Below are 57,671 nucleotides of genomic sequence, written 5' to 3' on the forward strand. Positions count from 1 at the left end.
AAAAAGAAAAAGAACAACCGATAAGGCACGCCGTGTCCCTACGCGGTATGCAGGCCAGGCAAGAGGCATGGATTCCTGCTGGAAGCCTGCCCTGAGTAAGGCAAGCAAGCCCTGCTGGCTCAGGGTTTATGCTGAATGCAATGAAGTGCAGGAATGACACGTTGGGCGGATCAGGGCCGGGCCCTACTTGCAGCAGGAATCGCCTTCCTTTTTCTCCCCGTCGTGCTTGTGATGGCACTTGCAGCAGCATTTCACCGCAATAGCCGCCAGCAGTAATATCTTGGTCATCTCCAGATACGAACTGGGCACTGTGCCCAAAATGCCGTGGCTCATTCCAGCAACTTTCAAGACGATCCCCACCAGCAGGCATACGCCCGCCAGGATGATCAGGGTACAGGCGGTCTTCTTCATGGTCTTTCTCCTTTTTGGTTGTTGGTTTTTTTATCCGCAGACTAACGCAGATGGATACAGATTATTTTCCCTTTTCCGGTTGGCTTTCACCGCCAAGACACCCCCGTTTTTTCGGGGTTCACGCATCTTATTTTTAACAGTGGTTCTCAAGGACACAGTGGCTTTTATTCTTTAAACTTTGAACTGACGTACCGTTCACACATTCAGCCAGTCAGGCAAGCAAGTCTTCTCAGTGTGACAGGTCTTTCAACTTTAAACTGGGTAGCGTGCTATTGGTCCCCCCATCCCCGTAACCCAACACAAAATAATCCGTTCAAATCCAGACCAATCAGTTGAATCTGCGTTCTATTGGTCCTCCCGCACCCGCCCCGATCCGCGTTCCAGACGTATCCCTGTCGCATCAGCTCTGCCGCTGAACCAAGAAGGCCGTTAAGGATTTGGCAGTGTCCGAGCGCAGCGAGTTTGTCAAATTCAGGCCTTAGGGTCTGTGCCTGCCGGGCAGAGGTGCAGCGACGAGTTCTCTTTGTAACTTTCTCTTCAAAGAGAAAGTGGGAAGCGGTAGATGATAGATCAGGCACAAAATAATCCGTTAAAATCCAAACCAATCCGTTGAATCCGTGTGCTATTGGTCCTTCTTCTTACACCAGCCGGCTGTTGAATATATACGCCCGATCTATCGCTCATTTTATCCTTTTAAGTAAATTTTAACTTACTTAGAAATAAATTTGGGTTCTAAGTAAATTTTAGTTTATTTAGTATGGTTTTATCCTCCACGGCGGATCAGCCTATGGCTGATAATTAGGCTGCAACTGGGCAATGATTGATTGCAAGCAGGGAATGATAAATTTTGATTCGTTGCGTACGGGGAGGATTATTGTAACTGAATGTTTTTTCAACTTTAAACTCTTGCCCTGAGCCCAGCCGTGAACCGGGGCTCCCCCCAGCGCAGCACCGCCAGCCCCCCGATGAAGCAGAATTTCCAGCCCCGGGTTTCTATAAAATCCTGTATTTCGGCCCCGGTCCGGATCAGCTCGATCATTGGACCAGCCTCTTAAACCGCCGCTGCTGCTCCACCAGCCCTGATCCGCGGCGCGGGGTCAGCCGCCCGATATGCCGTTCCAGCAGACCGCTGCACAGCAGGATGAACTGCCGGGTATCGGCTTTTAGTATCCTGTCCCGCCGGTCTTCCTCCAGGGCCTGTCCCGCTGACTGCCAGCCCATCCCGGCTTTGTTTTTCATGTTTATCATTGAATCCCCGTACCGATGATTATTTATTGTTGATTCTTTTTTCGCGCCTTTAGCGGGCCGTCCCCCTGTCTTTCCCGGCTACTGTCTACTGTCTACTTACGGTCTGCCTTCTACTTTGCGAATTTTAAACTGACGTCCCGTCATTCTGAGTCTGGCGGCCTGACGAACTATCCGAAGAATCTCTATCCGCCGGCGCAGATCCTTCATTAGCCAATCTTGGTTGTCTTTTCAGGATGACGCGCCTTTTATGCTTTGATCTTTAAGCTTCGTATCCTGTCTACTTTCAGCTTTATGAGCTTTCCGTTTTTTACCCTGAGCGGGGCCTGCGGTGAGTCCGCCGCGGCGGATCAAACCGTCGAAGGGCTGCCTTCGTTTTAAGTTCCCCTATTTCCCATTTGCCCACTTCCTATTTGTCCAGTTTCCCAAGTTTCCATTGTTCATTGTTTGGCTCCCTGCCAGGCTCCTCAAACCTATTTGTCCACTGTTTCCAGCAGCTTCAAGTCATGCGGACCGTTGATCACTAGTTTTTTTCTGGCCGGCGTCAGCCGGAACAGCTCCTGCTGCATGGCTGTCATGGCGCTGTTATACTTGGCTTCTATCAAAAGGCCCTTATCGGTTACGAAATCCAGCTCGATGCCGTCCTGGTAAACATAGCGCGGCCCCAGATGCTTGATCTTAAGGTAGATGTAATTCTCAAACAGGCTTCCCAGATCGCGAAATCCGGTGAACTGGCTCCTTATTCCCAGATCGGCCGCGTAGATCTTTTTGGGGGCCAGCAGCCGGGCATTGGTCTTTCCCTGGCGGGGAACCAGATGGATCAGATAGCTGTCGGCAAACAGCTCCAGGTAGCGTCCAGCGGTGTCCGGAGATATTGACAGGACGCTGGCCAACTTGTTGATGCTGAATGCTTTGCCCGACCGTTCCATCAGCAGCAGAAAAAAATCCTTCAGCTGCTGCAGCGCCTTGATTCCGTGCAGGGCGGCAATATCCTTGTGGATGATGTCATCCGCCAGTTCCCTTAAGTAGGCCGGTTCCCGGCGCAACACATACTCCGGAATGCCGCCGGTGGCTAAGTATTTCTCAAAGTGGCTTTCGGTAAGATGCCGGTCCGCCTTGGATATGGTGATGTTTGAGAATTTTAAGTATTCGCCAAAGTCCAGAGGCATTATCTCCACCAACCGGTGCCGCCCCACCAAGTGTGATTTTTTGCTTTTTAAAAGCGAGGCGCTGGATGACGAGGCGAAGACCTTGGCCCTCTGGCCGTCGTAAACATTTTTAAGCTGCTGTTCGTACCCGGGCAGATAGGTCACTTCGTCCAGGAACAGATATACCTTTTCCCGGTGGCTGAAGCCGTGTATCTTGCGGTAGGCCTCTATTATTTCGGGCAGGTTGCTCTTGGCCAGCAGATAATCATCCAGGCTTACGTAAAAAATACGCCGGGGCTCGGCCAGGCCCCTCTTTATCATCCGGTCTATCAGCAGGTGCATCAGGGTGGTCTTTCCGATACGGCGCAAGCCGGTCAGCATCACAATGTCCCGGCTGTCCAGAGATGCTTCCATCGCCTCCAAATACCCGGCCCGCTGGTGAAGGCTTTCCAGCTGCCAGCCCGGCTCCCACCAGGGATTGTAACGATATAAAATTTGCTCCATGGGGTTTCCTTTTTAAAACATTATACGACATCATCGTATAATTTGTCAATATGTTATCCGATGCCGTCGGATAACTATTTCAGGATTAACGGCCGGCCTGGTATTTTCACCGGCGGCGGCGATCTTCCGGGTAAACTCAAACTGCGGTTTACTTTATATTTTTCCAAGATCTGCCTTACTTCCCCCTGGGATGCTTTTTTAGCGTTTTTCGCGGTTAGCTGCCCGTTGTCTGTCGTTGTTTGACGCCCTGCCGGGACTCTCCAGCGATCCATTGTTGCTGGGCAGCATATCCTGGCATCTCGTACGTTTCCAACAGTGCTTGAAGTATATCTAGCATCTCCAACGTGGTCCCAGTTGCCCAGCCCGCCCGTCCGGCCTCTCAAACGTTGCCCTGCCCTCCTGCTGTCTACTTTCTACTTTATGAACTTTCAGCTTAATAATAAATACTGTCTCCTGTATACTGTATACCGGCTTTATTCTTTGGGCTTTAGCACTCACACATTCAGCCAGTCAGGCAACGATGTCTTCTCAGTGTGACAAGCTTTTATTCTTTTAACTTTCAGCTTTAAGCTTTAAACTGGGTATTGTCTCCTGTCTACTGTCTACCCATATCCGCTTTTATACCTTATGCCACTCCCAAGCCGTCTTCACGATGTCCCCCAGGTCGGTATAGCGGGGCTTCCAGTTCAGTATCCTCTTGGCCTTGTCCGACGAGGCGATCAGCCGCGGGGCATCGCCCTCCCTGCGGGGGGTGATCTCCGCCTTGATCTCCCGGCCGGTGACCTTCCGGGCGGTCGAGATCACCTCCTGCACCGAGAAGCCGTTCCCGTTGCCCAGATTGAAGCAGTCCGTCCCCCCGCCCTGTTCCAGGTATTCCAATGCCAGGACATGGGCCTCGGCCAGGTCGTCCACGTGGATGTAGTCCCGCAGGCAGGTGCCGTCCGGGGTGTCATAGTCCGCGCCGTAGACCGAGACCTCGGGCCGCTTGCCCAGGGCCGCCCCCAGCACCAGCGGTATCAGGTGGGTCTCGGGGACGTGCCGTTCTCCGATACCGGCCCCCGGCGCCGCCCCGGCGGCGTTGAAATAGCGCAGGGCGGCCGAGCGCAGGCCGTAGGCCGCCGAGAAATCCCGCAGGGCCTGCTCGATGATCAGCTTGGTGCGGCCGTAGGGATTGATGGGGGCCAGGGGGTGGTCCTCACCCAGGGGGATCTGCACCGGGTCGCCGTAGACCGCCGCGGTGGAGGAGAAGATGATCCGGTTCAGGCCGGCCTGCCTCATGGCCGCCAGCAGGATCAGGCTGTTGCCCACGTTGTTGCGGTAATATGTCTCGGGCTCCCGCACGCTTTCGCCCACCGCGATGTAGCCGGCAAAGTGCAGCACCGCGTCGAACTTTTCCGCCGCCAGCAGTTTTTCCAGCCCGGCCCGGTCGCCCAGATCCATCTCCACCAGCCTTCCCCACTTGGCGAATTCCCGGTGGCCGTGGACCAGGTTGTCCAGCACCACGGTCTGGTGGCCCTTCTGGCTTAAGCATTTGTTGACATGCGAGCCCACATAGCCGCATCCCCCGGTAATCAGTACTTTACTCATGGCTTATATGAATGGTTGATAATGCAGTTAAAAGACCTATTGCCGGTATCCGGTATTCAGGAGATAGTATTCTGTAGAACTTGCTTCTGTTCTCAGTGCTGGTATCCCTGCTTTCAAATCACCATCCTCCTCCGTCCCTGTCGCCTTTGTTCTGTCGCTGGCAAACCCAATGCAGGTCCCCGGTCTTGGTTCCCCGCCTTTAAGCAATTTTGCCCAGGCGAATGGGTGCGGCTGGCCTCGGTCCCCTGTCGCCTCAGCTCTGCTGCTGGTCAAAGGCGGCCGTTAAGGATTTGGCAGTGTCCGAGAGCAGCGAGTTTGTCAAATTTAGGCCGCCGGTCTGCAGCCGCCGGGCAGAGGTGCAGCGACGACCTTTTGACCTCACCACTTCGTAAGCCAGAGCAACCGGTCATACTCAGTGCAGGCTCTTCCCTCTCCTAATGCTTTAGGAGAGGGGTAGGGGAGAGGTGCGGCACAAAAAAGAAAAAGAACAACCGATAAGGCACGCCGTGTCCCCACGCGGTATGCTTACCAGGCGCGAGGCATGGATTCCCGTTTTCACGGGAATGACACGTTGGGCAGGACCGGGCGACCGGACGGTCGCCCATACATTACACGATTATTTTACTTTGAACTTTAAACTTCGTATTTTCAACTGCCGCCTTTGTCACCCTGAGGTCTCGTTCCATCAGGCAAGCTGAACGGGTGACTGTATCCACACATTCAACCTGTCCGGCAAGCCAGCCTTCTCAGTGTGACAGATTTTTAACTTTATGACTTTGAACTTTAAACTTAATGCCGGATACTGTATACCGAATACTGTATACTTCAAATTGCCTCACTTTCTGCCCTGCACCTCATCCCCCAGCTTGGCCATCAACTCCTCAATCGTCATCTTTCCGATATCCCCCTGGCCGTGCTTCCGCAGCGAGACGGTCCCGGCCTCCATCTCCCGGTCTCCCACCACCGCCATGTAGGGGATCTTCTCCATCTCGGCGTCCCGGATCTTGGCCCCCACCTTCTCCGAGCCCAAAAACATCTTCACCCTGTACTCTGATTCCTGTAACCTGTCCCCTAGTTTGCGTGCGTAATCCCCTTGGGCATCGGTGATGTTCATCACCGCCAGCTGAACCGGGGCCAGCCACAGCGGGAAATTCCCGGCGTAGTGCTCGATCAGGATCCCGAAGAAGCGTTCCAACGATCCCAGCAGGGCCCGGTGCACCATGTAGGGCCGGTGCTCCTTGCCGTCCTCGCCGATATAGGTCATGTCGAATCCCACCGGCATGTTGAAGTCGAACTGGATGGTGGTGCACTGCCACAGCCGGCCCAAAGAATCCCGGATCTTGATGTCTATCTTGGGCCCGTAGAACACCGCCTCGCCCTCCATCCTCTCGTAGTCTATGTTGCGGGCCTGAAGCGCTTTCACCAGCGATTCCTCGCCCTTGATCCACATCTCGTCCGAGCCGGCGTATTTGTCCAGGTTGTTGGGGTCCCGCACCGACAGCTCTATCTTGACGTCCTTGAACCCGAAATCGGCCATGATCGACAGCGAGAAGTCCAGCACCCTTAATACCTCGTCGTCCATCTGGGCCGGGGTGCAGATGATGTGGGCGTCGTCCTGGGTGAAGCCCCGCACCCGGAACAGCCCGGTCAGCGTTCCGCTCCGTTCGTAGCGGTAGACGGTGCCCAGCTCGGCCCAGCGCAGCGGCAGGTCCCGGTAGGAATAGTGCCCGGCTTTGTAGATCAGTATCTGCATCGGGCAGTTGACCGGCTTCAGGTAATAGTCGGTGCCGTCGATATCCAGCGGGGAATACATGTTCTCCTTGTAGAACTTCAGGTGGCCGGAGGTCTGCCACACCCATTCCTTGCCGATGTGCGGGGTGTAGACGATATCGTAGCCCCCGGCAAAATGTCTTTTCCGCCAGTGGTCCTCCACAATTGACCGCATCCTGGCCCCCTTGGGATGCCAGCACACCAGCCCGGCCCCGGCCTCATCGTGCAGCGAGAACAGATCCATCTCCTTGCCCAGCTTGCGGTGGTCACGCTTCTTGATCTCCTCCAGCTTCTGCAGGTGGGCCTCCAGCTGTTCCTTCTTGTCGAAGGCGGTGCCGTAGATGCGCTGCAGCATCTTCCGCTTTTCGTCGCCCCGCCAGTAGGCCCCGGCCACCGACAGTAGCTTGTAGAAGCGCATTCGTCCGGTGGACGGCAGGTGCGGCCCTCGGCACAGGTCGGCGAACTCGCCCTGGCGGTAGAGGGATATCTTTTCCCCCTCCGGCAGGTCGTTGATCAGTTCGGTTTTATACAGTTCTCCCTTGGATTTGAACATCTCCAGCGCCTGGTCCCGCGACAGTTCTTCCCTGACGATGGGCAGATCCTTTTTTACGATCTCGGCCATCTGGGCCTCTATCTTGGCCAGGTCTTCCGGGGTAAAAGCAGTAGCGCGGTCGAAATCGTAGTAGAAGCCGTCCTCAATGGACGGGCCGATGGCCACCTTGACCTCGGGGTACAGCTCGGTGACGGCCTGGGCCATCAAGTGGCTGGCCGAGTGGCGGTATATATCCTTGCCCTCCGGAGAATCGAAGGTCAGGGCGGTGAAGGAGGCGTCATGGGCGATGGTGGTGCCCAGGCCCACCGGCTTACCGTCTATTGTGGCCGCAAGCGAAGCTCTGGCCAGACCGCTGCCGATGGATTTGACCACCTCGGCGGCGCTGACCCCCTTTTGGTATTCCCTGACACTGCCGTCCGGCAGGGTGATCTTGATGCTGTTGCTGTCCATTTTGGTTCCCTTTTTCTCTGGTAATAATACATTATTTTTTGACATTTTATAATACCATTATATGCGGCTTAATGTCAATATATTTTAATAGGTTACGTGGGTTTTTTATCCGCTGATTATCGCCGATGGGCCCAGATCATTTTCCGGTTGGCGCGCCTAGCTTTGTCACCCTGAGGGGCCTTCCCGCCAAACAAGACGAACGGGTGACGATCTTCTATATTCACACATTCAGCTAGTAAGGCAAACCGGTCTTCTCAGTGTGACGTTTTTTGATCTTTTGCCGTAGCAGCGGCACCCCGCATTGGCGGTGGCAGCTTTACGAACTTTAAACTGACGTATCGTCATCCTGAGCCCGACACACCTGCCTTACAAACTGAAGGATCTATTTACCGCAAATCCCACCAAGTAAATCGTATCCCTCTCCGCATCGGGGAGGGTTGGGTGGGGTCGACCAAGATGCCTTGACTTTTTCCCTTTTATGGGTTATCTTTATCATGGTTGCGAACTACAGTCTACTGAATACCGTATACCGGATACTCATCCGGCTTTTGAACTTTAAACTGTAAACTTTAAACTGTTCGGATATTCCGACTTTCATTCTTTGAACTTTAAACTTTAAACTCAATTAGAGGGGGGCGACAGGTTTCGACGGATTAAGATAGATCAAAGTGGCATGTCGAGAATGTCAGAGGGCTCGTTAAAATACTGGCAAGCCATCAAAATGGCAACTTTAATTACGCTTTAGCAGCTTAGTTTTAAGCGCTATGTCGTTGTAGGTCTCCGCCCATCGGGCTTACAAACGACATCGTAAAGAAGGGCTGGTTCCGGGTGATGTCCCGTCATTCGGAATAAGATTCCAGGGGCTGCTCCGACCAGGACCGTGTTTATGCGGGCCTTTAGGAAAAGACAAAACATAAACTAAACATGTAGAGGCTTCGGTTGTTCTTTTTTCGGACGTGGGTTCGATTCCCACCGCCTCCACCATATCCGCTCCAGAGTATGGCAATAGTCCGCCGCAGCTTCAGCGCAGGCGGGCACCACTCCAAAGCGTGAAGCATGACAGAAGCCCCGATAACCAAGCGTATCGGGGCACCATCCCAAAGTGCAGAGCTTGGCAACTGTTCATCGAGTAGACCGCAGGCCATATCGAGATGAACAGCCCCCCGGCAAAGGCGGGCACCACTCCAAATATCCAACGCTTGGCAACTGTTCATCGAGTAGGCCGCAGGCCATATCGAGATGAACAGCCCCCGGCAAAGGCGGGCACCATTCCAAAGTGTGGAGCATGACAGAAGCCCCGATAGCATAACCTATCGGGGCTTCTTATTTCTTTTATTAAGAAAGTGTACAGCCTTCTAACATCAACTTAGCCGGCGAAGTATGAACCTGCTAAGCCGGGTTTTAGGGGACGGCCGCGTTCAGCGTTGCAAGCATAAAAGTCGGAAAACCAATATAAAAGCGGTTTGAAAATATTGTTGGATTTAATACTCCAGCTGGTCGTCCCCTAAAGCTTCTCTTTGTAACTTTCTCTTGGCTACAAGAGAAAGTTAAATGTTCGTTTCTTAAAATACTCTGGCTCATCAGAAAAACACAGAAGCCCCGATAGCATAACCTATCGGGGCTTTTCATAATCACTTCTTCTTCACCACAGAGTCGCAGAGGTTTTATTGCTTTTTGTCATTCCCGCGCAGGCGGGAATCCAGACTTTTTTAACCGCAAAGACGCAAAGGACGCAAAGACTTTATTACTTTAATCAGGATGACGCGCTTCAAATACTGTCTACTGTCTACTTTCACCGCAGAGCGATGCACTGAGTTTAATCGAATTGTCGCAGAGACAATCTAGTTATTGGACAATCAGTAAAAATCCGTTGAATCCGTGCGCCATCCGTTCCCCTTACTGTCTCCTGTCTCCTGACTACTGTCTACCGTATACTTTATACTCTAATCTTTTGCCGCAGCAGCGGCACCCCGCAATGGCGGTGGCAGCTTTAAGCCCGCCCTACTGTCGCCTGCCCGGCCAAGGGAACGGCTACTGGATCATCTGCTTGGCGAAGGCGGTGATGGTGGGTTTCAGGTCGATGTCTCTTACCGGGTATTCGAAGATTTTCTGCAGGTACGGTTTCAGCCTCTGGTGGGCCTCGCCGAACCCCTGCGACGACTCCCGGGCCTCCCACCGCCACTTGTCGGCCACGTCCACTTTGCGGTCGTATTCCTTGACGCCGTTGGCCTGCTCCTCGCAGTCCAAAAACTCGGTGCCGAAGACAAAGCCCGCCTTCTTGGCCTTGTTCAGCAGGTCAATGAACTCGGCGTTGAACCGTCTCAGCTTCTTAGACGAAGGCGGGTACACCAGGATCGCCTGCTTGCGCAGCGACTCGATGTTGGCCGAGAACTTGTCGAAATCGCCGGGCAGGTAGTTGTTGAAGTCGTTGGCCAGCTCGGCATACTGTACCACCAGCGGCCGCATGGCTCGGAGGTACTCCTGGTCGCGGGGGTCGGGCCCGCAGCCGGCGGATGAAAAGACCACCGAGAAACATGCCGCGGCGATGAGAAAATATCGCATTTTTACCTCCTGGTTAAATAATAAAATAATATCTATTTCCCTCTCCTAATGCTTTAGGGGAGAGCCTGCACTGAGCCTGACTTATTGTTGCACAAACCGAAGTGGTAGGGTGGGGTCCGTTCCCTGTCCGTTTTTCGCTTCACCGCCGAGCACACAGAGATCACGTAGAATTCTAAAATACTGTAAAAATCTCCCGCCGCTTCAAACACCGTCCGGCTGGCATAACAGGCTTCTCGATCATTTCAAACAACGCTTTGCTCAAATAGTGTGCGCCTCAAACGACACCCCGCCTATCTCCCATCATCCGTTCCCCATTATCTGTAATCTGATCCTACTCCTCCCGCCGCCGCTGGGTGATCCTGGCCGGCAGGTCCTTCTCGATCTTTCCGTTGTCCAGCATCAGCACCCGGTAGGGCATCTTCTTCACCAGCTCCTGCTCGTGGGTGGCCATCAGCACCGCCGTTCCCCTGGCATTGATGTCCTTCAGGATCTGGATTATCTCCAGGGTCCCCTGGGGATCCACGTTCCCGGTGGGCTCGTCGGCCAGCAGGATGAACGGATCGTTGACCAGGGCCCGGGCGATGGCCACCTTCTGCTGTTCGCCGCCCGACATCTGGTGCGGCAGGGAGTGCCGCTTGTGCGACAGTCCCACCTGGTTGAGGGCCGCCATGGATTTCTTGTGGATCATCCCGTGGGAGGCCCCGGTCACTTCCAGGGCAAAGGCCACGTTCTCGTAGACCGTCCGCTCCGGCAGCAGCTTGAAATCCTGGAAGATCACCCCCAGCTTTCGCCTCAGCTGGGGTATCTGCCGGCGCTTGATGCAGTCCGAGGCGAACCCGGCCACCTTGACCACCCCCTGATCCGGGAAATCCTCCATCATCAGCAGGCGCAGGATAGTGCTCTTGCCGGAGCCCGATGGACCGATCAGAAAGACGAACTCGCCTTTTTCGATACTAAAATTGATCTCTGTCAGCGCCTGCCAGCTGTTCTGGAAGGTCTTGGAGACATGCAACAGTTCTATCATAATCGCTTAAATATTTTACGTTTTCGATTTTTCATTATACCATAAATGGGCCGTTGGGATAATCTCTTTTCACTCGCTATCCATGCCCCCTCATTGACCATTTTAAAATCCATCAGCCAGCTCCAAAGAATCATGTGATCCGGAGATTTAGACATATTAGTATTATTAACAACAACATTAACTTGGCCTGTGAAGCATGAAACAGCCAAGCCGGGTTTTAGGGGATGGCCGCGTTCAGCGGTCCAGGGCTAATTATTCAGCATCCGGCAATGACGGCGGTTTGAGTGCTTTGTTCCAATGTATACTTTAGCTGGTCATCCCCTAAAGCTTCTCTTTGTAACTTTCTCTTGGCTACAAGAGAAAGTTAATTAAAGGCCAGGACCATGATCCTTTGATGCCTTTCCCGACAGCCTGGCCGCCAGCAGCACCGCCCGGATCATCGGCTCGGGGTCGGCCTTATTTTTCCAGGCGATATCCGTGGCCGTCCCGTGATCCGGCGAGGTCCGGATGAACGGCAATCCCAGGGTGATGTTGGTGGCCCCGCCCAAAACTTTTAGAGCCAGCAGTCCCTGATCGTGGTACATGGCCAGCAGGGCGTCGGCCCTTCCCTCCTGGCATAACCTGAAACCGGCCTCAGCCGACACCGGCCCGATGGCATTGATGCCAGATTTAACAGCCCGGGCCACGGCCGGAGAGATCACCGCTATCTCCTCCCTGCCCAGCAGACCCTGCTCTCCGGCATGGGGATTGAGCCCCAGAACCACGATCCGGGGATTTTTGATGCCCCATAATTTTTTCAGGGCGGCATCGGTCAGGGACAATTTATCCAGTATCACCTGCCTGGTGATCAGCCCGGGAACCTTGGCCAGCGGCTGGTGAATGGTGGCCAGCGTCACCTTGAGCTTTTGGGCGGCGAACATCATGGCGCAGGGGCCGGAGCCGCACAGCTCGGCCAGCAGCTCGGTGTGGGCCGTCTGTTTATAGCCCGCCAAAGCCAGGGCTTTTTTGGAGATGGGGGCGGTGGCCATTCCGGATATCGCGTTGTCCAGGGCCATCACCGCCGCGGCGATGATGGATTCGGCCGCGATCCTCCCGGTCTGGGCGCTCTCCCTGCCCGGTCCGATGTTGAACTTGGGGCAGTAGATGTCGTGTATCGGGACATTGTTCAGCTTCAGCTTGAAGGCCCCGGCTAATTCCCCCCACAGGTCCCTCGGCCCCACCAGTATGGGACAACAGGCCCGTCTGACCCGGTTGTCCAGGGCCGCTTTTATGGCGATCTCCGGCCCGATCCCGGCCGGATCCCCCATGGTTATGGCTATTCTTGGTTTCATGCTTCTTTATATTTTCCTTCTCATACTAAGGCACAAAGGTTTTCGCTCAATGGTCATTCCCGATTCGATCGGGAATCCACACCCTTTGTAAATATTCTTTACCCTTTGTGCCCCATACAATGTTTCCAATATTTTTAAACATCGCCTGGCATCCAGCTCAATATCCCAAACGCTTCCATTATTTCAAACATCGCCCAGCACACTATCAGGCTCCTCAAACAATCAAACGTCGCTCATCCCTCCGCTGGGATCCTCAAACATTCTCTTCATCTTTGCTTTTATGGACCTCCTCCTCCATGGTCTGGTCCACCATCTCGTCGAAACCTTCCCCGGCCTCGTCCCCCAGTTCTTTTCCCATCTTCTTGGCCCATTTGGCCACCGAGACCGGATCGTTCTCGTCCAGCCCGGTAAAGGAGGAGGGATTGGCCAGCTTCTCCATCCGCTTCTCCTCGGACTGCCGGGTTCGGAATCGCGACATGATCCGCTCCAGTTTTTCGCTTTTACAGCTGGGACATTGTGGTGTCCCGTAAGTCGTGGGGTTGAGGATCAGCAGGCTGACCTTCTTTTTGCAGCCCTGGCAGATGTATTCATAGATCGGCATGGTTCAGGTTTTCTTTGAATGGGAATGATCCCATTTCTCAACGATCCGGGCTATGCTCCGGTTCTTGCTCAAAAATCCGGTCCGCTCTTTTTCATCCTTTATGTTCCCGGCCTTGGCCTGCACTTCTTTATAGGCTAGTTCCAGGTAATTGTCAGATTCTTTCTGCCGGCCCTGCTTCTCCAGAATCAGGCAATGGGTGAAATAGCTGTCCTCCTTGTTGACCTCGAATAGTTCCTGGCTTTCGATTATCCCCACGGCCCGGCTGGAATATTCCCAGGCCGGTTCGATCTCTCCGGTGTCGTAATATATATCGGCCAGCGAGGAATACAAGGTGACCAGGTGGCTCTGGTTGCCGGAACTCTTCGACATTTCTATGGCCTCTTCCCCCAACGCCTTGGCCCCCTGGTAATCCTTGATATTGCCCAGGTATCCCACTTTCTGGGTGAGGTAAAACTCGTGGTAGCTGCGGCTGTTGATCTTTCTGCAGATCTCCAGCGCCTGGTCAATGTAAACGATGGCCCGGTGAAAATCGCCCTTTAGCGAGTAGAGGGTGGCCAGGTTCCCCAGCTTGCGCATCTGGCCGTCCTGGTTGCCGGTGGCCTGTTCTATCCTGAGGCCCTTTTCAAAATTGGCCAGAGCCTGATCGTGGTTGCCCATCAAAGCCTGCATCACCGCAATATTGCTCAGCTTGGTCGACTGGCCATGGAGGTTGCCCAGGGTCTCATCGATCCTGAGCCCCAGGCGGTAATGTTCCAGGGAGCCGGTATAATCGGCCTGGCTGTACATGATCGCCCCCAGATTATTGTGCAGGGTGCTCTGTTTGGCCAGGTCGCCAATGCGCCGGCAGATAGCCAACGACGCCAGATAATATTCCTGGGCCTTGCTTGGTTCATCGGTGGCCAGCAGCACATTGGCGGTGGTTAGCAACACCAAGGCCAGCGAACGCTCGTCGCTGTTTTCCTGGAATATCTGTTTGGCGCGATCCAGGGCCGGCAGGGCCTTGGGATATTGCCCCATCTTCCAGTAGATCTGCCCCAGCCTGGCCAGCGAGCTTCCCAGCCGGGGCTGATTGCCTGCGGCCGAATAAATATTCATGGCCTTTTGGGTGTGCTCCACCGCCTGGTCGAAATTGGAAAGATTCTGGTGAGCCGACGATAACTGCTCATAGATATTGGCTAGCAAATCTGCTTGGTTCCGATTAAGCGCCAGGACCAGTGTATCCTTGGCCTGTTCCAGGGCCTTTTGGTATTCTCCGTTGTAGATGTGAAGCTGGGACAGATACAGTCCGGCGGTTATGGCATAACGGGAATTCCTCGGAGACAGGGAATTTACCTTTTCGGCCACCGACCGGGCCCGGGCCCGGTCGCCGATGACGTCGCAAACCTCCCATTGACGCTGCCAAATGGTAAAGGGAACCGCGGAGGAGATATCTTCGGTGGTCCCCGCCCCCCCGTTATTTTTTATCCAGTTCACTGCTCCGCATCTCATCTGGCGCTCACCGATCATTGGCTGCGGCCGGCATCAGCTGGCTGACCCTTCCTTGCCGCCTCCAATTCCTCCCATTCCCTGATGATGGTCTGGTTGTCTTTATTATTATTGTAGAATCGCTCTAATTCCTTGGGATCGGTTATCTCCCGGGCCTTTTTTAGTACCTCCTGGTAGGCCCTCTCTATGGATTCCCTGGCCTCTGGTTGACTGCCTAGTTTTTTCAGTATCAGGTATCTCCGGTAATACATCTTCTCCAGGGCCACCTCGAAGGTTGAATGATTGGCTATCATCTCGATGGCCCGGTTGGAATATTCCAGAGCCTTGTCCGGCTGCCCCAGGGCATCGTACAGATCGGCCATGTTGGACAGCCCCATGCTCAACCCCGAGAAACTTTGGATCTCCTCGGCCAAAGCGATCCCCTCCAGGCCGTAAGATTCGGCATCCTGATGTACCCCCATCTGGACGCACAGATGAACGTTCCTCATCAGGGAATGGGATAGATACGCCTTGGAATTTATCTGCCGGCTCAAAATCACCGTTCGCTGACTGTAATCGAAAGCTTTTTTAAAATCCTCCTTCAAGGCCCACAGGTCGGCAATATTACTCAGCTTAGAAATCTGTCCGTTGATGTTCCCGGTAGAGATGTCTATCTCCAGCGCCTTTTCCAAATATTCCAACGACTGATCATAATTGCCCAGAGTTCCCTGAAGCACTCCGATATTGTTCATCTTTGATGCCTGGCCGGTGATATTGCCGATGGTCTGGTCAATCTTCAGACCCTCCTGCAGCCTGGCCAGGGCTTCATTATATCGGCCTTTTCTTATCAGGATGGCTCCCAGGTTGTTCAAAATGGTGCTCTGCTTATGGACATCGCCCACCTGGCGGGCCAGGACCAGCGCCTCCTGGTAAAGATCATAGGCCCGGTCCGCCTGGTCCATCCGCAGCAGGGCCCCGGCCACGTTAGACTTGTTGGAGACCATCTTGCGGATATCGTTGTTCTTTTGATATATGTCCAGGGCCTGCTGGTAATAATCCAGGGCCTGCTGGTTATCACCCATCCGCCAGTAGGCCAGGCCGATGTCGCCCTTTACGTCGCCCGACCTCACCTCCATCCCTAACGACTGGTAGATGGCCAGGGCATCGAGCCGGTGCTCGATGGCCTTAGGGTAATCGGACAGGTTATAGCAGGCCTCGCCCATCAGGCTGTGCATCAGGGCGGTTTTTTCCCGGTCTCCCTTTTCTCTGGCCATTTCCAGCCCCTTCCGGGATAGTTCCAGGGCTTTAGTGTATCTGGCCTGGTACTTGGCGATGACGCATTGATAATACCAAGCGTCAATCTGGTATATTGGGATTTTTTCGGACAGCCGGTTCACCCGCCGGGATATCTCTTCGGAAGATCTCCGGTCGGCGACGATATCGCACACCTCCCATTGCCTCTGCCAAATGGTAAAGGGAATGCTGGCTGCCAGGTCGCCTTCGCTCCGGATCTCCTTGACATTGTTTATTATCCAGCCGGTCAGCTTGTTCATTTGGCCAGGATCATCTTTACCGCAATGGCCATCAGGAACACCCCGAACATCCTCTGCAGCCAGACCCCGGAGATCTTCTCGGCCAGCACCGCCCCCAACAGCCCGCCGAAGAAAAAGCAGACCGCCATTACCCCGGCCGCCTTGATGTTGACATGCCCGGCCGAATAATAACGCCAGGCCGCCAGCAGTCCGATGGGCAAAAGCAATGTAGCCAGCGAGGTGCCCTGGGCCTGGTGTTGGGAAAATTTAAACAATATAACCAGCGCCGGAACAATCACCACCGCCCCGCCTATGCCGAACAGTCCGCTGACCACTCCGGCCATGGCCCCCAGCATCCCGTATCCCAGCCAAACCATCTAAGTATCCTCCATTATTTTTTTAAAGGCCCGGGGGAGATGCTCGATGATATCCCCCGCCAGCAGGCAGTATTCCGTTTTATCTTCAGCCGCCAGGTCCCCGGCCAAACCGTGCAGATAGGCCCCCAGCACCGCCGCCCTCTCCGGAGCCAGCCCCTGGGCCAGCAGCCCGCCTATCAGCCCGGCCAGCACATCCCCCACTCCGGCGGTGGCCATGCCACTGTTGCCGGTGGGGTTGATCCAGGCCCTTCCGTCCGGCAGTGCGGTGACGGTGGGAGCCCCTTTGAGAATGATTATTTGGTTGAATTTCTTGGCCGCCTCCAAGGCATATTTGAGTGGCTGGCTCTTTATCTGTGGGATATCGGCTTTCAGTAGCCGGGACAATTCTCCGTAGTGGGGTGTCATTATCAAGGATGCTGCGGACCTCAGCAGTTCCGGCCTAGAGGCAAAGGCATTGAGGCCGTCGGCATCCAATACTGCCGGAAGGTTGCTCGACCTGATGACCAACTGCACCAGTTCGGCGGTCTCGGGATGGGCCGAAAGCCCCGGCCCGATAGCCAGCGAATCGGCCTTGGCCATAAGCTTAAATATCCGGTCCAGCGAAGACAGGGAAAGGGTGCGGTTTCTGGTCTCGGGCAGAGGCTTAGTGATGACCTCGGTCAGCTTGGCCTCCATGATATCGTTCAGACTATCGGGGATCCCCAGATAAACCAGCCCGGCGCCGGAACGCATGGCGGAAAGCGAGACCAGGCTGGCCGCTCCGGTCATGCCGGCCGAGCCGGCCAGCACCAGCACCGTTCCGCAGCTGCCCTTGTGGGCATCGGGTTTTCTGGCCGGCAGCCAGTCTTTGACGATAGAGTGCTCTGCCAAGCGGACAGCTATCTTCTGTTCCTCTATGGCTTTTGCGGGAAATCCGATGTCGGCGATTATGGTTTTCCCAGCCAGCATTTTACCGGGATGGAATAACAGCCCGGTCTTCAAAAGCCCCATGGTGACTGTGACATCCGACCGGATAGCGCAGGATGATACCTGCCCGGTCTCCCCGTCCACTCCGGAGGGAATGTCGGCCGATAGCACCGGCCGGCCGGAAGCATTGATGAGGTCCATGGCCGAAGCAATGTTTTTTCCAATCGGGCCCTTGAACCCCGTGCCGAAGATGGCGTCTATCACCAGATGGGAACCGGCCAGGTCTTTCTTCAGCGATGTCAGCCCTGCTGCCGACACTATCTCCCTGACCTTCAATCCACTCTTGCCCAGCTTTTTGGCATTGGTCAGGGCATCGCCCTTAACATCGTTTATGCGCCCCAGTAAAAAGACCGAGACCTGGAAGCCGTTTTCCGCCAGCATCCTGGCGGCTGCAAAACCGTCCCCCCCGTTATTCCCCTTGCCGCAGACCACGCAAATGCTCCGCTGGTCGCCCAGCCCGCCGGCCCCCAGCATGGCCTCCGCCTGCTCGGCCACCGCCCGCCCGGCGTTCTCCATCAGGGTCAGCCCGGAAATTTTGTATTTCCTTATGGCCCGGGCGTCTATCTCCCGCATCTGTTGGGGTGTGACTACAATCATTTGATTTCCTCCATAATACCCCGCCCACTAAAAACACTAACCCTTAAAATATTTTAGCGTCATTTCGTGTATTTTGCGGGCAACTCCCGTAGTTATATTTTCTCCATCACCGCCACGGCCACCACCATGCTCCGGTCATGTGAGAGAGACAGGTGGAGGGTATACCCCCGGCCGTACTCGGCCGCCCGGCCGTGAAGTTTTACTGTGGGGCGGCTCTTCTCATTGTCCACGATCTCTATCAGATTGGGATAGACCCCCCGCCGGAAGCCCGTCCCCAGGCACTTGGACACCGCCTCCTTGCCGGCGAACCTGGCGGCATAGCTCTGAAACTTGTTAGGGCGGCCCTGGCAGAAAGCGATCTCGGACGGAGTATAGACCTTGTCCAGGAACCTTTTCCCCCACCGGGTTATGGCCTCCTCCACCCTTTTTACTTCGGCAATGTCAATACCTGTCGATGCTATCATAGTGCAAATTTATTATTCGTTTTTAATTTTAGCGGATTGGGTTCTCGTCAGCTCCTTAAGATCGAACGGTTTCATTTGCTCGGTCTCCAGAATGGTCCGGTGATGGGTGGCCAGTTCCTCGGGAACCAGCCTAAAGAACAGCCATAACAAAAATCCCACCACTATCAGGTCGTCCAGATAGCCTAGCACCGGAATGAAATCCGGGATGATGTCTATCGGCGACAGCAGGTATGCGATTACCAGGCCGGGAATGAATTTCAGCTTTTTGGGCAGGCGGGGATCTCCGTAGATCCGCTTCATCAGGAGCAGCTCCTTCCATAGCCTGGCCGGGATATCATTTAATCGGAGCTTGCTCATATCTTATATGTGATTGATAAATTTATCATAATTTGACGAAATGTCAAGGATTAATATTATCCCGGGGCGGCCATAGCTTGTTGACAGCCCTGATAATTTAAGTTAAACTAATAGTATGATTAAATCGGATGGTAAATCATTGGCCCTGGTCACCGGGGCCAGCGGGTTCATTGGCAGCCATTTAACGGAAGCCCTCTTGAGCAAAGGCTGCCGGGTCAGGGCTTTGGTCAGGACCACCAGTAATTTAAAATGGCTCAAAGGTCTGAACCTTGAGCTGGCCTATGGATCATTCGAAGACCAGTCATCTCTGACTGACGCCGTCAAGGATGTGGATTACATATTTCACATCGCCGCCGCCAAGTCCGGTTCCCGGCAGAAACTATTCCGCGATAATGTGGAGGCCGTCATAAATCTGGCCAACGCCGCCGCCAGGTCCGCTCCCGGCCTGAAGAGATTTGTCTTTTCATCCAGCCAGGCGGCGGCCGGACCATCGGGCTGCCTGGAGGAGCCCCGGTGCGAGTCCGACCAATGCCACCCCCTTTCCGATTACGGGCGAAGCAAGCTGGAGGCCGAGCGGCAATTGATGAAATTGGCGGAGCAAATTCCCCTTACCATAGTCCGGCCACCCACGGTCTACGGCCCCCGGGACACCGATGTCTTTTTATATTTTAAATGGATAAGCCGGGGCCTGGCCCTGCTGCCGGGATTCAAAAAAAGGTACGCCCATATGATATTCGTTCGGGACCTGGCCGAAGGGATGATCGGCGCGGCCCAGTCCGATGCCGCGGCTGGCAAAACATATTTCCTGTCCGATCCCCAAAGCTATTCCTGGCAGGAGATCTCCTCCGCCATCGCCCAGAGCCTGAACAAGAAGCCTCTCCCGCTGATGGTTCCGCTGGGCCTGGCCAATTTCGCGGCCCTGCTGGCCGAAGGCGGGGCTTTGGTGGCAGGGAAAGACAGCATCTTCAATCGCCAGAAGGTCCGGGAGATGGCCGAAAGGTACTGGACCTGCTCTCCCGGCCAGGCCGAAAAAGATTTCGACTTCACCTGCCGGTATGATCTGAAAAGGGGGCTGGATATCACCGCCCGGTGGTATAAAGAAAACGGCTGGCTGTAAGATATTTTATCTAAAATAATCGACCTCATAATCAGTTTGATTCTATGAAAAAAACAAAACTTTACGCCATCATTGGGCTTTCGCTGGTGCTGCCGGCCTGCAGTACCGTTCGTCTGAACCAGGCCGTTACTACCAGTCCGGATACTGCCACTGTCATCCTGTCCCCGGCGGACACTGCCGCAACGGATCTGATCTTTTACAGCCCGTTCCCGCCGGATTCTTTGTTCAGCGACACCGTCACCATCGCCGCAGTGGGCGACATCATGATGGGCAGCTGTTATCCTACTCCGCTGCTGCCGCCGGAGAATGGCCGACGCTTATTCGACGACTGTCGGGAGATACTAAAAAAGGCCGACCTGGCCTTCGGCAATCTGGAGGGCCCCTTATGCGACGCCGGCAAGCCGGCCAAGATTGCTAGAAAGGGCAGGTCTTATGTCTTTCGCACTCCGGCATCGTATGCCGGCAACCTGGCCCTGGCCGGGTTCGACGTGATGTCCCTGGCCAACAACCACGCCAATGACTTCGGCTCCGGTGGAAGTTTATCCACCAGAAAGGCTCTGGCCCTGGCCGGCATAAGCTGTAGCGGCAAGGATGGGCCGACTGCCGAGTTCAATATCCGCGGAATTAAAATTGGGCTGATCGCCCTGTCCGTGGGCAGCCCCCCCCGATCGATCGTCCATCCCGAAGAAGCGCTTAACGAGATCGATTCCCTGGCCAGAATTTACGATATCCTGATCGTCTCGGTTCATGGCGGCGGGGAGGGAAAGTCCGCCCTGCATATCAAGGACGCCCCGGAGAAATACCTGAACGAGCCGCGGGGGCACCTGGTTAAATTCGCCCATCAGGCCATCGACCGGGGGGCCGATCTGATAATCGGCCACGGTCCCCATGTCCCCCGGGCCATGGAGGTCTACCGGGACCGGCTGATAGCCTACAGTCTGGGGAATTTCTGCACCTACGGCGGCATGAACTTGAGCGGGGAGTCCGGTTATGCCCCTTTGCTGTGGGCGGAACTTGATAATCAGGGAAAATATTTGAGCTTCAAGGTGCATTCTTTTATCCAAGCCCGACCCGGCGGTCCGAAATGTGACCAGCTGGACAGGGCTTCCGAACTGATGAGAAAATTATCCAAACAGGATTTTCCCCAAAGCCATCCCTATCAGGAAAATGATATCTGAATATCGTTGATCCAATTAAAAAAGGCCAGGAGCGATCCTGGCCTTTAAATTTTATCGGTATCAGAACATCCGGGCTGAGAGGATATAGTTCGCCGGATTTGAAGCCATGCCATTAGTAAGTACTTCATAGTGCAGATGCGGGCCAGTGGTCCTTCCGGTGGATCCTACCAAGGCGATAACCTGGCCGCGCGACACCCTGGAACCCTGGCTGACCCGAATCAGCGAACAATGGGCAAACCTGGTCATTATCCCGTAGCCATGATCCACCTCCAGGCATAGCCCATAATTGCCGCGGGAGCCTACCGATTTGACCACCCCGTCGGCCGGAGCGGTGATGATGGTACCGCCTGGAGCGGCAATATCTATCCCTTCATGCATCCTCATCTCGCCGGTCAGGGGATCGCGCCGGTAGCCAAAATCGCTGATGATCCATCCGGGAGTGGGTTGGATGGAGGGCATATGGTTCCACATCTGCTGGCGATCCTCAAGAGCGGTTGCCAGTTCCTGAAAACTCTCATTCTGCAGCTTGGCCTCCCTGATAAGCCGGCCAAGGTCCTCCTCCACCTCCCTGATTGAAGAGGCGGTCTTTACCGAAACCTCATTGGGAAGGTCCTCCTGCTTGCCGCCCCCGATGCCCACCTGCCTGATATCGGGATCTATGATCTGGAGGCCGGACATCATCCTGACCTTGGAGTCAAAATTCACGAACATCGCTATCTGTTTGTGCAGATCGGCTGATTTTACCGCAAACTCGTTCAGCTTGCTTCCTAGAATGCGATTTTCTACCTGTAGCTTCTGCAGCATTGAGACATCGACAAATTTATTGATATAGCCGGTGGTTACCAAGCCCAAGCCCAATAAAAGAAATACCCCAAAGCACCCCAGGCATACCAGAAGCCATTGGGGCACCCTGACGCTTACGGTGTTACCCCCGTGATGGGGGATAAACACTATGGTAAATTGAGTTTTTTCCTTGAGACCCATAAAATAAAAACAACCGCTAGGTTTAAAATTTAAGCGATAACTTCATAGACCATAACACAAATCAGCATTTCTTGTCAAGTAAAATATCAACAATTGTTTATAATCCCCTAAGGCCTGCATCACCTTACCAAAATCAGTTTTTGGGTCAAAGTGACAGCTCCGGCTGCCAGCCGGTAGAAATAGATGCCCGAAGACATATTATTTCCCCGGCTGTCCCGGCCATCCCAATTCACTTGGTATAGGCCGGGGGCTTTTTCTCCGGAATCCAGCAATCTGATAGTTTGACCCAGGATATTGTAAACAGTCAGGGTAACTTGTGATTTGCTGGGCACCTGATAGGATATCGCAGCGTTGGAACGCATGGGGTTGGGATGGCTGCGGTTAAGTTTTAAGACCCCTGAAAGCTTAGGCTCCTCCGGACGGACGGCCACTCCGGTTGGAGTTGTCACCGAGATATCATCAATGTGCCAGCCCAAACCTGTCACAGAAACATCAGAAGTGAAACGGAACTTGAGCAGTACTTTGGAGCCGACAGGAATACCGTTTATATCATATGATTGCTCGGTCCAATCGCTCAACGTACCGGTAAAATTGGCCAACTCGGTCCAACTTGAACCGTCATCGGTGCTGTATTCCACAAAACCGTAATCATAGTTCGATTCTATCCAATATTTATGCCAGAATGACACCGTCGCCTGGGTACCCACTGCGAACTCCGGAGTAACCAGCGACGAGTTCATGTAGTTTATATATGGTTGATCGTCCCCTACTCCGCAACGCCAGCAGGTGGTGGGACTGTAAGCGGTGTATTCCGTGGTATGCCACAGGTTACCGGCCTGGTATTGGTTGGTCAGAATGCTGTCCTCCACGTTGTCGTAAAAACCAGGGCTGGCAATGGCCAGCATAAAGCTGTCATACTGAACAAGCGTGCCCCCCAGGGTTTTCATCTGCAGCCTGAGCCGGGCATAATACGGATTTTGAGGCGGGGTTCCGAAGGTCAGCAGATAGGGAATAGCCGAACCTCCAGCGCTGTCGGGCTGTATATCTCCGTAGCCTGAGCTGTCGCTTACTATGGCAACATACGGATCACTGCTGGATAGAATGGCCGTGACATTGTCTGCCGTTTGCAGCCCTTTGTTCTTAAGATATACCCTCAGGCTATCGGTCTCCCCGGGCTCGGCGAAGCTGTTATTGTTGGCCGGAGCGGGGTCGATTATACAGTAGGTGCTGTAAAACAGCTTGGGCGCGGAGACCTTGACTGTAAAATTGGTGGTCCAGCTATTTTCGGTATCATGACATTCCAGCGTGAAGGGAATGATGGTCCCGTTGGTGCAGGCCGGTGAGACATTGAACTTGTATCCCGAAGAGTACTGGGCCGAGTCCCCGGAATAGACCAGTCCGAAATTGTAGAAGCTGTCGGTGATGGCTGCCTGATTGCTGGTGGTTCTCAAGGTTCCCTTGACCGTCCCGGTTGATATGACACTGCCGTAATTCTTCACCCACAGGGGCAGGGCTATCGCTTCGCCGGGGTTGATATCACTGTTGCCGTTTCCGGCCGAATCATTAATGGTATGCTTGTAGTGTAGTACGCAGGGGCCGGCCACCGAGATTTTTATCTGCCCGGAATACGGCGCACAATTGTGAGCTGTTACTACCAGGCCGATGCTGTCGAGGATGGTGGTTACGATATCAAGAGATACATTGCCCGAGGCATCGGTGTACCCCGTGGCCAGGATCTCTCCGTTTGATTTATAGGTCAGACAGACCAGGGCGTTCTGCACCGCGGTCCCGGCCGCTACATTGACATTCACAGTGGCCGGACCCAGCGGTACCGTGGCCGGGTGGCTGACGGTCATGGTCAGGGGCTGCTTGGTGTACAGGTCAATGGCACCGCTGCCCAGAATATTATACTGTTCAAAATATATTTTTACAGATACGCTTGGGCCGCTGGCCCAATTATAGTAACGGCCAAAATCAAGTTTAGCTTTAAAAGTCAATCCCCCTATCCAAGTATAGCCGCTATCCAGAAAAGCATCATACATGCGACGCTGGAGGATATCGTCCTCATCCCAATAGGAGAGTACCGAGGAGCCCCAGAAAGCAACGGCTCCTTTGTTCGCTGCTCTGATCCACGTTTCTCCGAAACATTCGGGATAGGAACCACTCGCAAAGGCACCCGTCAAGCAAGAAAAACTGGTAACAAATGAATATTTATTACTGTTAGTCAATGAGTTTATATTTGATGGTGTAAAACCTGGCCCGCCCCAGCTATCATACCAACCATGGCCAGTGTAGGTCATGATGGTAGTTCCGTTATTAAAGGCATCTGTAATGTCAACCGTGGAACCACCCAAACGCTGATAGGCCGAATCGCACACCATCCCGTGCGCCCGGCTTCGGGCAATACAATAGTTATCGGTCGCTTCAGTCACAGTATAATAATCCGCTGAAGCTGTGAAGAAAGCTTTCTGCATCCAGGAATGATCGCTGGTCCAGGACCCCTGCTGGTAGTCCAGGTATTTGGCAATATAGTTATGCAACTGAATGGTGTCGGCCACCGAGATCCGGCTGACATACAGATCTGGCACGAAATCCGTTCCCGCCATGGTTGAATAATACAAATCAGTAACAGGGTAGTTCGGTACGGTATTGGTATAATAAGTGGGAACAACGTCTACATCGCCCACTAATAGAACAAAGTCCGGCGGGTTCTCCCCGTCGTACTGGCTTTTTATATATTGACGAATATGGCTGGTATCGGCCCCTCCGGGGATCTCAGAGGTTCTGGTGACCAGTGTCCGGTATCCCTTACGGGTGTCCCAATCCGCCAGGGGCGCCAATGCATCATAATATTCATCGCCCACGATGATAAGTTGGTTTATGGGCAGAGCGGGAACGGCCTTGGCGAATGATTCGTATGTGCCGAAATTGATCAAGGTCGATGACAACGGGCTGTCGTATGCCGCCGACCGATACTTGGCTGACATCTTCCTGGTTCCGGCGATATCGGAGCCCGATAGTTTTAAGGATATTTTAGCCTTGGTAATGGCTTTTATATCCCCGGTCACCGGATTATAGGCCACCGGCCAGAAACTAACCAACACCGCCCGGTGTCCTCTCATCTGGACCGGCTCGGATAGCGTGACTTTGGCTTTGCCGTAAAATTCGTTGCTGGAGTACACCGATTGATCTATGCTGAAGGGAACCTTCTCTTCCGCTCCCGGCATCTTGGGCACCGGAAGCTGGACCGGCATTATCTTTTTATCAAAGCCCTTGTCCTTCAGATTAAAGCTCTCCGAGGCGATCACCTCCAGAGAGGCTTCAACCCTGGCTCCCTGCGGTATCTCCACCCATTCAGAAACCACCGGCAATTTGGGATGGCCCAGCTCGGTGTTATATCCCTGGTCCGGAACTGAAAGCAGGATATATGCGCCGTCCTTGGTTTTTCCCTCTGAGACATCAAGCCCCGGCAAGGTAACATCCAATACGATGGCGTCGAAACCGGCGCTTGACAATCCTACTGTCCTCCCGGGGTTGCTGTTGGCGGCCAGCGGGATCCATTGCCCGGGAAAAGCCGCGGTGGCTGACATTGCCAGGACCAGAACGGCCAGTGATGTGATTGTTCTATGATTCATAGATAAATCCCTAATCGGTTTGAATATAATAGAATAACTTTATATTACTTTTCCCTCTTTGTCAAGGGCTTAACTTTATTTTACTTGTGATATGATATTGACAAAGCCGGCCATCGGTAGTAATATTAAATGCCGTTTGAAAGATTTGCCATCAATAAAAGAAAGGGAATATATGAAAAAGCTCATCCCGTTACTAGTGCTGCTCCTGACGACAGCACTCACATCCCTCAGCCTGGCCGAGAGGCCCGGGACCACTCAATCCCAGACTTACCTGCCCGGAACAGTGATAATCAAGTTGAAGTCTCCGCCCAGTATTGACTCCAAGAGCACATCCACCGGTAATGCGGCAGTAGACGGGGTTTTAAACAGCTCCGGCCGGCAGGAGGTAAAACAGCTTTTTCGGACCAAGGAGAATGCCAAGACCCCTTTGGGAAGGTCGCTGGCCAATATCTGCCAGGCTCGGGTTTCAAAACAGACCGACATTTTACAGCTGTGCCGGGACCTGGTAAAGACCGGACAGGTGGAATACGCCGAGCCGAGGTATGGCTACCGGGTTGAAGCAACCACCCCAAATGATCCGTTAATAGGCAGCCAGTGGTTCTTGGACAAGATCCAAGCGCCCGCTGCCTGGGATATCTCCCAGGGGGATACCACCGTCTGGATCGGCATAGTGGATTGCGGGGTCCAGCTGACCCATCCCGACCTGGCAGACAATATCTGGATCAACCCGATAGAGGATATCAATCACAACGGGATATTCGACAATTTTCCGGTCGGCTCCGGCGGGGACATTGACTCCCTTGACAATGATATGAACGGCTTTGTTGACGACGTCCAGGGCTGGGATTTCTGCGGGCCGGACACTGCCAACCTGGCCTATGCCGGCGACAACGATCCCAACGTCTACGGTTCCAACAACGATCACGGGACCCATGTGGCCGGAGACGCCTCGGCGGTGACCGATAACGCCACCGGGGTGGCCGGTATCGGATGGAACTGCAAGGTGATGGCCATCAAATGTTCCTTCGATAATGATACCAGGGCCCCGGGCGGCAAGGGCTATATTTATTTCGGATACGACGGAATCGTCTATGCCGCTGACAACGGGGCCAAGTCCATCAACTGCAGCTGGGGCGGTACGAACTACAGCCAGTTCGCCCAGGACCTGGTCAATTACGCCTGGGAGGGCGGATCGGTGGTGGTCTGCGCCGCCGGCAACGATGCCAGTTCGGACCCTCATTATCCCTCAAGTTACAATAACGCCCTCTCGGTGGCAGCCACCACCACTTCGGATGCAAAAGCATCTTTTTCCAATTATGGAACCACCGTTGACGTTTCTGCCCCTGGTGTCAGTATCTGGAGCACTGTTTATCCTAATACTTATGGCGGAACAGAATGGAGCGGCACCTCCATGGCCAGTCCGGTGGCGGCCGGTGTGGTGGGCCTTATCTGGGCCACTAATCCCACCTGGAATAACACCCAGGTGGCCACCCAATTGATCATGACCACCGATAACATCGATGCCTCAAATCCTTCCTACGCCGGCCTGCTGGGCACCGGAAGGATCAACGCCTATAAGGCCCTGACCATCACGCCGGTGCCTCTGGTGAAATATGAAAACCATTACACTCCGGACGGAGGCAACAACATTCCCGAGGCTGGGGAGACCGTGGCCCTGTCTGTGGTATTAAAGAATTGGTGGGGCGATGCCGCCGCAGTAAGCGCCACCATTCACAGCGATGATTATGCGGTGCAGATACTCTCCAATTCCGGCAGCTACGGAGCCGTCAACGGCGGATATGCCGACACCGTGGCCACCTTCAGCTTCACAGTGGACAACACCGCCCTGCCCCACTGGGCCACCTTCATTATCGACATCACTGCCGATGCCCAGAACCGCACCGACACCTTCTACGTCCAGATCGAGAAATCCCCCATCCTGCTGGTGGACGATGATACCGGGGCGCTCAACGTTGACGATTTCTATACCAACTCCATTTCCAAATTGGGATATTTTTACGACCATTACGACCATTCCCAAAAAGGAGCCCCCGACACCTCCTTGTTGAATTCCTATAATACCGTTATCTGGCTGTGCGAATGGGCCTTCCCCTCGCTGGATTCCATGGACCGGGCGGCGCTGAGAAATTATCTGGACAATGGGGGAAACCTGTATCTGTCAGGACAGGATATCGGCTGGGATCTGGCCGATCCCACCGGGGCGCAGTACAGCGCCGAGGCCGAAGCTTTTTATCAGGACTACCTGCATGCCACCTACGGCGGCGACCATAGCGCGGTTACCTCGATAGTGGGTACCACCAGCGATCCCATCGGCGACGGGCTGGCCTTCTCCATCCTGCAACCCTATATCGGAGCAAACCAGTACTACGATTACTTTACGCCCCGGGCCGGAGCCGATGTCATCATGGATTATTCGGGCTTCTCCTCGGGCCAGGCCGGGATAAAATATTCCGGCGTCCACAAGGTGGTCTACACCGGGTTCGGCTTCGAGGCCATCACCTCGGGAGCGGTCCGGGATACCGTCATGGACCGCATCGTCAAATGGTTCATGGGGGATATCCAGATAGCCCATACCCCGCTGACCGACACCGAGGATACATTGTCCCCCTATGTTGTGCAGGCCAATGTGGCATCCAGCGCCGGTGTGGCCCAGGTCTATCTGTACTGGGATGACGACGGCGCCCTGCCTTTCGCCAACCGCACCCTGATGACCGATATGGGCGGCAGCCTGTATGAGGGATCGATCCCAGCTCACAGCGACAACCAGATTGATTACTTCGTCTATGCCGCCAACAGCAACGGCCTTAACAAGACACTGCCCGGGGGAGCTCCTTACAATTATTACTCCTTCTACGCCGGGCCGGATCCCTACGCCCCGGTGATCACCCACACTCCGCTGGCCAACACCATCAATTTGTCCGGCCCTTACAGGATCAATGCAGTGATCACTGATAATTATGGTGTGTTCCAGGATTCCAGCTTTATTCATTACAAAGTCAATTCCGGCTCGGAATATCCCCAGGTCATGATGGCTTCGGCTGGAAACGATTTTTCCGGAAACATTAGTCTACCTTCCCACATCTACACCGGGGACACCGTCCACTACTATATCACGGCCGTGGATACCTCCAGCCGGCGCAATATCGGACGCAGCCCAGCCAGCAATTACCACTCATTTGTGATGGTGGATTCGGTAATGGTGTCCAATTTCGATACTCCGTCCATGCTGGCGATGTTCGACACCCTGGCTGGCACCAATCCATGGAGGACTTATGTTACAGGGCCCCATTCCGCTCCTAACTGCATGCGAACCGGAACGGGCGTTTATCCCAACAGCGCAGAGATCATCATGCAGTTGAAACCGGAATACGGCTATAACCTGGATGCCTATGCCGACAACAATAACTGGGTCCGGTTATACCTGTGGGTAAAGGGCATCATCAGCACTACCCCGGGCGATACCATCTTTCTTGAGGCATCTAAAGACGGAGTCGCATGGGCGATATTAAAATATCGAACATCTCTGACTACCTCCTGGGCCATGGATAGCGTCGAATTGAATCCCATATTCTCGACCAAGGGAACCAACGACAGCATCCTGTTCCGGATGCGGCTTAAGTCCGACGCCGCCTCCAATGCCTTCGGCTGGCTGTTAGATGATGTTTATCTCAAGGTCCAGCCCTTCCCCAGCGGAGTGGCTGGCACGCCGAACGAGATAGCCATCAGGGTATTTTCGCTTGACCAGAATAGGCCCAATCCCTTCCGGGGGCAGACCGCCATCAAATATCAGCTGCCGTCAGAGAGCCGGGTAAGGATCAATGTCTATAACATCTCCGGCCAACTGGTAAGGACCATGGTGGATGCCAAACAGCTTCCGGGCTATTATAACATTGCCTGGAATGGCCGGGATAATTCAGGCCGGCCGGTTTCCGCCGGGGTGTATTTCTACCGGCTCAACGCCGGCGACATCAATCTGACCAAAAAGATGGTTCTGCTTAAGTAACTTGGGAAAACAAAATCCCCCCGCTAAAAGCGGGGGGATTTTTATTATATATCAGTAATCTAGGAGAGGCTTTTTTACGCGAACAATAGTTACGCAGCTTTAGCATGCCACCCGGCAGCATCCGCTATTATCTCAAATCGAGATTGCTTTTGACTATCATGGGTAACTTCCCGTAATAGTTCAAGTGAGTACCTATCGACCGGCTTTTGATGCGCAAGCATCAATCTAAGAAGCCTGTCAGCAATAGGACCCATGGGTTCTTTATCATTCTCCCATCTCGATACTGTTTCAGGGGCTACTCCCATATGTTCGGCAAAGTCTTTTCCAGACCAACCAAGATACTTACGAAGGTAGCGGATTTCACCTGCAGAAAGCCGTTCTTTCTTTTTAATAATTGCAAAAGCTATGACACGATGCAATTCCTCGATTTTCGGTATGGATACAGTTTGTTCGCCACATTTACTGCAATTGCAAATATCGACATTCTGCAAGGTAATATAATGTAGACCGGACTCTGTATATAAATAGTTACCTTTCTGTGTAACCATTTCTGATCTGCAATTAGGGCATTTCATAATGAAATCTCCTTTTCAGGTCTTTCTCCATGCTGTAACAAGAACGAGTTCGGTTTCGCTCTCAAGTTCAATAACAACCCAAATTTTTGCAGTATGCACATGGTATCTCCACGCACCATTTTCCCATTCCGCAGGTTCAACAATACCACCCCTGAGAACATTTATGCAATCCACGATAGTAAGATTATCAGCTGTCATTTCCCGCTTGGCATGTTGCGTAGAGATTACCTTGCCTTCTGTAATAATGGCAAGTATTAATTGCTTTGCTTTTGGGGGACTATATGCTTTTTCTAATGGATTATCATCCACTGCGATTCCATTTCTTGATATTATATCATATATTGATAATTTGTCAAGTCTAAAAAAACAAATCCACACATTACAGAAGTTTTCATCTATTTCTCATGTTCATGAATTTCGTGCTCGTGCCCGCTTTCTTTAAGCTCCAATCCCGGCCGGCCAGTCTTGACCAGATAGTCATTGATGGCCGCACGCACGCCGTCCTCGGCCAGCACCGAGCAGTGGGTCTTGACCGGAGGCAGGCCGTCCAGGGCCTCGGCCACCGCCTTGTTGGATACCGCCAGGGCCTCGGTCAGCGTCTTGCCCTTGACCAGCTCGGTGGCCATGCTGGAGGTGGCGATGGCCGCCCCGCACCCGAAGGTCTTGAACTTGACTTCGGTGATGACATCCTTCTCTATCTTCATCATGATCTTCATCATGTCGCCGCAGACCGGGTTCCCTACCATCCCCACTCCGTCAGGGTTCTCGATCTCTCCCATATTACGGGGATTCATGAAATGGTCCATCACTTTTTCGCTGTACATCGGCTAAATTCTCCATTAAAATAAGATATTCGGCATTCTATACTATTTGATGCCAAAAGTCAACCAAAGGATTCAGGTGTTTCTCAACAACCAATACATTCACCTATCGCCCTCCATACTTCTGACATCTCTCATGGTGCGTTGCTCCCAACATAGCATCTCAATCAAGCCACTCCGCTTATAAGTCGTCTCAAATCCCGGACCGCTCTAGCCACCTCCTCCGCCTGGGTAATAGCGGTTACCACTGCTATCCTCCTGACACCAGCCCGCAGAACCTGATCGATATTCGATGCATTGATGCCGCCCATGACCGTGAACGGTATATTCAGGTGCGGAGCTATTTCCTTGATAGCTTCCGGCCCCAGCGGGGCCATGGCCACCTCCTTGGTCCGGGTGGCGAATATCGGCCCGATATTCACATAATCGGCCCCCTGTTCCTGGGCCGTCAATGCTTCTTTCAGGTTGTGAGTGGAAACGCCGATCAGCAGTTCCGGAGCCAGCTTCCTAGCGGCGGACAGCGGCAGGTCGTCCTGCCCCAGATGCACCCCGTCCGCCCCGCAGGCCATGGCGATGTCCAGGTGATCGTTGATGATCAGCAGCATCCCAGCTGAGGCGGTCTTTTCCCGGAAGGGCAGTGCCATCTGGTAAAAATCTTTTTTGGAGAGGTGCTTTTCCCGCAGTTGGACGATCCTGGCTCCCCCGGCGATCAGGCCGTCCAGTATTTCAAGATTGGAACGTCCCCGCGACAGGCTTTGATCGGTGACGGGATAGAGGTCTATCTGTCGAAAGGCTTTCAGCCGTTGTTCTTTATTATTCATTTAATTACCTCTCACAGATGACACAGATGCTTGTAACAGATGGTACGGAAACATTTTCGACCTCAACCATTTTTAACCTGTTCAAACATTTCGAACACCGTTGGGCCATTCATGTGGCAGCTCAAACGTTTCAAACATTGCCGGACTCTCCTGCTCTCTGCTCCTCAAACCCCTGATCCCAATCCTTCCACACCGTATCGTAACCCTTGGCTCTGATGCTTTCTGCCACCGCCTCCACCGGCCGGTCGTCGAACACATTGAACTGTTCCTCGGCGGCCGGCCCCTGCTCGTCCAGATACCCGCCCGGGGCCGTTTTGGATCCGGCGCTCATTCTGGTGATACCCAGCCCTATCAGGCTGTCGCGCAAATGGGCCGGCTCCCGGGTGGACAGCACCAGTCCGGCATCGGGTAGCATCAGCCGGAAGGCGCATATCATCTGCACCAGTTCGCTGTCGCTGATGGGGAACTCCGGACTGTATCCCCCGGCCGCCGGCCTTAAGCGGGGAAATGAAATGGAAACCTGGCTTTTCCAGAAATGCTTCATCAGGTACGCCGCGTGATGCATTAGATAATAGGATTCCACCCGCCAGTCGTTCAATCCCAGCAATGAGCCTATGCCGATCTGCCTGAAACCCGCGGCCGCCCCCCTCTCCGGAGCTCCCAGCCGGTATTGGTAATCCCGCTTGGGCCCGGCCGGATGGACCGTGGAATATAGATTTTGATCATATGTTTCCTGGTAAATGGCCAGTCCGTCTATGCCGGCCCGGTAAAGCCTCTCGTAGTCCGGAGTATCCAGCGGGTATATCTCTATGGACAGCGAGGGGAACAGCCCTTTGAGATCGCGGGCTATATCCTCCAGCAGATCAACGCTGACCTCGGCCGGACATTCCCCGCTTACTAACAGCAGCTGCGAAATATTTTTATTTTTCAAAAGACGGGCTTCGGATAATATTTCTTCCCGGCTCGAGGTCCGGCGGTTGATCTTATTATGAACATTGAACCCGCAGTAAACGCAGGAATTGCTGCAATGGTTCGAGATATATAAAGGGGCATAAATTTGGATGGTCCTGCCGAAGCGCCGGGCGGTGATGGTTCTTGCCAGCTGGGCCATCGGCTCCAGCAGTTCGGCGGCGGCCGGAGATACCAGTATGGCGATATCCTCGGGGTTGGGGATGGTGCCGGTGCTGATGGATTCCAAAAGGGCCCTGACTTGTCCGGTGGTAATTTTCGGCAGATTTTTTTTTATCCGGGAGGCGTCCAGAGATCCAATTATTTCATAAAACGAGATCATCTTAAAAATCCGGTCAGGGGGCTGGAGGCGGAAGCAGCATCGCCCTCAGGAACAGGCCCGGCCTCCATTCCTGTCAATGATGCCTCCACCGCCAGTTTGAATGCTATGGCCATCTTCACCGGATCATCGGCCACCGCCACTGCGGTATTGACCAGCACCGCGTCGGCCCCCAATTCAAAGGCCTGGCAGACATGCGAGGGCAGTCCCAGCCCGGCATCCACCACCACCGGCACCGTGGACTGCTGGATGATGATTCTGATCTGGTCGGCGGTCTTGATCCCCCGTCCGGAGCCTATGGGCGAGCCTAAAGGCATCACCGCCGCACATCCGGCATCCTGCAGGCGCTTGGCCAAAATGGGATCGGCATTGATATATGGCAGGACCACGAAACCTTCCTTGATTAGGATCTCGGCTGCTTTCAGCGTCTCGATGGGGTCGGGAAGGAGAAAGTTCGGCTCGGGAGTGACCTCCAGTTTCAGCCAGTTCCAGCCGGTGGCCGCCCGGGCCAGTTTTGCGATGCGAACCGCCTCCTCCGCGTCGCGGGCTCCGGAGGTGTTGGGCAACAGCAGATATTTTTTTTGATCGACATGGGAGATGATATCATCCTGTGGATTGTCGAACTCCACCCGGCGCAGGGCCACGGTCACGATCTCGGCCCCCGAGGCCTCCAGGGCATCCGCCATCACCTGTGAACTGGGGAATTTCCCGGTCCCCAGAAAAAGGCGTGATTTGATTTGCCGCCCGGCTATCACTAAAGGTTTTAACATATTACTTCTGTATTTATTGATTTATTTTTACACTAAGCATGCCCTGAGCCGAGCCGAAGGGACACAAATAGCACAAAGAAAATTTTCCTTAATTCGTAATTACTGTTTTCCCCGTTACTAAATACTGTATACCGACTACTGGCTACTGGCCTCTAACTTTTGCTTTCATCGAATCATCCCCCGCCCACCAGTTTGACGATCTCGACGATGTCCCCCTCATTCAAAAATACATCTTGATACTGGTCTCTCTGCATTATCAATGAATTCACCTCCGCCACCACCCGGCTGTCATCCTGCCCCAGATCTATTAATAGATCGTTGATTGTGGCCGGCCTGTTCAATTGGTGTTCTTTTCCGTTTAGAATGATTTGCATGTGGCAATGAGTATAAAGTAATAATGTATTATTGCTTTGGTATTTAAATAGATCAATAATCCAAATTGTCATGCCATTGAAGAATGGCATCCAGGCATGGATTCCCTCTGGAGTTTACCCCGCACAAAGATGCGGGGAGGGAATGACACATTGCTGTAATTTAGTTGCCCTGGGAATAAAAATAGAAAAGACCTATAACCCTCTGCGCTCTCTGTGTTCTCCGCGGCAAAGAAAATCGTTCCCTCCGGGCAAAAAAATATTCGTGTTTTTCGCGTGTTTCGTGGGCAAGTGATCTTAAACAAAAAAGCCTTTGCCCTGATTTCACGGAGCAAAAGCCGATAACCACCGGTTATTACCGCTTCCCTCCGCTGGTGTTACCCAGTTCAGGTTAAGGGGTCGCCCTATCTTTTATTTGATCGGGCCTCTCAGCCTGGCATTTATGCCTTATGCTCCCCCAGCCGATACGAAGTATACGATTATCGAAAGGTTTTGTCAATATGAAATGCTATCCGAATGGATTTGACTTTAATTTCTGCTTGTGATATAATCCGCATGAATTTAGAATAACAGAGGCCTCTGTCGAATATTCTGTACTTTTTGCGGCTATTCTGCAGGGGTTTCATATATATTAACTACTCATAAAAGGAGCTGATTCTCATGGCTGACAAATCCTTCAATGCCTTTGAGATGGCCCAAAAACAGTTCGACGACGTGGCCGAAAAACTGGGTCTCGATCAGGGAACCCGTGACCTCCTGCGCAATCCCATGCGGGAGTATCACTTCAATATCCCGGTCCGCATGGATGACGGCACCGTCAAGGTGTTCCGCGGATTCCGTGTCCAGCACAACGATGCCCGCGGCCCCGGCAAGGGCGGCATCCGCTTCCACCCCCAGGAAACCATCGACACCGTCAGGGCCCTGGCCACCTGGATGACCTGGAAGTGCTCGGTGGTGGACATTCCCCTGGGCGGCGGCAAAGGCGGGGTCATCTGCGACCCGCATCATCTTTCGGAGCGCGAACAGGAAGGCATCTGTCGCGGCTGGGTGCGCCAGGTGGCATACAACATAGGTCCCTTCCTGGATGTGCCGGCCCCGGACGTAATGACCTCCGGCCAGCACATGATCTGGATGATGGACGAATACGAGAAGATACATAACGGCCGCTTTCCCGGCGTCATCACCGGCAAGCCGCTGGGCGTGGGCGGTAGCTTGGGCCGCACCGAGGCCACCGGCTACGGCTGCGTATATGTCATGCGGGAGGCCCTGCGCGAGATGGGCATCGACATCAAAAAAACCAAGGCCGCCTTCCAGGGGTTCGGCAACGTCTCCCAGTACGCTGTCAAATTATACAAGGAATACGGCGGCAATCCGATCTGCGTGTCCTGCTGGGACCAGGCCGATCAGAAATCATACACCTTCCTCAAGAAGACCGGCATCGACGCCGACGAGCTTTTAAAGATCACCGACCGCTTCGGCGGCATCAGCAAAGACAAGGCCAAGGCCGCCAGCTACGAGGTGCTGAACGGCGACGCCTGGATCGAGCAGGACGTGGAGATACTGGTCCCTGCCGCCCTGGAGAACCAGATCACCAAGGACACCGCCCCCAAGATGGCCAAGGGCGTCAAGCTGATCGTGGAGGGCGCCAACGGCCCCACCACCCCCGAGGCCGACGAGATCATCAAGCAGCGCGGCATCTTCATGGTTCCCGACTTCCTGGCCAACGCCGGCGGGGTCACCTGCAGTTATTTTGAGCAGGTGCAGTGCAACATGAACTATTTCTGGACCAAGGACGAGGTGCTCTCCAAGCTGGACACCAAGATGACCGACGCCTTCCTGAAGGTATCCGCCCTGGCCCGCGACAAGAAGGTCTATATGCGCGATGCGGCCTACATGATCGCCATCCAGAAAGTGGCCGAGGCCTGCCGCCTGAGAGGCTGGGTCTAGTTCAGGGATTAGATTTTAGAGAATAGATATTTGTGCGGCGCAGGAGTTTCTCCTGCGCCTCTTTATTTAAAAGCGGTACAGCAATATGTCATTCCCTCCCCGCATCTTTGTGAGGGGTAAACTCCAGAGGGAATCCAGGGATATAAAAAAGTGTTGCTTCTCGCAAATTTGTAAATCAATACAAATTATCATTGATTTTACCCTGCCCCTTGGCATATACTAATGTAAAATACTTGAGCGATTAATTATGTCTTCCCTAAAACCTAAATCAACCGACCAAGAACTGCTGGTCCTGGACGATTTCTATTCATCCAAACTGCAGCACCTTATGTCCTACCGGGTTCGCCGAGTCCTGCTGGTGGCCAGCCTGTACGATTCATACATCCTGGAGGAGGAAGGACGGCTGGCCGACCTGCTGGGCCAAGTCTATAAACAGCGCGACCTGGGCTATGTGCCGGTCATCACCCGGACCGCAGGCGGCCAGGCCGCCTTAAAAGCGGTGGATGAGGAAGCGTTCGACTTGGTGGTCACCATCCAGCGGCTGGGGGACATGGACCCCTTCACCTTCGGCCGGGCGGTAAAGGAAAAACATCCCGGCCTGCCGGTGGTGGTGCTGGCCTACAATACACCGGAGCTGCAGCGGCTGGTGGAGGCCGATGACGGCCATTCGGTGGATAAGATCTTCGCCTGGCAGGGCGACGGCAAGATAATGGCCGGCATCATCCAGTACATTGAGGATGTCAAGAACTCCGATCATGACACCGGGCTGGTGGGCGTCCCTAACCTGCTAATTCTGGAGGATTCAATCCCCTTCTATTCCTCCTACATTTACTTAATATACGAGGAACTGTGGAACCAGACCAGCCGTTTGCTGCATGAGAACCTGTCCTTTACCCAGAGAGTGCTCAGACAGAACGGCCGGCCCCAGGTCCACCTGGCCGGCAGCTACGAGCAGGCGGTGGCCATCTACCAAAAGTTCAAGGACAGTATGCTGGGAATCTTTAGCGATATCCGCTGTCCGCGTAATGGAAAACTGGATGACCGGGCCGGGATCGATTTCGTCAAACTGGTAAGGGCCCAGCAACCCTTCCTTCCCATAATGTTCCAGTCCAGCGAAGAGAATACCCAACAGATCGCCCGGGAACTGGACGCGGCCCACCTGCTGAAAAACAGCCCCACCCTGATCAGCGATTTTCACCAGATCCTGACCGATCATTTCAATTTTGGCGACTTGGTGTTCCGGAACGAGAATCGGAACGAGGTGGCCCGGGTGACCAATATCGAGGCCTTCCTGTCAGTGGTGGACAGTCTGCCGCCCGACATACTCTCTACCTATTACCGCCATGACGATCTCAAGCGCTGGCTACTGGTCCGCACCGAGTTCCAGCTGGCCCAGAAGATCTACCAGCCCGGGATTGCCGGCCAGGCCGATCCCCTTCTGCTGCGCCGGGCCATCAAGGATGCTTTCCTGGAGCATTACAACAGCATGCACCGAGGCGGCGTTTTTTATTATTCCCGGCAATTCAATCTCAAGCAGTGGCATTTCTACCGGATGGGCGGCGGCTCCATGGGCGGTAAGGCCCGGGGCCTGGCTTTCATCGACAAGGTCCTGTCCTCTAATCTGAAGGAGAGTGATTTTCCGGAGGTCAAGATCTCCATTCCCCGCACCTTGGTGCTGGGCACCGATCTATTCGACGAGTTCGTCCGCAAGAACGACCTTTTCAGCATGGCCCTGCAGGAGAAATCGGATATCCGAATAGCCAACGCCTTCCTTCATGCCGAACTGCCGGCCACCATCGTGGGCGACCTGCTGGATTTTATCCGGCAATTGAAGACCCCGCTGGCGGTACGGTCCTCCAGCCTGCTGGAGGACGCCCTCTACCAGCCCTTCGCCGGGATCTACGTCACCAAGATGATCCCCAACAACGAACCGAACCTGGATGCCAGGTTCCTGAGCCTGGCCAACGCCATCAAGCTGGTGTGGGCCTCCACCTTCTTCCAGCAGGCCAAGGCCTACATCGAATCCACCAACCACCGGGTGGAGGAGGAAAAAATGGCGGTGGTCATCCAGGAGGTGGTGGGCCAGAAACGGGACGGCAGCTTCTATCCCGATTTCTCCGGGGTGGCCCGCTCCTACAACTACTACCCGGTGGGCAGCGCCACCCCCGAGGACGGGGTGGTCAACGTGGCCCTGGGGCTGGGCAAGACGGTGGTGGACGGAGGATCATCCTTAAGGTTCACCCCGGCCTATCCCCGGGTCCTGCCGCAGTTCGGCACCACCAAGGAGATGCTCAACAACTCCCAGCGCGAATTCTACGCCATAAACATGAAGTCCCTGGCCACCACTGCCTTTGCCGATGAGGACCAGTTCCTGCTGAAGGCCGATCTGAAGCAGGCCGAGCTGGACGGCACTCTGGGCAACCTGGCCTCCACCTATTCGCCCCAGAACGATCAATTCTACGACGGCATCAACCAGCCCGGGCCCCGCAGCGTCACCTTTGCCAATATCCTGAAAAATGATATCTTCCCCCTGGCCGGGATATTGGAGCGGCTGTTGCAACTCTCCCGGGAGGCCATGGGCTGTCCCATCGAGATGGAGTTTGCGGTCAGCCTGGACGCCCGGAACGTGCTTCCGGCCGAGTTCGGTTTTCTGCAGGTGCGCCCCCTGGTGGTGGGCGACGAGTTGGTCAAGGTAGATCTCAAGGAGAATAATTTTAAGAATGCCCTGTGTTACAGCCATCAGGTGCTGGGCAACGGGGTCAACAAGGAACTGGCGGATGTGGTTTATGTCAAGCCCGACACCTTCAATGCCGCCAACAGCCAGCAGATAACTTACGAGATAGAGAAATTTAACGCCCGGCTCAAAGAGGAGGATCGCAATTATATTCTAATCGGCCCCGGACGCTGGGGATCGTCGGATCCCTGGCTGGGCATCCCTGTAAAATGGAACCAGATCAGCCGGGCCAAGACCATGGTCGAGGTCAGCCTGCCCAACATGAATGTGGATCCCTCTCAGGGCTCGCACTTCTTCCAGAACATGACCTCGCTGAGGATCGGATATTTCACCGTGCCCCTGGACCCGGAGCACGGCGGGATGGACTGGGCCCGGCTGGAGCAGGGGCCGGTGATCGGCGAATCGGAGAACGTCCGGCACCTGCGCTTTGCCAAGCCGCTGACGGTGATGATTGATGGCCGCACCGGCCATGGCGTTATTTTGTTAGACTGAATATTTTGATATTATCTACCACTTGGATTCCCGCCGTCGCGGGAATGACACATCGGTCAATTGTAGGGACATGATGCATCATGTCCGGCCTTGGTCACACCCTCGCCTGATTTATCAGGAGAGGGATGGGTGAGGTCATTAAATAAATTATAAACTCCAACGGGAGAACCACATTGCCCCATAACAAGCCCGAATGGCAGGTGATCATCGACCTGCTGCGTGACACCAACCCCGTACTGCTGAGCCGGATCGGCCGCAAAATGATGAACCACCTCTACAAGCGCAACATCTCCAGGATCGAGGTGCTGATGAAGCGATTAGAGTCCACCTCCACCGACTGGGAGTACAGCGAGAACCAGCCCGTGCCCCGCCTGAACCAGGTGCTGTTGCAGGAGATCATGGACGAGGTGTTCACCATCGCCGCCCAGGAGGTCAGCGCCGAGGAGATCGTCCGGATGATCAGCCTGTGGGTCAAGCACGAACAGGCCCGCTTCCTGGCCATGGCCGCCGAGAAAAGGGACGTCCCCCTGGCCGATATCACCGAGGCCGTCACCCGTTTCAGCCTGATGCCCGACGCCCAGAAAACCCTGTCGCCTGAGGAACGCATAGGAGTCCGGGTGGCCCTGATCCGGCGATTCTTCAGCGAGGACCTGGATTACATAAATACCACCAAGAATTTTGTGACGGTGTTCGATTTCGCCCCGGTGCTGTCCCGCACCATCGGGCCAGCCACCGGCAACGGCAAGCTGGGCGGCAAGGCCGCCGGATTGTTTAGGGCTGAAAAAATACTGCTGGCCGCCAAGAAAGACAACATCGCCCTGCGCAACCTGTCCATCCCCAAGACGTGGTACGTTACCTCGGACGGCATTATGGATTTTCTGCACTTCAACGCACTGGAGGAGATGCCCACCATCAAGTACCGCGATCCGGTGGAGATCCGCCAGGAGTACCCTTACATCGAGCAGATATTCAAGAATTCCTCCATGTCGCCGGAGATCATCGCCGGCTTGAGTCTGGCCCTGGACGATTTCGCTGATCGTCCGCTGGTGGTGCGTTCCTCCAGCCTGCTGGAGGACACACTGGGCTCCTCCTTTGCCGGAAAATACAAGAGCCTGTTCGTGGCCAACCAGGGCACCAAGCGAGAGAAGCTGGAGGCCCTGATAGACGCCATCGAGGAGGTGTACGCCAGCGTCTTCGGGCCCGACCCCATCGAGTACCGCCGGGAGCGGGGACTGCTGGACTTCAACGAGGAGATGGCCATCGTCATCCAGGAGGTGGTGGGCCGCCGAATCGGAAAATACTTTTTCCCGGCCTACGCCGGGGTGGCTTTCAGCTCCAATGAGTTTCGCTGGTCGCCCCGCATCAAGCGGGAGGACGGCATCATCCGGCTGGTGGCCGGCCTGGGCACCCGGGCGGTGGACCGGATGGGCGACGATTACCCGACCCTGGTCTGCCCCGGCCAGCCCGGCCTGAAAGTGAATGTCAGCCCCGAGGAGGTGATGTGGTATTCCCAGAAGAACATCGACGTTATCAACCTGACCACCCGCCGCTTTGAGACCGTCAATTTCGAGAAGTTGTTGCAGGAATGCGGCCAGGAATATCCGGCCCTGCCCCAGATCATCTCCATCTACCAGGACGGCCAGCTGTTCTCTCCGGTGGGCACCATGATAGATTACGACAAGGGCGCTCCGGTGGTCACCTTCTCCAAACTGCTGACCCACGGCCCCTTCATCCCCCAGATCAAGGCCATATTGGACATCCTCAGCAAAGAGCTGGGCTGGCCTGTGGACATAGAGTTCGCCTGCGACGGCGACATCCACAAGCTGTACCTGCTGCAGTGCCGGCCCCAAAGCCAATCGGGCGGTGTGCACAACATCCCGGTGCCCCAGGATGTGCCCAAGGACGACATCCTGTTCACCGCCGACAAGTTCATCACCACCGCCCAGGTGGAGGATATCGAATACCTGGTGTATGTAGATCCAGAGGAATACGATTCCCTGCCCACCATGGAGGAATTGATCCAGGTGGGGCGAACCATCGGCGAGTTGAATAATAAACTTCCGCGCCAGAAATTTATTCTGATGGGGCCGGGCCGCTGGGGCAGCCGGGGCGACATCAAGCTGGGCGTGCGGGTGGGGTATTCGGACATCAACAACACCGCCATGCTGATCGAGGTGGCCAAAAAGAAGAAGGATTACGTGCCCGAGGTCTCCTTCGGCACCCATTTCTTCCAGGACCTGGTGGAGGCCCGGATCCGCTACCTGCCGCTGTATCCCGACGAGAAGAACATGGTGTTCAACGAGAAGTTCTTTAATAACGCCCCCAACCTGCTGAAGAGGATACTGCCGGATGCCAAGAAGATGGACAAGGTCATCAAGGTGATCAACGTTTCCAAGATGATGGCCGACGCCACGGTCTCGGTGATCATGGACGGCGATAACGACCAAGCACTGGGATACATTAAAAGGAACTAGAAACGATAGGAGGAACTAATATGCACAAGCTTGTGCTAATACTACTAATGGGATTTATTATGGGGTGTGCCACAAGCGGTTCGGTTAATAAAACTCATTATATTGATTCCAAATACCCATTCTCCGTAGCTTTCCCCAAAGATTATGAACCTCGATCATCTGGTAAAAATTCAACCGAAAGAGTTTCTGCTGTACGTTATCAAAGAGAACTGGACGTTATTGGCGGTTTAATATTATTAAAGCCTGTTTTTGTGATTTCTGTTTTTGAGACTACACAATCATTTTCTGAATTTATTGAAGATAAAAAAGAACGCTTTTTTGAACCCCGCTACTACTTCAAATATAATGTTGTGGGCACAAAAGATATCAAGGTCAACGAATGCCCTGTTCATTTGATTTATTTCACCAGCTCAGTAGCCACCGCCGGAGGTGAAGGTATTAGCATAAAAGGCAATAATTTAGGGATAACTGGTTTTATCCATCTGGTTAACTATTATTTGAAAATTGAATACATCGCTAATAAATCAAGATTCAAACAAGAGGATTTTGATTATGTGCTTGATAATTTAGTTATAACTAATACTCCAACGGAATAACAGAACTATTTTTAATTCCACAAAGACTAACGACGCCACCGTCTCGGTGATCATGGACGGCGACAACGACCAGGCGCTGGGATTCATAAAAAGAACGTAGTAATTATAAACCTTGAACTAGGTAGCTTCGGGAGAAACAATGCCATGGATCACAACCATCCTACACGTTATTTTATAACAAAATCGACCTATGATCATTACAAAAACGAGCCTTTATTTATCACATTCCTAACTTTTGGACGTATTTTGAATTCGATCAATTATTGTAGAAGCACTTTGGTAAGCATCAAATCCGGTGATAATAAACCTTCTGATATACGTGCTACACACAATTATTTCTTTTTTATGTGTGGTATTTTACATGAGGGGATACGGGAATTACAAAAAAATAAAATCCTTTTTAAGAGCTTCGATACATATAAATCAAAAGTAGCTATCTATTTAAAAAAAGTAGCTACCTTTGATAGAACCATCTTGGGCACAATAAGAGATAAGGCTGTTTTTCACTTAGATAATAAAGATTTTTATAATTCAATTCAAACACTTGATTTAAATGAGTATGAGCTTGTAACGAGTACAGATCAGACCTATGGTGAAACATACTATACCCTTTCGGATTTAATTGCGTTGAATACATTATTTACAAATATAAATAAAAATAATGAATTGGAACATCTTGAACGTCTTATTTCTGATTTAAAAACTTATAGCGATGAATATGTTGTTATAGTTTCAGACATTATGAAAGAGGCTATTGATAAAATGGGCTGGTTATCAGATAATGTGCAAATTGTTGCTAAGAATTAATTTTGCGCTACGCAAAAATCAGCAAGAAAACCCATCTCGCTCAACTCAATAATTTAATAAACCTATTATGCCCGACAACCTTAAAAATACCCTTGCCTTTCCCGTCGGTTACCATAAATTCCACCCCAAGCAGCTTTTCAACTTCCAGCTTAACCGGCCGTATTCTTTTGGGTATGCCAGATACCAAGACCTGCTGTGCTGCCTATCAACAAGGTCTGCTCTGGACACAAAGGACAAAGCCCCGCAAAACTGCGGAGCTTTAAGTTACTTTTCGTTTTGTGTCATCCTTCAACTTGCCATGCACAGGATTGTTCTCAGGATGACACAATGATCACATATTCCACTCCACCTTATAGCGGCACACCGTGCCGCCGGTGGCCCGGCATTCAACCTCAATCATCTTGATATCCCTGGCCCCGCACATCTTGAGGGCCTCCTTGTACCATCCGATCACCGTCAGGCAGTCCGGGACTGAAAAGGTCTTGGCCTCATGAGTGGTTATCACCCCGGAGTTGGGGCCGGTGGCCTGGTATTCCCGGTAGCCGGTATCGTAATAGAACTTATAGATGGAGCCGGTCTTCTTCATGAAAGCCTGTGGATTGCCCGGCGCCAGGAATGTCCGGTGCTCCTTGGCCAGGCTCTTCTGGGCCGACTTGGCCCCCAGCTGTTCGAACACCAGATTGTCACCCTTGCCCAGCACCTTGACTATGGCCTTGTCTATGTGGTCGCCGATCTCGAAAGGATACCACTGGCTGGAGAGGATGGATTCGCCTATCAGCTGCCGGTCCTCCTGCGAAAGTCCGTCCATCACCTTTTCCCAGGCCCCCTGACCGAAGTTTTCGTTCACGAATTCCTTGCGGGCGGCTATGATCATGCCCTTGATCTTCATAAAACCGTTCTCTTTAAGAATTATAGATGTAATTATAGATAAACCCACCCCATAAGTCAACGACAATGATATAGCCCCTTAACCACAAAGCCCCCGCCTGTGGCGGGGGCTTTGTGGCAGCCATATCAGTTGCCGGGCCACATTTTCTTTATCTCGTCCATCTGTTCCGGGTGGAGCTTGACCGTGCCGTCGGCCTCCAGGTCAACCCGCAGGCCGTTCCAATGTTCAGCCGAGGCCGGGAATTCCTTTTTTCCTATCATGGTCAGCAGAACGTGGGCGACGGCAAATTTATTTGTGTCTGACAGGGCGCCGCGCAACCCGGGCACCGCAGTTTTTCCCTGTTTTAAAATATTTTGCGCCTCTTTATCCATGATCGCTGGATAAAGGCCGAAAGATGTCCCTTCCCAGATGATATCGGAATTTGCCAGTTGGCTGATTTGCAACTGAAGATCTTCATTCGGGGCCTGGGAGCAACCGGCTAACAGTACCAGCAGGAAAACCACTGATAGTTGTTTCATTATCGTCACTTCCTATGGATTTCAAATAATTATCTTTTGTTCATTATAAATACTTATCCTTCTTCTGTCAAGTATTTAAAGACCCCGCGGTAAGCGGGGTCTTTGTTGTTTCCGTGATCGCGGCGGTTGACTGGCCGGCTTCTGTTTTTACTTGCCTGATTTTTTGGCTTTTTTAGCCAGTCTTTTTTCCATCAGGGTTTTCCCGGCCTTCTTTTTACCGTCCTTTTTAATGTCCTGATCTTTAGCCATGGTCCTTCTCCGCTTTTAAAGATTATATTTTGACTTTGCCATTTAATAGGGCAATTGTATATCCTCGATGGTTTTTTGTCAATATATTTTTTATATTAAATAGCTATGTCTCAAATAAACCAGAGCCCCGCATCTCTGCGGGGCTCTTTGATACTCCCTTCCCTCACGGGGAAGGGTTGGGGTTAGGTCTATACCACGCCCTGGGCCACCATGGCCTTGGCCACTTTGACGAACCCGGCGATGTTGGCGCCCGCCAGATAGTCGCCCTTGGTGGCGTAGGTCTCGGAGGCGTCCAGGCACTGCTGGTGGATGGCCTGCATGATTCTCTGCAGCTTCTGGTCCACTTCCTCGCGGTTCCAGTACCAGCGGGAGCTCTGCTGGGCCATTTCCAGTCCGGAGGTGGCCACGCCGCCGGCGTTGGCCGCCTTGGCCGGCCCGTACAGCACATTGTTGCCCTGGTAGATCTTGATGGCCGCCAGGTTGGAGGGCATGTTGGCGCCCTCGGAGACTAGGAAACAGCCGTTCTTGACCATGGCCTGGGCGTGCAATTCGTCGATCTCGTTCTGGGTGGCGGAGGGGAAGGCGCAGTCGAACTTGATGCCCTGTTCCTTGACCACATCCCAGACGCTCTTGCCCTCGTAATACTTGGCGCTCTTGTATTTGTCGGCATATTCCTTGGCCCGGCCCCGGCGCACATTCTCCAGATCCATGATGAATTTCAGCTTCTCGGCATCGATGCCCTCCTCGTCGATGATGGTTCCGCCGGAATCGCAGATGGACAGGGCCTTGCCGCCCAGCTGGGTGATCTTCTCGATGGTATACTGGGAAACGTTGCCCTTGCCGGACACGATGCAGCGCAGCCCCTTGTAGTCCTTCTTGCGGGTGGCCAGCATCTCGGCCCCGAAATAGACCGCGCCGTAGCCGGTGGCTTCGGGCCGGATCAGCGATCCGCCGTACTCCCGGGCCCGGCCGGTCAGCACGCCGGTGAACTCGTTGCGGATCTTTTTATAATAACCGTACATGTAGCCGATCTCCCGGCCGCCCACTCCGATGTCGCCGGCGGGCACGTCGGTGTCCTGGCCGATATGACGGAACAATTCGCGCATGAATGACTGGGTGAACTTCATCACCTCCATATCGCTCTTGCCCTTGGGGTCAAAGTCCGAGCCGCCCTTGCCGCCGCCCATGGCCAGGGTGGTCAGGCTGTTCTTGAATACCTGCTCGAAACCCAGGAACTTGATGATGCCCAGGTTGACCGAGGGGTGGAAGCGCAGGCCGCCCTTGTAGGGCCCGATGGCGTTGTTGAACTGTACCCGGAAACCCTTGTTGACCTGGACCTCGCCCTTGTCGTCCACCCAGGGCACCCGGAACATTACCACCCGGTCCGGCTCGCAGATCCGCTCGTATATCTTCCATTTGACGAACTCGGGGTGCTTGGCTACGGTCGGCTCCAGGGTCTTCATGACCTCCTCTACCGCTTGATGGAATTCCGGCTCTCCCGGATTCTTGGCCTTGACTTTGGCAATAACATCAGTGATGTGGGACATTGGCACCTCCTTATAAGTTAAAAGTTAGAAGGGATACTAGCGTGAAATATTTCAATCCACTGTGTTTTATATTATAAATCCTTGCCTTCAAAGTGTCAAGATAAATATACCGAACTTACCCGCTTCCGCTATTCTCCTTGTTTTTCGTTCTGTAAACGGCAAGTCAGAGCGTCTTATACAGACCTTACCACTCGGGGCTGTCCTCCAGCATGATCAGCTTGGTGTCCTTGTCCGACATCCCGTGCCAGAAACAGCCCTTGCGCAGGCAGATATAGAAGGATATCAGCTTCTGCATGGCCGAAACGGTGATCTTGGCGGTGTAGGATTGGCATTTATCGCACCGGCGGCCTTTTTCGATAAGGCTGTGGCGGCAATGGGGGCATTTCAGGTCCTTCACCTGTTCTCCCTCCGGGATCTCTATGGTGGACCGGTTGGTAAAAACATTGAGGTAGGGATTTATCATCAGGCTGCCCTCCCGGCCATTTCTCCTGACCACAATGAATTTTATGGAGTTTTTGTCTATCAGGCTTCGCTGGCAGTGGGGACAATAAGACTGTAGGAAGGTTCCGCTATGAATCACCTCTTTCTCTTTTTCCTGTTTCTTGGATTTGCTTATGGCCCCTGCGTCGGTGGGCAGTTTACCCGGGTAGGAATAAGTATCGTGGAATTTGGCCAACGCCCCGTTTATATCCTCGAACTCTAAAAAATGCTTCTTGCAGCCCCGGCGGGAACAGATGAACATCTTGCCGCCCTCCTCCAGCATCATCGGCACCATCGAGGCGCCGCAGATCTCGCATTCGGTGGAACCCTTCAGCGCCGTCTGGCAATGGGGGCACGATATCCTGACAATGGAGCCCTTGGCGATGGGGAACTCGCTTTCCACCTTGTAGCTGCCGTAGACCGGCGAGAGCCTCAGCCAGCCTTTCTTTCCTTTGACATCCACCCTCAAGCCGATAGCGGATTGGCCGTCGATCTTATGCCCTTTGTCCATCAGGCTCTTGCGGCAGACAGGGCACTTCAATTTCAGGGCTACTTGAGAAGCCATGCGTTCTCCTCCTTATTCTTAATTTTGCCGGTCATTATTTTTTGACAGGATTTACAGTCAGTACTTGGCCGCGATCGGCATACGGCGACCTCCGCCGAAGGCCTTGCTGGTGACTTTGAGGCCCGGAGCCGCCTGCTTTCTCTTGTGCTCATTGACTCTTATGGCCTGGATCACCCACTCCACCGTATCCCTGTCCAATCCCTGGCCAACCAGCTGATCAATCGACAGATCGCCTTCAAGATATCCTGCCAGTATCCTGTCCAGCACTTCATACGGCGGAAGGGTATCCTGATCTTTTTGATCGGCCCTCAGCTCGGCCGAGGGCGCCTTGGTGATTATGGCCCGGGGGATGATCTCCCTGTCACGGTTGATATATTCGGCCAGTTTATAGACCATAGTCTTGGGAATATCAGATATCACCGCCAGTCCACCGCTCATGTCGCCGTAAAGCGTGCAGTAGCCCACCGCCAGCTCGCTCTTGTTGCCGGTGGTCAGCACCAAGTGCCCGAATTTGTTGGAAACCGCCATCAGGATGTTGCCCCTGATTCGGGCCTGGATGTTCTCCTCGGCGATGTCCGGCGGTTTTTCGCCGAAATGCGGTTCCAGGATCTCCAGGTATTTTTCGTATATCTCGGTGATTGATATCTCTTTTATCTGAATGCCCAGCTTGTCTGCCAGCTTCCGGGAATCATCCACGCTTCCTTGTGACGAGAAGGGCGAGGGCATGGTAATGCCCAGCACGTTGTCCGGCCCCAGCGCCTCGGCGGCGATAGCCGCCACCACCGCCGAATCGATCCCCCCGGAAAGCCCCACCACCGCTTGGTTAAAGCCGCATTTTCGGAAATAATCCCGCACCCCCAGTTTCAAGGCTGAATATATTGATTCGATTTCATCCTGAACCGGGAGTTCGGCCGGTTTGCCCGACAGGGAACTGTCGATGGTCACAACATCTTCCTGGAATGCAGGCAGCGACCAAGCCATTTGCCCGTTTTTGTCCACCCCGAAACTCCGGCCGTCAAACACCAACTCGTCGTTTCCGCCGATCTGGTTGACATAGATGAACGGCAGTCCGTGTTTTTTAGCGTGCCGCCCGATCAGTTCGAACCGGGTCCTTTCCTTGCCGGCTTCGAACGGCGAGGCCGAGATGTTTATCAGCAGGCTGGCCCCCATCTTGGCCAGGTCGGCCACCGGATCGTAATCGTAAGGCTTGCGCTTGGGCCACAGATCAGGATGGTTCCAGGCGTCCTCGCAGATGGTCATGCCCAGCTTTTGGCCCTTGAAATCAACCAGCCCAACCGAATCCGCTGGGTCGAAATACCTGACCTCGTCGAACACGTCATAGCTGGGAAGCAGGGTCTTGTGCTGGCAGGTATATTTACCCTTGTGAATAAGGACAGCCGAGTTGAAAAGCCCTTTACCGATGTTACGACCGGTCGGTGTGGGAGCGCCGAATATCAGTCCGGTATCCGGATAATCAAAAGAAGCCTCTGTCAGTTCCTTGATGGCTGCGCCACAACGATCTATGAACCAGGGCTTCTCCAGCAGATCCCGGGGCGGATATCCGGTCAGGAACAATTCGGGAAAGATTATCAGATCAGGCTTCTGGGCCTTGGTCTGGGCCAGAACGCCGGTTATCTTCCTGGCATTTCCCTCAATATCGCCCACCAGGGGGTTAAGCTGACAGATGGTTATTTTCAATTTAATATCCTTAAATATGAACGAATGCGCTATGTCACCCTGAGAATACAACCATGCCTGATAAATTGAATGGGGGAACTGTCATCCTTCAACCTTTTCGGCTTTGAAGTTCCCTCAGGATGACAATTTTCTATCAGTCCCTCTTCCATTAAGATACCTGAATTCAAAATCAAAGTCAAGCGAGATTTTATAAACAAAAAGCCGCGGCTTAAAAAGCCACGGCTTGAAATGAATTTAACGGTTAATCCTGCTTCACCGCCAGCTGGCTGGCGGCCTCCACCAGTTTGATGAACTCGGCCCGGTACCCCTCGGTGTCATTCCCTCTGGAGCTTCTGGCCAACTCCAGCACCTGACGGTAGCTGGAGTTTCCCTTATGCTCCGAATCCCTGAGCAGCAGGCCGAACTCGGCCACCGCCGAGGCAAAGCGCAGGTCTTCTGGCATCTTTGCCATTTCAGCCTTGTCATCGTAGATCGCTTTCGTTATCAAACGGCTCTTGTTCCCGTCGGGATCCTTGTAGCGCAATTTGACAGTCATCAACTCTCCGGAAAAATTGCTGTTTGGTTTTGGCGTAACTTTCTGGTATTTGAGATCATCAACCTTTGAGATTTTTTCTTTTGACCCGGCCGGCACTAATTCGTAAAGCGCGGTGACGGTATGGCCCACCCCCAGCTCCCCGGCGTCCTTCTTGTCGTCGTTGAAATCCTCCTTGTTAAGCATCCGGTTCTCGTAGCCGATCAGCTTGTAGGCCTTGACCCGGGCCGGGTTGAACTCCACCTGGATCTTGACATCCTTGGCGATGGTGAACAGGGTCCCGGCCATCTGGTTGACCAGCACCTTTTTGGCCTCGGTGATGTTGTCGATGTAGGCGTAATTGCCGTTGCCCTTGTCGGCCAGCTGTTCCATCCGGGAGTCTTTCAGGTTGCCGCTGCCGAATCCCAGAACCGACAGAAATATCCCCTCCTCACGCTTCTGCTCGATCATCCGGATCAGCTCGGAGGTGCTGGAGACCCCCACGTTGAAATCACCGTCGGTGGCCAGTATCACCCGGTTGTTGCCGCCCTTGATGAAGTTCTCCTTGGCCGTCCGGTAGGCCAGCTGGATCCCGGCCGCACCGGCCGTGCATCCCCCGGCTTCCAGCTTGTCCAGAACATCCAGGATGGCCTTTTTGTTTTTGCCGGAAGTTGACGGCAGAGCCAGGCCCTCGGAGCTGGCATAGACCGCAATGGCTATCCGGTCTGCCGGCCGGAGTTGATTGACCAGCATCTTGAAGGCCGACTTGAGCAGGGGCAGTTTATCGGGGCTCTGCATGGAGCCGGAGACGTCTATCAAAAAGACCAGATTGGTGGGAGGCAGTTTGTCGCGGGGTATCTCCTTGCCCTTGATCCCTATCCTAACCAGCCGGTGACCGTTATTCCAGGGGCAGGGAGAGGCATCTGTGATAACGGAGAAGGGCCGGCCGTCGTCCGGCAGGGGATAGTCATAATCAAAATAATTTATCATCTCCTCTATGCGAACCGCATCCTTGGGCGGCATCTGACCGTAATTGAGAAAGCGCCGGACGTTGGCATAGGAGGCCGGATCTACGTCGATGGAGAAGGTGGACAGCGGGTTCTGGACAACTTCCAAAAAGCGGTTCTCGTAGATCCGGGAATATTCCTCGGTGTTGAAATCGGCTGGCAGACTGTATCCACCCATCTGATCGCACTCGGCGGCAACCATTTTGCAGGCAACCATGGCGCAGGGCGGTGAAATATATTTTTTTTCATCCTTGGTCAGCCCCAGGCGCTGCAACAACCCTTTCTTCTGATGAGCTTTTAATTTAAAAGCAAGCTTGACGATTTGGTTGGTCTTTACTTTGACATTTTTTTTGATCATGGTCTGATAACCGGCCAGGCTGGCTTCCACGGTGTAGGTCCCTTCGGGAAGCCCGGTGAACTGGTAATGCCCGGCTTTGTCGCCAACAGCGACATAGGATGTACCGGGTATTCTCAGCGTAACACCCGTCAGCAGATTGTTGTTGGCATTATCCATGACAATACAATTGATAACGCCTGTTCCGGCGGCTCCGATCAGGCTGGCCGAGATTAAAGCCAGCACTGCTGCCGCGATCAGGGGGAAGATCCTGTTTTTCATCTTCGTTTCTCCGGTTAATTGGTTGAAGTTTTACGGTTAGCTGTCCAATATACCGCCCACCGGAGAATAATATTCCCAATTTAAAAATATTATTTATTCCAAGAAGACAATAGATATCCCCCTCCTTGCGGGAGGGGGATTAGGGGGCGGTCAAATACTAAAGCCCCGCTTAAGCGGGGCTTTAGTAAACTATTTAATGCTATTTAATATTCTTTTATTATCAGTTCCTTCAACGGTCTCTTCGGCACATGGTGCACCTGCTTGTCGTCCCGCCAGTATTCGATCTTCCCGTCCGGCCCGACATCATCTATCACGGCCGTCTCCGCCGGCTTGCCCAGGGCTATCACCAGCGGTATCTCGTATCCCGCATCGATATCAAGCGCTTTTCTTAACCCCTCACGGTTCACCGAGGCCAGCATGCACCCGCCCAAACCTTTCTCGGCCGCGCCCAGCAAAATGCTTTGGGCGCAAATCCCGGCATCATAATGCATCTTACTGAGACAGATTGATGTATCCCACAACATGACGATGTAGGCAGTCGGCCGCTCGCCCTCTGCCGGCCCTTTCCAGTCTTTCAGATATTTTGCCCAAAGCAGGAAAGGGAAAATAGTTTCGTTGGTTTCTGGATCAGAGGAGAGGATGTATTTTAGCGGCTGGAGGTTTCCAGCCGAGCCGGACAGCCTAGCCAGCTCCACCAAGTGCCGTAAGGTTGCCAGTTCAACCTGATGCTTCTGGTCGAAACGTCGATAGCTCCGGTTTTTTAATATCAGGTCTTTCAGCATATTCTAAATATCGAAAAATTATTTGTCCCTGAAAGCAGTTTCACGATCAACTAATAACGAATAACTATTTATTTCCTTCGTCCTCGCAGCCCCCGCAGCAACTTCCCTGTTCGTGATCATGGTCATGCTCGTGCCCGCAATCGCCGTGTCCGCTGCCGCATCCGCCGCAGCCCTGATGATAGCCCTCGGGCACATCCCCGGCCTCGATCAGTTTGAGGTCAAAGGTCAGGTCCTTGCCGGCCAGCGGGTGGTTGGCGTCCAGTGTGGCGTGGGTTTCGCTGAGGGCGGTGATGGTTACCGGCACATGCTTCCCGTCCTCCATGCTCAAATGAACCCGTTTGCCCAGCTCCGGTTTGGCATTGGGTCCGAATTTGTCCAGCTCCATCTCCACCACCATTTTTTCATGATGCGGTCCGTAGGCCTGGTCGGCCGGGATGGTCACTTTCTTGCTTTCGGCCACCTTCATGCCGTCGATGGCCTGGTCGAAGCCAGGGATCACCTGGCCCGAGCCCAGGATGAACTCCAGCGGTTCGCCGTTTTCGGAGGTGTCGAATACCTTTCCGTCGTTAAAGGTCCCGGTGTAATGTACTTTTACCAGATCGCCCGATTTTGCCTGAATCATCTATTCGTCCTTGTTATCATTGAAAATTTCTCTCACCTTGGAAATAAGGGAGCGTCTATTTAAGGATAATCGATTTATCGTGGTATGTCAATGGCTGTTAGAAACCGTTTGATAATTGAAAAACAGCCCAAGCAATAATGCCTGGGCTGTTTTGATTGTTCTTGCTTTTACCTTAGCAGTCCCTCTTTCTTCTTCAGCTCGGCCGCCTTCTTTTCCATCACGTCTGAAGCGAATCCGACGCTTACTGCCTTGCCCTTCTTCAGGCTGGGGATGCCGAATTGTTTTCCCTTCTGCCTTTCCTTGGGCAGGTTGGGCAGCGGCGCGCCGCCCAGCTCCACCAGCACCTGCCGGGTGGTTCTGCCGGAGATCGGTTTGATGCCTGCCTGGAGGTGCTGCAGACGTCCCTCGCTGTTGATGAAACTGCCATCGCTCTCGGCAAAACCGGAGGCCGGGAATATGATGTCGGCCAGTTTGGCGGTCTCGGTAAGAAACATATCGCAAACTATCAGCTTCTCCAGCTTGGCCAAAGCGGTCTTGACCTTGGCTCCGTCGGTCAGACTGCCCACCGGGTCATCGTTGAGAAGCACCGCGGCCTTGATCTTGCCCTTCAGTATCCCAGAAGCATCGATATTGACAAACCGGTCCACCCCCGTGGCGTTGGCCTTGGCCCGCAGGGCGATAAAATTCTCCGAAACGTCAATCAGCAGGATGATATTGGCCAAGGCTGTGGCGGTCTCGGCATCTATGCCTTCGGCATTGAATATGAAGAAGCAATTCTGTTCGGACAAGATCAGCTTGGCCAGGTCCTCGATGTCGCCCTTCTTGAGCCCGCTGTTGGTGGACACCGCTGCGGCGCTGAGCTTGCCCAAGGCCTTGGTCAGTTCCTTGTATCCGGGATATTTGGAATTGCACTTGGCCAGCAGGGCTTTGAGCACTCCGTTCAGGGCGAATGGCAACCCGCCTTTTTTAATGACCAATTCCTGCGCGGCGATCTCGCCCAGCTTGGTGGATCTTTCCTGCAGGGAATAGAGGCTGGCCCCGCCCTTGACGGCCTTTCTGATCATCTGGGAGAACACCGGGTGCTCGGCATATGCATCGGAGCCGATCAGGAAAATGGTTTTGGCCTCGGACAGCGACTGATATCCCTTGCCGCTGGCCTTCCCCAAGATATTCTCCACGGCATTCAGCGCCCGCCCGTTCTCGACATAGGCGAAACTGCCGAACTGTTTGACGCCTTTTTTATCGGCCCAGGAGCGCAGGCCCTCGGCCTCTTCCAGCGATGTCCTCCCCGAGGCGAACACCGCCACCGAATCCGGCCCGTATTTTTTGACCATGGCATCGATATCGTTGTTGACCTTGTTTATGGCCTCGGACCAAGCTATCTCTTTATGCTTGGCTCCGGCCTTGGCCAGCGGAGCGCTCAGGCGTTCCAGGCTGTGCAGCAGTTCGAAGCCGAATTTGCCCTTGAAGCACAGCGAGCCCTGGCTTACCGGGCTGTCCTCGCTACCGGTGACCCGGACCACCTTGTTGTCCATGATATTCAGATCCAGGCCGCAGCCCACTCCGCAGAAGGTGCACACCGAGGGAACTTTCTCCATCTTCCAGGGCGAGGGCTTGATGTGCCGCACCCGTTCGGTCAGAGCGCCCACCGGGCAGGTCTCGATGCAGGCTCCGCAGGACACGCAGGGCGATTCGGGATATGGCTTCTCCATTGTCGGGGCCACGATGGCGTTAAACCCGCGGTAGACGAAGCCCAAAGCCGCCGCCCCCACCACCTCCAGGCACATCCTGACGCAGCGGCCGCACATCACGCATTTTGACTGGTCGCGCACCAGGAAGGGATGGCTGTCGTCGATGGGATGCTGCTTGACCTCGCCCATGAACCGCTGGACCATCACGTCGTAGACCGTGGCGTAATCCCGCAGCTTGCACTCCTGCATATCGGCGCAGCCGCACTCCAGGCAGCGTTTGGCCTCCTCGATGGCGGTAAGGCGGGAGAAGCCCTTTTCCACCTCGTCGAAATTCCTTCTCTGGGAGGGCTCCAGCATCGGCATCTTGGCCTTGGCCTTTTTGGGCTCGTCGGCGAACAGATCCTTGGGAACCTGGTTGATCTTGCCCTTGGTGATGTTGTATTGTTTTACTTTCTTCTCAGTCTTGTCGTATCTCAGGTATTTGTCGATCGCCAGGGCCGCCTTGCGGGCCCCTCCGATGGCCTCTACCACGGTGGCCGCCCCGGTGGCCATATCTCCTGCGGCAAATATCTTGGGATCGGCGGTGGCCCCGGTCTCGGGATCGGTCTCCAAAGTTGTCCAGCGGGTTATTTTTAGATTATGATTCTCGCCCAATCCGGACAGGTCGGGGCTTTGGCCGATGCAGGAGATGATCAGGTCGGCCTCGATATGAAAGTCGGAATTCTGGACCGGCACCGGGCGGCGGCGGCCCGAGGCGTCCGGCTCGCCCAGCTCCATCTTCTGGCAGGAGATGGCCCCGTTCTTGTCGTGGGTGCAGGCGATGACCCGGGTGGGCGCGGTCAAAAACTGGAACTTGACCCCCTCGTGCTTGGCCTCCTCGATCTCGAAGGGGTTGGCCGGCATCTCCTTTTCCGAGCGGCGGTAGACGATGAACACTTCCTGGGCCCCCAGGCGCAGGGATGTCCGGGCGGCGTCGATGGCGGTGTTGCCGCCGCCGATGACGGCCACTTTTTTAATCTTGCCCTGAGCAAAGTCGAAGGGTTCGCCCAGGGTCAGGCGTTTTAGAAAATCTATCCCGGCCACCACCCCGCGGTCCTCCTCGTTCTCCACCCCCATCCTGGAGGAGGCGTGGGCCCCCATGCCCAGGAATACCGCGTCATACTGGTCTTTCAGGCCTTCCAGGGTGACATCCTGGCCTAATCTTTGGTTGTATTTTATCTCCACCCCCAGATCGGTGACGGTCTTGACCTCCTGGTCCAGCACCTCCTTGGGCAGGCGGTACTGCGGTATGCCGTAGCGCAGCCATCCGCCGGACTTGGGCAGGGCCTCGTAGACGGTAACCTGATGGCCCTTCTGGCGCAGGTAATAGGCGGCGGTCAGCCCGGCCGGGCCGGCCCCCACCACCGCCACCTTCTTGCCGCTGTTGGGCGCCACCGGGGGCAGGTACGGCTGGCCGGAGTTGAGATCGAAATCTGCTGCGTGGCGTTTGAGGTAGCAGATGGACACCGGCTCCTCCACCAGGTTGCGGCGGCACTCGGTCTCGCAGGGATGGGGGCACACCCGGCCCAAGCTAGCCGGCAGGGGCAGGGTCTCCTTGATCAGCTTGATGGCCTCGGCCTCCATGCCGTTCGCTATCAGCGCGGTGTAGCCCTGGACGTCGCAGCCGGCCGGGCAGGTGTCCACGCAGGGCCCGATGCAGTCGCCGGAGTGGTTGGACAGCAGCAGCCCCAGCGCCATCTGGCGGGCGGCTTTCACCCGGTCGTTCTCGGTCTCCACCACCATTCCGTCCATCACCTTGGTGGCGCAGGCCGGCACGAAGCCCCGGGCGTTCTTGACCTCCACCAGGCACACCCAGCAGGAACCATAGGGCTCCAGCTTGCTGTCGTGGCACAGGGTGGGGATGAAGGCCCCCTGCTCTTTGGCCACGTCGACTATGGTCTGATTGGAATCGCAGGCGATCTGTTTGTCGTTGAATGTAATGTTTATCTGCATTTCTACCTCACCTTTATGGCGTCGAATTTACATTTGGTCACGCAATTGCCGCACTTGATACAGGTCTCCTGGTCTATCACGTGGGGTTTCTTCACCTGTCCCGAAATGGAGGTCACCGGGCAGACCCTGGCGCAGGCGGTGCAGCCCACGCACTTCTCGGGGACGATCTCGTACTTCAGCAGTTCCTTGCAGGAATGGGCCGGGCATTGTTTATCCTTGATATGGGCCTCGTATTCCTGGCGGAAATACTTGATGGTGGTCAGCACCGGGTTGGGCGCGGTCTGGCCCAGTCCGCACAGCGACGATATCTTGATCTTCTCGGCCAGTTCCAACAGCAGTTCGATGTCCCCCTCCCGGCCCTGCCCCTTGGTGATGCGTTGCAGGATCTCCAGCATCCGCTTGGTGCCCACCCGGCAGAAGGTGCACTTGCCGCAGGATTCCTTCTGGGTGAAATCCAGGAAGAACCGGGCGATGTCCACCATGCAGGTGGTATCGTCCATCACCACCATGCCGCCCGAGCCCATTATGGCCCCGGTCTGGCCCACCGAATCGTAATCCACTATGGTATTGCCCAGGGCCGCCGGGATGCAGCCGCCCGAAGGCCCGCCCATCTGCACCGCCTTGAAGGTCCGTCCGTCCTTGATGCCGCCCCCCACCTCGTGGATGATCTCGTTGATGGTGATGCCCATCGGCACCTCCACCAGCCCGCCCCGGGCGATCTTTCCGGCCAGGGCGAAGACCTTTGAGCCCTTGCTCTTCTCGGTGCCCAGCGAAGCGAAGGCCGCCGCACCGTTGAGGATGATCCAGGGCACGTTGGCAAAGGTCTCCACGTTGTTGATGTTGGTGGGCTTGCCCCACAGGCCGGATACCGCCGGGAAGGGCGGCCTCAGACGCGGCATGCCCCGCTGGCCCTCGATGGAGGCCATC

General features: G+C 54.1%; 43 protein-coding genes, 1 other RNA gene and 1 riboswitch (1 of these 45 running past the window's edge). Of the genes, 9 read left to right on the forward strand and 35 right to left on the reverse strand.

Annotated features, from left to right (window positions below; all coding sequences use genetic code 11):
- Positions 1 to 183: 183 nt before the first annotated feature.
- From KJ869_09045 to thrS, 6 genes are all read right to left on the reverse strand, one after another.
- Positions 184 to 411, reverse strand: coding sequence for a hypothetical protein (locus KJ869_09045; GenBank protein MBU1577338.1), 228 nt, complete (start codon positions 409 to 411; stop codon positions 184 to 186).
- An 898-nt stretch (positions 412 to 1,309) separates the two neighbouring features.
- Complete coding sequence (locus KJ869_09050; GenBank protein MBU1577339.1) at positions 1,310 to 1,450, reverse strand: hypothetical protein; 141 nt, start codon at positions 1,448 to 1,450, stop codon at positions 1,310 to 1,312.
- Positions 1,447 to 1,650 carry a hypothetical protein gene (locus tag KJ869_09055; protein ID MBU1577340.1) on the reverse strand — a complete coding sequence of 68 codons (204 nt, stop codon included), beginning with the start codon at positions 1,648 to 1,650 and terminating at the stop codon, positions 1,447 to 1,449. The genes KJ869_09050 and KJ869_09055 overlap by 4 nt, the downstream gene beginning before the upstream one ends.
- 479 nt (positions 1,651 to 2,129) lie before the next feature.
- Positions 2,130 to 3,308 carry an ATP-binding protein gene (locus KJ869_09060; GenBank protein ID MBU1577341.1) on the reverse strand — a complete coding sequence of 393 codons (1,179 nt, stop codon included), beginning with the start codon at positions 3,306 to 3,308 and terminating at the stop codon, positions 2,130 to 2,132.
- Positions 3,309 to 3,926: 618 nt separating this feature from the next.
- Positions 3,927 to 4,895 (reverse strand): UDP-glucose 4-epimerase GalE, encoded by a 969-nt coding sequence (galE, locus tag KJ869_09065; GenBank protein ID MBU1577342.1) that lies wholly within the window; start codon positions 4,893 to 4,895, stop codon positions 3,927 to 3,929.
- 835 nt (positions 4,896 to 5,730) lie between these two features.
- Positions 5,731 to 7,668 (reverse strand): threonine--tRNA ligase, encoded by a 1,938-nt coding sequence (thrS, locus tag KJ869_09070; GenBank protein ID MBU1577343.1) that lies wholly within the window; start codon positions 7,666 to 7,668, stop codon positions 5,731 to 5,733.
- A gap of 631 nt (positions 7,669 to 8,299) precedes the next feature.
- Here thrS and ssrA point away from each other — a divergent pair.
- Positions 8,300 to 8,652: a transfer-messenger RNA gene (gene ssrA / locus KJ869_09075) on the forward strand.
- A 1,047-nt stretch (positions 8,653 to 9,699) separates the two neighbouring features.
- Here ssrA and KJ869_09080 read toward each other — a convergent pair.
- From KJ869_09080 to KJ869_09125, 10 genes are all read right to left on the reverse strand, one after another.
- On the reverse strand, positions 9,700 to 10,230 hold the full coding sequence (locus KJ869_09080; GenBank protein MBU1577344.1) for a hypothetical protein: 531 nt from the start codon (positions 10,228 to 10,230) through the stop codon (positions 9,700 to 9,702).
- A gap of 331 nt (positions 10,231 to 10,561) precedes the next feature.
- Entirely contained in the window at positions 10,562 to 11,254 is a 693-nt protein-coding gene (gene ftsE / locus KJ869_09085; protein ID MBU1577345.1) for a cell division ATP-binding protein FtsE, read from the reverse strand.
- A gap of 368 nt (positions 11,255 to 11,622) precedes the next feature.
- Positions 11,623 to 12,585: a 4-hydroxythreonine-4-phosphate dehydrogenase PdxA gene (gene pdxA, locus KJ869_09090; GenBank protein MBU1577346.1), complete on the reverse strand. Its 963-nt coding sequence runs from the start codon at positions 12,583 to 12,585 to the stop codon at positions 11,623 to 11,625.
- Positions 12,586 to 12,838: 253 nt separating this feature from the next.
- Positions 12,839 to 13,186 (reverse strand): zinc ribbon domain-containing protein, encoded by a 348-nt coding sequence (locus KJ869_09095; protein ID MBU1577347.1) that lies wholly within the window; start codon positions 13,184 to 13,186, stop codon positions 12,839 to 12,841.
- Between the two features lie 3 nt (positions 13,187 to 13,189).
- Positions 13,190 to 14,674 carry a tetratricopeptide repeat protein gene (locus tag KJ869_09100; protein MBU1577348.1) on the reverse strand — a complete coding sequence of 495 codons (1,485 nt, stop codon included), beginning with the start codon at positions 14,672 to 14,674 and terminating at the stop codon, positions 13,190 to 13,192.
- Positions 14,675 to 14,688: 14 nt separating this feature from the next.
- Positions 14,689 to 16,203, reverse strand: a complete 1,515-nt coding sequence (locus KJ869_09105) for a tetratricopeptide repeat protein (protein MBU1577349.1) — start codon at positions 16,201 to 16,203, stop codon at positions 14,689 to 14,691.
- A complete protein-coding gene (locus KJ869_09110; protein ID MBU1577350.1) occupies positions 16,200 to 16,559 on the reverse strand; it encodes a sulfite exporter TauE/SafE family protein in 360 nt (119 codons plus the stop codon). Before KJ869_09110 ends, KJ869_09105 begins: the two co-directional genes overlap by 4 nt.
- Positions 16,560 to 18,122 (reverse strand): NAD(P)H-hydrate dehydratase, encoded by a 1,563-nt coding sequence (locus tag KJ869_09115; GenBank protein ID MBU1577351.1) that lies wholly within the window; start codon positions 18,120 to 18,122, stop codon positions 16,560 to 16,562.
- 92 nt (positions 18,123 to 18,214) lie between these two features.
- Positions 18,215 to 18,586 (reverse strand): holo-ACP synthase, encoded by a 372-nt coding sequence (gene acpS, locus KJ869_09120; GenBank protein MBU1577352.1) that lies wholly within the window; start codon positions 18,584 to 18,586, stop codon positions 18,215 to 18,217.
- 12 nt (positions 18,587 to 18,598) lie between these two features.
- Complete coding sequence (locus KJ869_09125; GenBank protein ID MBU1577353.1) at positions 18,599 to 18,943, reverse strand: DUF1232 domain-containing protein; 345 nt, start codon at positions 18,941 to 18,943, stop codon at positions 18,599 to 18,601.
- A gap of 115 nt (positions 18,944 to 19,058) precedes the next feature.
- On the opposite strand from KJ869_09125, the gene KJ869_09130 reads away from it, so the two are divergent.
- Complete coding sequence (locus KJ869_09130; protein ID MBU1577354.1) at positions 19,059 to 20,060, forward strand: NAD-dependent epimerase/dehydratase family protein; 1,002 nt, start codon at positions 19,059 to 19,061, stop codon at positions 20,058 to 20,060.
- Positions 20,061 to 20,302: 242 nt separating this feature from the next.
- Positions 20,303 to 21,238 carry a CapA family protein gene (locus KJ869_09135; protein ID MBU1577355.1) on the forward strand — a complete coding sequence of 312 codons (936 nt, stop codon included), beginning with the start codon at positions 20,303 to 20,305 and terminating at the stop codon, positions 21,236 to 21,238.
- Positions 21,239 to 21,298: 60 nt separating this feature from the next.
- On the opposite strand, the gene KJ869_09140 is transcribed toward KJ869_09135, so the two are convergent.
- The gene (locus KJ869_09140; protein ID MBU1577356.1) at positions 21,299 to 22,222 is read right to left on the reverse strand and encodes a M23 family metallopeptidase; all 924 of its coding nucleotides are present in this window, start codon (positions 22,220 to 22,222) and stop codon (positions 21,299 to 21,301) included.
- A gap of 119 nt (positions 22,223 to 22,341) precedes the next feature.
- Positions 22,342 to 25,857 (reverse strand): T9SS type A sorting domain-containing protein, encoded by a 3,516-nt coding sequence (locus KJ869_09145; GenBank protein MBU1577357.1) that lies wholly within the window; start codon positions 25,855 to 25,857, stop codon positions 22,342 to 22,344.
- A 172-nt stretch (positions 25,858 to 26,029) separates the two neighbouring features.
- Between KJ869_09145 and KJ869_09150 the strand changes: the two genes are divergently transcribed.
- Positions 26,030 to 29,881: a S8 family serine peptidase gene (locus KJ869_09150; GenBank protein ID MBU1577358.1), complete on the forward strand. Its 3,852-nt coding sequence runs from the start codon at positions 26,030 to 26,032 to the stop codon at positions 29,879 to 29,881.
- Between the two features lie 89 nt (positions 29,882 to 29,970).
- On the opposite strand, the gene KJ869_09155 is transcribed toward KJ869_09150, so the two are convergent.
- The 7 genes from KJ869_09155 to thiS all read right to left on the reverse strand — a co-directional run bounded on the left by KJ869_09155 (position 29,971) and on the right by thiS (position 34,530).
- On the reverse strand, positions 29,971 to 30,456 hold the full coding sequence (locus KJ869_09155) for a type II toxin-antitoxin system MqsA family antitoxin (protein MBU1577359.1): 486 nt from the start codon (positions 30,454 to 30,456) through the stop codon (positions 29,971 to 29,973).
- 15 nt (positions 30,457 to 30,471) lie between these two features.
- Positions 30,472 to 30,765: a hypothetical protein gene (locus KJ869_09160; GenBank protein ID MBU1577360.1), complete on the reverse strand. Its 294-nt coding sequence runs from the start codon at positions 30,763 to 30,765 to the stop codon at positions 30,472 to 30,474.
- Between the two features lie 86 nt (positions 30,766 to 30,851).
- The gene (gene nifU, locus KJ869_09165) at positions 30,852 to 31,280 is read right to left on the reverse strand and encodes a Fe-S cluster assembly scaffold protein NifU (GenBank protein MBU1577361.1); all 429 of its coding nucleotides are present in this window, start codon (positions 31,278 to 31,280) and stop codon (positions 30,852 to 30,854) included.
- A 164-nt stretch (positions 31,281 to 31,444) separates the two neighbouring features.
- Positions 31,445 to 32,098 (reverse strand): thiamine phosphate synthase, encoded by a 654-nt coding sequence (gene thiE / locus KJ869_09170; GenBank protein MBU1577362.1) that lies wholly within the window; start codon positions 32,096 to 32,098, stop codon positions 31,445 to 31,447.
- A 130-nt stretch (positions 32,099 to 32,228) separates the two neighbouring features.
- Entirely contained in the window at positions 32,229 to 33,386 is a 1,158-nt protein-coding gene (gene thiH, locus KJ869_09175; protein MBU1577363.1) for a 2-iminoacetate synthase ThiH, read from the reverse strand.
- Positions 33,386 to 34,156, reverse strand: coding sequence for a thiazole synthase (locus KJ869_09180; GenBank protein ID MBU1577364.1), 771 nt, complete (start codon positions 34,154 to 34,156; stop codon positions 33,386 to 33,388). Before KJ869_09180 ends, thiH begins: the two co-directional genes overlap by 1 nt.
- Positions 34,157 to 34,329: 173 nt before the next feature.
- Positions 34,330 to 34,530 (reverse strand): sulfur carrier protein ThiS, encoded by a 201-nt coding sequence (gene thiS, locus KJ869_09185; GenBank protein ID MBU1577365.1) that lies wholly within the window; start codon positions 34,528 to 34,530, stop codon positions 34,330 to 34,332.
- A gap of 343 nt (positions 34,531 to 34,873) precedes the next feature.
- Positions 34,874 to 34,996, reverse strand: a riboswitch (TPP riboswitch).
- A 191-nt stretch (positions 34,997 to 35,187) separates the two neighbouring features.
- Between thiS and KJ869_09190 the strand changes: the two genes are divergently transcribed.
- The 5 genes from KJ869_09190 (at position 35,188) to KJ869_09210 (ending at position 43,577) form a co-directional block, all read left to right on the forward strand.
- Positions 35,188 to 36,474, forward strand: a complete 1,287-nt coding sequence (locus KJ869_09190; protein ID MBU1577366.1) for a Glu/Leu/Phe/Val dehydrogenase — start codon at positions 35,188 to 35,190, stop codon at positions 36,472 to 36,474.
- A 247-nt stretch (positions 36,475 to 36,721) separates the two neighbouring features.
- Positions 36,722 to 39,700: a histidine kinase gene (locus tag KJ869_09195; GenBank protein ID MBU1577367.1), complete on the forward strand. Its 2,979-nt coding sequence runs from the start codon at positions 36,722 to 36,724 to the stop codon at positions 39,698 to 39,700.
- 173 nt (positions 39,701 to 39,873) lie between these two features.
- Complete coding sequence (locus KJ869_09200; protein MBU1577368.1) at positions 39,874 to 42,174, forward strand: PEP/pyruvate-binding domain-containing protein; 2,301 nt, start codon at positions 39,874 to 39,876, stop codon at positions 42,172 to 42,174.
- A 20-nt stretch (positions 42,175 to 42,194) separates the two neighbouring features.
- Positions 42,195 to 42,770 (forward strand): hypothetical protein, encoded by a 576-nt coding sequence (locus KJ869_09205; GenBank protein MBU1577369.1) that lies wholly within the window; start codon positions 42,195 to 42,197, stop codon positions 42,768 to 42,770.
- A 144-nt stretch (positions 42,771 to 42,914) separates the two neighbouring features.
- Positions 42,915 to 43,577 (forward strand): hypothetical protein, encoded by a 663-nt coding sequence (locus KJ869_09210; protein MBU1577370.1) that lies wholly within the window; start codon positions 42,915 to 42,917, stop codon positions 43,575 to 43,577.
- 331 nt (positions 43,578 to 43,908) lie between these two features.
- Here the strand turns inward: KJ869_09210 and KJ869_09215 are convergent, their stop codons facing one another.
- The 10 genes from KJ869_09215 to nuoF form a co-directional block, all read right to left on the reverse strand.
- Complete coding sequence (locus KJ869_09215) at positions 43,909 to 44,466, reverse strand: hypothetical protein (protein ID MBU1577371.1); 558 nt, start codon at positions 44,464 to 44,466, stop codon at positions 43,909 to 43,911.
- 125 nt (positions 44,467 to 44,591) lie between these two features.
- A complete protein-coding gene (locus tag KJ869_09220) occupies positions 44,592 to 44,984 on the reverse strand; it encodes a hypothetical protein (protein ID MBU1577372.1) in 393 nt (130 codons plus the stop codon).
- 437 nt (positions 44,985 to 45,421) lie between these two features.
- Complete coding sequence (gene gdhA, locus KJ869_09225) at positions 45,422 to 46,780, reverse strand: NADP-specific glutamate dehydrogenase (GenBank protein MBU1577373.1); 1,359 nt, start codon at positions 46,778 to 46,780, stop codon at positions 45,422 to 45,424.
- 184 nt (positions 46,781 to 46,964) lie between these two features.
- Positions 46,965 to 47,825, reverse strand: coding sequence for a hypothetical protein (locus KJ869_09230; protein ID MBU1577374.1), 861 nt, complete (start codon positions 47,823 to 47,825; stop codon positions 46,965 to 46,967).
- Positions 47,826 to 47,882: 57 nt separating this feature from the next.
- Positions 47,883 to 49,523, reverse strand: coding sequence for an NAD+ synthase (locus tag KJ869_09235; GenBank protein ID MBU1577375.1), 1,641 nt, complete (start codon positions 49,521 to 49,523; stop codon positions 47,883 to 47,885).
- Positions 49,524 to 49,764: 241 nt separating this feature from the next.
- Positions 49,765 to 51,657 (reverse strand): von Willebrand factor type A domain-containing protein, encoded by a 1,893-nt coding sequence (locus tag KJ869_09240; GenBank protein ID MBU1577376.1) that lies wholly within the window; start codon positions 51,655 to 51,657, stop codon positions 49,765 to 49,767.
- A 203-nt stretch (positions 51,658 to 51,860) separates the two neighbouring features.
- On the reverse strand, positions 51,861 to 52,439 hold the full coding sequence (locus KJ869_09245) for a nitroreductase family protein (GenBank protein MBU1577377.1): 579 nt from the start codon (positions 52,437 to 52,439) through the stop codon (positions 51,861 to 51,863).
- A 64-nt stretch (positions 52,440 to 52,503) separates the two neighbouring features.
- On the reverse strand, positions 52,504 to 53,061 hold the full coding sequence (locus KJ869_09250) for a peptidylprolyl isomerase (protein MBU1577378.1): 558 nt from the start codon (positions 53,059 to 53,061) through the stop codon (positions 52,504 to 52,506).
- A gap of 167 nt (positions 53,062 to 53,228) precedes the next feature.
- Positions 53,229 to 56,744, reverse strand: a complete 3,516-nt coding sequence (locus KJ869_09255) for an FAD-dependent oxidoreductase (GenBank protein MBU1577379.1) — start codon at positions 56,742 to 56,744, stop codon at positions 53,229 to 53,231.
- Positions 56,745 to 56,746: 2 nt separating this feature from the next.
- Positions 56,747 to 57,671: the 3' portion of an NADH-quinone oxidoreductase subunit NuoF gene (gene nuoF / locus KJ869_09260; GenBank protein MBU1577380.1), read on the reverse strand. The gene runs 773 nt beyond the window's last position; the window shows 925 of its 1,698 coding nt (coding positions 774-1,698); its start codon lies beyond the right edge, outside the window; its stop codon occupies positions 56,747 to 56,749.

It is taken from the genome of Candidatus Edwardsbacteria bacterium (genome assembly GCA_018821925.1).
GTDB lineage: Bacteria > Edwardsbacteria > AC1 > AC1 > EtOH8 > UBA2226.

Coding starts and splice junctions, on each gene's coding strand:
- KJ869_09095 (MBU1577347.1), bottom strand. CDS start 13,186: ATGCCGATCTATGAATACATCTGCCAGGGCTGCAAAAAGAAGGTCAGC.
- gdhA (MBU1577373.1), bottom strand. CDS start 46,780: ATGTCCCACATCACTGATGTTATTGCCAAAGTCAAGGCCAAGAATCCG.
- KJ869_09105 (MBU1577349.1), bottom strand. CDS start 16,203: ATGAACAAGCTGACCGGCTGGATAATAAACAATGTCAAGGAGATCCGG.
- KJ869_09100 (MBU1577348.1), bottom strand. CDS start 14,674: ATGAGATGCGGAGCAGTGAACTGGATAAAAAATAACGGGGGGGCGGGG.
- KJ869_09230 (MBU1577374.1), bottom strand. CDS start 47,825: ATGGCTTCTCAAGTAGCCCTGAAATTGAAGTGCCCTGTCTGCCGCAAG.
- KJ869_09080 (MBU1577344.1), bottom strand. CDS start 10,230: ATGCGATATTTTCTCATCGCCGCGGCATGTTTCTCGGTGGTCTTTTCA.
- KJ869_09255 (MBU1577379.1), bottom strand. CDS start 56,744: ATGCAGATAAACATTACATTCAACGACAAACAGATCGCCTGCGATTCC.
- KJ869_09130 (MBU1577354.1), top strand. CDS start 19,059: ATGATTAAATCGGATGGTAAATCATTGGCCCTGGTCACCGGGGCCAGC.
- KJ869_09150 (MBU1577358.1), top strand. CDS start 26,030: ATGAAAAAGCTCATCCCGTTACTAGTGCTGCTCCTGACGACAGCACTC.
- KJ869_09180 (MBU1577364.1), bottom strand. CDS start 34,156: ATGTTAAAACCTTTAGTGATAGCCGGGCGGCAAATCAAATCACGCCTT.
- KJ869_09115 (MBU1577351.1), bottom strand. CDS start 18,122: ATGATTGTAGTCACACCCCAACAGATGCGGGAGATAGACGCCCGGGCC.
- KJ869_09155 (MBU1577359.1), bottom strand. CDS start 30,456: ATGAAATGCCCTAATTGCAGATCAGAAATGGTTACACAGAAAGGTAAC.
- nifU (MBU1577361.1), bottom strand. CDS start 31,280: ATGTACAGCGAAAAAGTGATGGACCATTTCATGAATCCCCGTAATATG.
- thiE (MBU1577362.1), bottom strand. CDS start 32,098: ATGAATAATAAAGAACAACGGCTGAAAGCCTTTCGACAGATAGACCTC.
- KJ869_09110 (MBU1577350.1), bottom strand. CDS start 16,559: ATGGTTTGGCTGGGATACGGGATGCTGGGGGCCATGGCCGGAGTGGTC.
- thiS (MBU1577365.1), bottom strand. CDS start 34,530: ATGCAAATCATTCTAAACGGAAAAGAACACCAATTGAACAGGCCGGCC.
- KJ869_09050 (MBU1577339.1), bottom strand. CDS start 1,450: ATGATCGAGCTGATCCGGACCGGGGCCGAAATACAGGATTTTATAGAA.
- KJ869_09245 (MBU1577377.1), bottom strand. CDS start 52,439: ATGCTGAAAGACCTGATATTAAAAAACCGGAGCTATCGACGTTTCGAC.
- thrS (MBU1577343.1), bottom strand. CDS start 7,668: ATGGACAGCAACAGCATCAAGATCACCCTGCCGGACGGCAGTGTCAGG.
- KJ869_09220 (MBU1577372.1), bottom strand. CDS start 44,984: ATGAAACAACTATCAGTGGTTTTCCTGCTGGTACTGTTAGCCGGTTGC.
- KJ869_09145 (MBU1577357.1), bottom strand. CDS start 25,857: ATGAATCATAGAACAATCACATCACTGGCCGTTCTGGTCCTGGCAATG.
- KJ869_09205 (MBU1577369.1), top strand. CDS start 42,195: ATGCACAAGCTTGTGCTAATACTACTAATGGGATTTATTATGGGGTGT.
- KJ869_09055 (MBU1577340.1), bottom strand. CDS start 1,650: ATGAAAAACAAAGCCGGGATGGGCTGGCAGTCAGCGGGACAGGCCCTG.
- galE (MBU1577342.1), bottom strand. CDS start 4,895: ATGAGTAAAGTACTGATTACCGGGGGATGCGGCTATGTGGGCTCGCAT.
- KJ869_09250 (MBU1577378.1), bottom strand. CDS start 53,061: ATGATTCAGGCAAAATCGGGCGATCTGGTAAAAGTACATTACACCGGG.
- acpS (MBU1577352.1), bottom strand. CDS start 18,586: ATGATAGCATCGACAGGTATTGACATTGCCGAAGTAAAAAGGGTGGAG.
- ftsE (MBU1577345.1), bottom strand. CDS start 11,254: ATGATAGAACTGTTGCATGTCTCCAAGACCTTCCAGAACAGCTGGCAG.
- KJ869_09195 (MBU1577367.1), top strand. CDS start 36,722: ATGTCTTCCCTAAAACCTAAATCAACCGACCAAGAACTGCTGGTCCTG.
- KJ869_09240 (MBU1577376.1), bottom strand. CDS start 51,657: ATGAAAAACAGGATCTTCCCCCTGATCGCGGCAGCAGTGCTGGCTTTA.
- pdxA (MBU1577346.1), bottom strand. CDS start 12,585: ATGAAACCAAGAATAGCCATAACCATGGGGGATCCGGCCGGGATCGGG.
- KJ869_09125 (MBU1577353.1), bottom strand. CDS start 18,943: ATGAGCAAGCTCCGATTAAATGATATCCCGGCCAGGCTATGGAAGGAG.
- KJ869_09045 (MBU1577338.1), bottom strand. CDS start 411: ATGAAGAAGACCGCCTGTACCCTGATCATCCTGGCGGGCGTATGCCTG.
- KJ869_09210 (MBU1577370.1), top strand. CDS start 42,915: ATGGATCACAACCATCCTACACGTTATTTTATAACAAAATCGACCTAT.
- KJ869_09060 (MBU1577341.1), bottom strand. CDS start 3,308: ATGGAGCAAATTTTATATCGTTACAATCCCTGGTGGGAGCCGGGCTGG.
- KJ869_09190 (MBU1577366.1), top strand. CDS start 35,188: ATGGCTGACAAATCCTTCAATGCCTTTGAGATGGCCCAAAAACAGTTC.
- KJ869_09215 (MBU1577371.1), bottom strand. CDS start 44,466: ATGAAGATCAAGGGCATGATCATAGCCGCCCGCAAGGAATTCGTGAAC.
- KJ869_09140 (MBU1577356.1), bottom strand. CDS start 22,222: ATGGGTCTCAAGGAAAAAACTCAATTTACCATAGTGTTTATCCCCCAT.